Annotated in this window: 53 protein-coding genes, 1 tRNA gene and 1 pseudogene; 21 read left to right on the forward strand and 34 right to left on the reverse strand. The window is 61.1% G+C overall.

Translation table 11 applies throughout. From position 1 onward, the window contains the following. A pseudogene (locus tag J2X71_RS29985) lies at window positions 1–261 on the reverse strand (calcium-binding protein); the annotation flags it as partial. A 501-nt stretch (window positions 262–762) separates the two neighbouring features. Then, window positions 763–1953, reverse strand: coding sequence for a formaldehyde dehydrogenase, glutathione-independent (gene fdhA / locus J2X71_RS29990; RefSeq protein ID WP_310388037.1), 1191 nt, complete (start codon window positions 1951–1953; stop codon window positions 763–765). Window positions 1954–2288: 335 nt separating this feature from the next. Between fdhA and J2X71_RS29995 the strand changes: the two genes are divergently transcribed. Next, window positions 2289–2771, forward strand: coding sequence for a phage regulatory CII family protein (locus tag J2X71_RS29995; RefSeq protein WP_310388039.1), 483 nt, complete (start codon window positions 2289–2291; stop codon window positions 2769–2771). Here the strand turns inward: J2X71_RS29995 and J2X71_RS30000 are convergent. The 4 genes from J2X71_RS30000 to J2X71_RS30015 all read right to left on the reverse strand — a co-directional run bounded on the left by J2X71_RS30000 (window position 2735) and on the right by J2X71_RS30015 (window position 7068). Beyond that, the gene (locus J2X71_RS30000; RefSeq protein WP_310388041.1) at window positions 2735–2962 is read right to left on the reverse strand and encodes a hypothetical protein; all 228 of its coding nucleotides are present in this window, start codon (window positions 2960–2962) and stop codon (window positions 2735–2737) included. The genes J2X71_RS29995 and J2X71_RS30000 overlap by 37 nt on opposite strands. A gap of 194 nt (window positions 2963–3156) precedes the next feature. Further along, window positions 3157–5994, reverse strand: a complete 2838-nt coding sequence (locus tag J2X71_RS30005) for an insulinase family protein (protein WP_310388042.1) — start codon at window positions 5992–5994, stop codon at window positions 3157–3159. Window positions 5995–6044: 50 nt separating this feature from the next. Next, window positions 6045–6260, reverse strand: coding sequence for a hypothetical protein (locus J2X71_RS30010; protein ID WP_310388044.1), 216 nt, complete (start codon window positions 6258–6260; stop codon window positions 6045–6047). Window positions 6261–6399: 139 nt separating this feature from the next. Further along, complete coding sequence (locus tag J2X71_RS30015; protein ID WP_310388311.1) at window positions 6400–7068, reverse strand: DUF2161 domain-containing phosphodiesterase; 669 nt, start codon at window positions 7066–7068, stop codon at window positions 6400–6402. Window positions 7069–7259: 191 nt separating this feature from the next. On the opposite strand from J2X71_RS30015, the gene J2X71_RS30020 reads away from it, so the two are divergent. Beyond that, window positions 7260–7871 (forward strand): TerC family protein, encoded by a 612-nt coding sequence (locus tag J2X71_RS30020; protein WP_310388046.1) that lies wholly within the window; start codon window positions 7260–7262, stop codon window positions 7869–7871. On the opposite strand, the gene J2X71_RS30025 is transcribed toward J2X71_RS30020, so the two are convergent. Genes J2X71_RS30025 through metG form a run of 3 tightly spaced genes read right to left on the reverse strand, consistent with a single transcriptional unit; the run spans window position 7868 to window position 11022 of the window. Further along, window positions 7868–8680: an MBL fold metallo-hydrolase gene (locus J2X71_RS30025; protein ID WP_310388048.1), complete on the reverse strand. Its 813-nt coding sequence runs from the start codon at window positions 8678–8680 to the stop codon at window positions 7868–7870. The genes J2X71_RS30020 and J2X71_RS30025 overlap by 4 nt on opposite strands. Window positions 8681–8684: 4 nt before the next feature. Next, a complete protein-coding gene (locus J2X71_RS30030) occupies window positions 8685–9467 on the reverse strand; it encodes a TatD family hydrolase (protein ID WP_310388050.1) in 783 nt (260 codons plus the stop codon). Window positions 9468–9471: 4 nt separating this feature from the next. After that, a complete protein-coding gene (gene metG, locus J2X71_RS30035) occupies window positions 9472–11022 on the reverse strand; it encodes a methionine--tRNA ligase (RefSeq protein WP_310388052.1) in 1551 nt (516 codons plus the stop codon). 234 nt (window positions 11023–11256) lie between these two features. Here metG and J2X71_RS30040 point away from each other — a divergent pair, with 234 nt between their 5' ends. Beyond that, on the forward strand, window positions 11257–12045 hold the full coding sequence (locus tag J2X71_RS30040; RefSeq protein WP_310388054.1) for a sulfite exporter TauE/SafE family protein: 789 nt from the start codon (window positions 11257–11259) through the stop codon (window positions 12043–12045). Here the strand turns inward: J2X71_RS30040 and J2X71_RS30045 are convergent, their stop codons facing one another. The 4 genes from J2X71_RS30045 to J2X71_RS30060 all read right to left on the reverse strand — a co-directional run bounded on the left by J2X71_RS30045 (window position 12046) and on the right by J2X71_RS30060 (window position 16281). Next, window positions 12046–13071 carry a DNA polymerase III subunit delta' gene (locus J2X71_RS30045; protein ID WP_310388056.1) on the reverse strand — a complete coding sequence of 342 codons (1026 nt, stop codon included), beginning with the start codon at window positions 13069–13071 and terminating at the stop codon, window positions 12046–12048. Next, window positions 13064–13741, reverse strand: coding sequence for a dTMP kinase (gene tmk / locus J2X71_RS30050; RefSeq protein ID WP_310388057.1), 678 nt, complete (start codon window positions 13739–13741; stop codon window positions 13064–13066). Before tmk ends, J2X71_RS30045 begins: the two co-directional genes overlap by 8 nt. 135 nt (window positions 13742–13876) lie before the next feature. After that, the gene (locus J2X71_RS30055) at window positions 13877–15070 is read right to left on the reverse strand and encodes a D-alanyl-D-alanine carboxypeptidase family protein (protein WP_310388059.1); all 1194 of its coding nucleotides are present in this window, start codon (window positions 15068–15070) and stop codon (window positions 13877–13879) included. Between the two features lie 83 nt (window positions 15071–15153). Continuing rightward, complete coding sequence (locus tag J2X71_RS30060) at window positions 15154–16281, reverse strand: septal ring lytic transglycosylase RlpA family protein (RefSeq protein ID WP_310388061.1); 1128 nt, start codon at window positions 16279–16281, stop codon at window positions 15154–15156. Between the two features lie 453 nt (window positions 16282–16734). Between J2X71_RS30060 and J2X71_RS30065 the strand changes: the two genes are divergently transcribed. The 3 genes from J2X71_RS30065 to J2X71_RS30075 all read left to right on the forward strand — a co-directional run bounded on the left by J2X71_RS30065 (window position 16735) and on the right by J2X71_RS30075 (window position 18904). Then, window positions 16735–16824: transfer RNA gene (locus J2X71_RS30065), tRNA-Ser, on the forward strand. A gap of 221 nt (window positions 16825–17045) precedes the next feature. After that, complete coding sequence (locus J2X71_RS30070) at window positions 17046–18155, forward strand: NAD(P)/FAD-dependent oxidoreductase (RefSeq protein ID WP_310388063.1); 1110 nt, start codon at window positions 17046–17048, stop codon at window positions 18153–18155. A gap of 494 nt (window positions 18156–18649) precedes the next feature. Beyond that, window positions 18650–18904, forward strand: coding sequence for a GlsB/YeaQ/YmgE family stress response membrane protein (locus J2X71_RS30075; protein WP_310388065.1), 255 nt, complete (start codon window positions 18650–18652; stop codon window positions 18902–18904). A gap of 65 nt (window positions 18905–18969) precedes the next feature. Here J2X71_RS30075 and J2X71_RS30080 read toward each other — a convergent pair whose 3' ends face one another. Next, a complete protein-coding gene (locus tag J2X71_RS30080) occupies window positions 18970–19251 on the reverse strand; it encodes a hypothetical protein (RefSeq protein WP_310388313.1) in 282 nt (93 codons plus the stop codon). Between the two features lie 217 nt (window positions 19252–19468). Here J2X71_RS30080 and J2X71_RS30085 point away from each other — a divergent pair, with 217 nt between their 5' ends. From J2X71_RS30085 to glp, 5 genes are read left to right on the forward strand one after another with little or no spacing between them, the layout of a single operon-like run. Continuing rightward, the gene (locus J2X71_RS30085; RefSeq protein WP_310388067.1) at window positions 19469–21361 is read left to right on the forward strand and encodes a SurA N-terminal domain-containing protein; all 1893 of its coding nucleotides are present in this window, start codon (window positions 19469–19471) and stop codon (window positions 21359–21361) included. A gap of 13 nt (window positions 21362–21374) precedes the next feature. Next, window positions 21375–22391 carry an anthranilate phosphoribosyltransferase gene (trpD, locus tag J2X71_RS30090; RefSeq protein ID WP_310388069.1) on the forward strand — a complete coding sequence of 339 codons (1017 nt, stop codon included), beginning with the start codon at window positions 21375–21377 and terminating at the stop codon, window positions 22389–22391. Between the two features lie 9 nt (window positions 22392–22400). Then, on the forward strand, window positions 22401–23213 hold the full coding sequence (trpC, locus tag J2X71_RS30095) for an indole-3-glycerol phosphate synthase TrpC (RefSeq protein ID WP_310388071.1): 813 nt from the start codon (window positions 22401–22403) through the stop codon (window positions 23211–23213). Between the two features lies 1 nt (window position 23214). Beyond that, window positions 23215–23712 (forward strand): cyclic pyranopterin monophosphate synthase MoaC, encoded by a 498-nt coding sequence (gene moaC, locus J2X71_RS30100; protein WP_310388073.1) that lies wholly within the window; start codon window positions 23215–23217, stop codon window positions 23710–23712. After that, window positions 23709–24932, forward strand: a complete 1224-nt coding sequence (glp, locus tag J2X71_RS30105) for a gephyrin-like molybdotransferase Glp (protein WP_310388075.1) — start codon at window positions 23709–23711, stop codon at window positions 24930–24932. Before moaC ends, glp begins: the two co-directional genes overlap by 4 nt. Here the strand turns inward: glp and J2X71_RS30110 are convergent. From J2X71_RS30110 to J2X71_RS30120, 3 genes are all read right to left on the reverse strand, one after another. Next, complete coding sequence (locus J2X71_RS30110; protein ID WP_310388077.1) at window positions 24901–26142, reverse strand: multidrug effflux MFS transporter; 1242 nt, start codon at window positions 26140–26142, stop codon at window positions 24901–24903. The two genes, glp and J2X71_RS30110, sit on opposite strands and share 32 nt — an antisense overlap. Further along, window positions 26139–26591, reverse strand: a complete 453-nt coding sequence (locus J2X71_RS30115; RefSeq protein ID WP_310388079.1) for a MarR family transcriptional regulator — start codon at window positions 26589–26591, stop codon at window positions 26139–26141. Before J2X71_RS30115 ends, J2X71_RS30110 begins: the two co-directional genes overlap by 4 nt. Before the next feature lie 98 nt (window positions 26592–26689). Next, entirely contained in the window at window positions 26690–27352 is a 663-nt protein-coding gene (locus tag J2X71_RS30120) for a 50S ribosomal protein L11 methyltransferase (RefSeq protein WP_310388081.1), read from the reverse strand. A gap of 165 nt (window positions 27353–27517) precedes the next feature. Between J2X71_RS30120 and J2X71_RS30125 the strand changes: the two genes are divergently transcribed. After that, entirely contained in the window at window positions 27518–28300 is a 783-nt protein-coding gene (locus J2X71_RS30125) for an alpha/beta fold hydrolase (RefSeq protein ID WP_113323459.1), read from the forward strand. A 53-nt stretch (window positions 28301–28353) separates the two neighbouring features. Here J2X71_RS30125 and J2X71_RS30130 read toward each other — a convergent pair whose 3' ends face one another. From J2X71_RS30130 to J2X71_RS30145, 4 genes are all read right to left on the reverse strand, one after another. Continuing rightward, on the reverse strand, window positions 28354–30291 hold the full coding sequence (locus tag J2X71_RS30130; protein ID WP_310388084.1) for a DEAD/DEAH box helicase: 1938 nt from the start codon (window positions 30289–30291) through the stop codon (window positions 28354–28356). Window positions 30292–30389: 98 nt separating this feature from the next. Beyond that, on the reverse strand, window positions 30390–32246 hold the full coding sequence (locus J2X71_RS30135) for an adenylate/guanylate cyclase domain-containing protein (RefSeq protein WP_310388086.1): 1857 nt from the start codon (window positions 32244–32246) through the stop codon (window positions 30390–30392). Between the two features lie 8 nt (window positions 32247–32254). Next, a complete protein-coding gene (locus J2X71_RS30140) occupies window positions 32255–32773 on the reverse strand; it encodes a FecR domain-containing protein (protein ID WP_310388315.1) in 519 nt (172 codons plus the stop codon). Window positions 32774–32910: 137 nt separating this feature from the next. After that, window positions 32911–34050 carry a citrate synthase gene (locus tag J2X71_RS30145; RefSeq protein WP_310388088.1) on the reverse strand — a complete coding sequence of 380 codons (1140 nt, stop codon included), beginning with the start codon at window positions 34048–34050 and terminating at the stop codon, window positions 32911–32913. An 84-nt stretch (window positions 34051–34134) separates the two neighbouring features. Between J2X71_RS30145 and J2X71_RS30150 the strand changes: the two genes are divergently transcribed. Then, window positions 34135–35223, forward strand: coding sequence for a citrate synthase/methylcitrate synthase (locus tag J2X71_RS30150; RefSeq protein ID WP_310388090.1), 1089 nt, complete (start codon window positions 34135–34137; stop codon window positions 35221–35223). Window positions 35224–35270: 47 nt separating this feature from the next. On the opposite strand, the gene J2X71_RS30155 is transcribed toward J2X71_RS30150, so the two are convergent. From J2X71_RS30155 to J2X71_RS30170, 4 genes are all read right to left on the reverse strand, one after another. Beyond that, entirely contained in the window at window positions 35271–36899 is a 1629-nt protein-coding gene (locus J2X71_RS30155; protein ID WP_310388093.1) for a CTP synthase, read from the reverse strand. A gap of 143 nt (window positions 36900–37042) precedes the next feature. Further along, complete coding sequence (gene secG / locus J2X71_RS30160; protein WP_310388095.1) at window positions 37043–37564, reverse strand: preprotein translocase subunit SecG; 522 nt, start codon at window positions 37562–37564, stop codon at window positions 37043–37045. Window positions 37565–37672: 108 nt separating this feature from the next. After that, a complete protein-coding gene (tpiA, locus tag J2X71_RS30165; RefSeq protein ID WP_310388097.1) occupies window positions 37673–38443 on the reverse strand; it encodes a triose-phosphate isomerase in 771 nt (256 codons plus the stop codon). A gap of 126 nt (window positions 38444–38569) precedes the next feature. Next, entirely contained in the window at window positions 38570–39454 is an 885-nt protein-coding gene (locus tag J2X71_RS30170) for an alpha/beta hydrolase (RefSeq protein ID WP_310388098.1), read from the reverse strand. Window positions 39455–39658: 204 nt separating this feature from the next. Between J2X71_RS30170 and parE the strand changes: the two genes are divergently transcribed. The 3 genes from parE to J2X71_RS30185 all read left to right on the forward strand — a co-directional run bounded on the left by parE (window position 39659) and on the right by J2X71_RS30185 (window position 44309). Beyond that, complete coding sequence (parE, locus tag J2X71_RS30175) at window positions 39659–41728, forward strand: DNA topoisomerase IV subunit B (RefSeq protein WP_310388100.1); 2070 nt, start codon at window positions 39659–39661, stop codon at window positions 41726–41728. Between the two features lie 143 nt (window positions 41729–41871). Further along, window positions 41872–43008 (forward strand): esterase-like activity of phytase family protein, encoded by a 1137-nt coding sequence (locus tag J2X71_RS30180; protein ID WP_310388102.1) that lies wholly within the window; start codon window positions 41872–41874, stop codon window positions 43006–43008. A gap of 116 nt (window positions 43009–43124) precedes the next feature. After that, window positions 43125–44309, forward strand: a complete 1185-nt coding sequence (locus tag J2X71_RS30185) for an AI-2E family transporter (RefSeq protein ID WP_113323448.1) — start codon at window positions 43125–43127, stop codon at window positions 44307–44309. A 12-nt stretch (window positions 44310–44321) separates the two neighbouring features. Here J2X71_RS30185 and J2X71_RS30190 read toward each other — a convergent pair whose 3' ends face one another. Further along, the gene (locus J2X71_RS30190) at window positions 44322–44780 is read right to left on the reverse strand and encodes a GNAT family N-acetyltransferase (protein ID WP_310388105.1); all 459 of its coding nucleotides are present in this window, start codon (window positions 44778–44780) and stop codon (window positions 44322–44324) included. A 130-nt stretch (window positions 44781–44910) separates the two neighbouring features. Between J2X71_RS30190 and J2X71_RS30195 the strand changes: the two genes are divergently transcribed. Continuing rightward, complete coding sequence (locus J2X71_RS30195) at window positions 44911–45318, forward strand: hypothetical protein (RefSeq protein WP_310388107.1); 408 nt, start codon at window positions 44911–44913, stop codon at window positions 45316–45318. On the opposite strand, the gene J2X71_RS30200 is transcribed toward J2X71_RS30195, so the two are convergent. From J2X71_RS30200 to J2X71_RS30210, 3 genes are all read right to left on the reverse strand, one after another. After that, on the reverse strand, window positions 45315–46445 hold the full coding sequence (locus J2X71_RS30200; RefSeq protein WP_310388109.1) for a DUF2336 domain-containing protein: 1131 nt from the start codon (window positions 46443–46445) through the stop codon (window positions 45315–45317). The genes J2X71_RS30195 and J2X71_RS30200 overlap by 4 nt on opposite strands. 122 nt (window positions 46446–46567) lie before the next feature. After that, window positions 46568–47170, reverse strand: a complete 603-nt coding sequence (locus J2X71_RS30205) for a flavin reductase family protein (RefSeq protein WP_113323444.1) — start codon at window positions 47168–47170, stop codon at window positions 46568–46570. After that, window positions 47170–47754 carry a nitroreductase gene (locus J2X71_RS30210; protein ID WP_113323443.1) on the reverse strand — a complete coding sequence of 195 codons (585 nt, stop codon included), beginning with the start codon at window positions 47752–47754 and terminating at the stop codon, window positions 47170–47172. The genes J2X71_RS30205 and J2X71_RS30210 overlap by 1 nt, the downstream gene beginning before the upstream one ends. Window positions 47755–47867: 113 nt before the next feature. Between J2X71_RS30210 and J2X71_RS30215 the strand changes: the two genes are divergently transcribed. Continuing rightward, on the forward strand, window positions 47868–48974 hold the full coding sequence (locus tag J2X71_RS30215) for a hypothetical protein (protein ID WP_310388114.1): 1107 nt from the start codon (window positions 47868–47870) through the stop codon (window positions 48972–48974). Window positions 48975–49001: 27 nt separating this feature from the next. Here the strand turns inward: J2X71_RS30215 and J2X71_RS30220 are convergent, their stop codons facing one another. The 5 genes from J2X71_RS30220 to J2X71_RS30240 form a co-directional block, all read right to left on the reverse strand. Then, the gene (locus J2X71_RS30220) at window positions 49002–49841 is read right to left on the reverse strand and encodes a lysophospholipid acyltransferase family protein (protein WP_113323462.1); all 840 of its coding nucleotides are present in this window, start codon (window positions 49839–49841) and stop codon (window positions 49002–49004) included. Between the two features lie 125 nt (window positions 49842–49966). Beyond that, window positions 49967–51973: a threonine--tRNA ligase gene (gene thrS / locus J2X71_RS30225; RefSeq protein ID WP_310388117.1), complete on the reverse strand. Its 2007-nt coding sequence runs from the start codon at window positions 51971–51973 to the stop codon at window positions 49967–49969. 122 nt (window positions 51974–52095) lie between these two features. Then, window positions 52096–52623, reverse strand: a complete 528-nt coding sequence (locus tag J2X71_RS30230) for a DUF1697 domain-containing protein (protein ID WP_310388119.1) — start codon at window positions 52621–52623, stop codon at window positions 52096–52098. A 1-nt stretch (window position 52624) separates the two neighbouring features. Further along, a complete protein-coding gene (gene yidD / locus J2X71_RS30235; protein ID WP_310388121.1) occupies window positions 52625–53029 on the reverse strand; it encodes a membrane protein insertion efficiency factor YidD in 405 nt (134 codons plus the stop codon). Window positions 53030–53032: 3 nt separating this feature from the next. Continuing rightward, entirely contained in the window at window positions 53033–53479 is a 447-nt protein-coding gene (locus J2X71_RS30240; protein WP_037102481.1) for an iron-sulfur cluster assembly scaffold protein, read from the reverse strand. 307 nt (window positions 53480–53786) lie between these two features. Between J2X71_RS30240 and folE the strand changes: the two genes are divergently transcribed. The 3 genes from folE (at window position 53787) to J2X71_RS30255 (ending at window position 55965) form a co-directional block, all read left to right on the forward strand. Then, window positions 53787–54401: a GTP cyclohydrolase I FolE gene (folE, locus tag J2X71_RS30245; protein ID WP_310388123.1), complete on the forward strand. Its 615-nt coding sequence runs from the start codon at window positions 53787–53789 to the stop codon at window positions 54399–54401. Between the two features lie 25 nt (window positions 54402–54426). Continuing rightward, complete coding sequence (gene hisI, locus J2X71_RS30250; protein WP_310388125.1) at window positions 54427–54879, forward strand: phosphoribosyl-AMP cyclohydrolase; 453 nt, start codon at window positions 54427–54429, stop codon at window positions 54877–54879. A gap of 117 nt (window positions 54880–54996) precedes the next feature. Continuing rightward, the gene (locus J2X71_RS30255) at window positions 54997–55965 is read left to right on the forward strand and encodes a patatin-like phospholipase family protein (protein WP_310388127.1); all 969 of its coding nucleotides are present in this window, start codon (window positions 54997–54999) and stop codon (window positions 55963–55965) included. Window positions 55966–55969 lie beyond the last annotated feature (4 nt).

Genomic DNA, 55969 nt, shown 5'->3' on the forward strand with positions numbered 1-55969 from the left:
CTGGACAACGGTAGCGGGGGTGTCATCCCGCCCGGAGACGAAAACGAATTTGACACCGGCATCTGCCGCATCCCCAAGGTGGCCCTGACCGTAGGGGTCGGAGGCAGGGGTGGGCGCGTGATCGCGAACTGTGTCGAGGCCGAGATAGCCCAGGGCTTTAACAACTTCCGCGATATTGGAATATTTCCCGTCGGTATAGTCGATATGTGTATCAATTCCGAATGAATCGATAACGTCATTAATTCTAGTGGCTTGGGCCATTTCATCCTCCTCGCCTGGAAGCAGAAAACATTACTTCGATTGGATAGTGATTCGCTCAAAAGTAGGGCCTGATTCACAGTAGAATCCGCCAAAGTTATGATCGCGTTAACTATATTGTATTGCTCGCAATATGATTGTGATGCGATGCGTCGGCGGGGATCCGATATTATGCGGACCTGGGCATCTTGCTGTTCAGCGTGTCAGGAGAGGATCTCGCTGCCGAAGCGAGAAGGCGTAGTCGCCGAGGCGACGATGGCCACGCGCGCGATATCGACCAGCTAACGCTTGGCCAGAAAGTCGATATCCGTTTCAGCGCCTTCGACCAGAGGACGACACCGGAAGTGTGGGCAAAGTCTTGTCGATTTCGCCCGATGTAGTGAACGAACAGTGCAGCGGCGTTGATTGTCATCCGGCGCGCGAAAGTGCCGGGGAGGCGCGGCCGATCGCGTTTCCATAAAGGAGTGCCGGGGCATTGCAGCCCCGGCACATCGTATCGATGAATCAGGCCGCCTTGGCAATTGCACCATGCGGGTCGAGAACAAACTTTGTCGCCGCACCCTGGTCAAAGCTCTCATAACCTTGGGCGGCATCTTCAAGTGAAATCACCTTCGCATTGACGATGTCGGCAATCGGCAGGCGGTCATGCAAAATCGCCTGCATCAGCTGGCGGTTATATTTGAGCACCGGAGTCTGGCCGGTATGGAACGACTGCGCCTTCGCCCAGCCGAGACCGAAGCGCAGAGAGAGGCTTCCCTGCTTGGCCGCATTGTCCACGGCGCCCGGATCTTCCGTGACATAGAGGCCGGGAATGCCGATGGAGCCGGCGGCGCGGGTGATCTCCATCATCTGGTTCAGCACGATCGCCGGCTGTTCGCCGCCGGAATGCCCACGCGCTTCGAAGCCGACTGCATCAATGGCGCTATCCACTTCATTGGTGCCGACCACCTGCGCGATCATATCTCCGAGCCGGTCGCTCTTCGAGAGATCGATGGCCTCGAAGCCGACTCGGCTGGCATGGGCGAGGCGGTCCTTGTTGAAGTCGCCGATCATGACGACGGCCGCACCGAGGATACGGGCGGATGCCGCCGCTGCAAGGCCGACAGGGCCGGCACCTGCGATATAGACGGTCGAACCGACGCCGACGCCGGCTCTGACCGCGCCGTGGAACCCGGTCGGCAGGATGTCGGAGAGCATGGTGAGATCACGGATCTTGGCCATCGCCTTGTCGCGGTCGGGGAATTTCAAGAGATTGAAATCGGCATAGGGGACAGTGACGTAACGAGCCTGGCCGCCGATCCAGCCGCCCATGTCGACATAGCCATAGGCGCCACCGGCCCGCGACGGATTAACCGTCAGGCAGACGCCGGTATCCTGTGATTTGCAGCAGCGGCAGCGCCCGCAGGCCACGTTGAAAGGTACGGAGACGATGTCCCCGACATCGAGCATTTCGACATCGATGCCTTTTTCGATGATCTCGCCGGTGATCTCATGTCCAAGCACGAGGCCCGGCATCGCTGTGGTGCGGCCGCGGACCATGTGCTGGTCCGAACCGCAGATATTGGTGGAGATGACTTTCAGGATGACGCCATGTTCGATACGACGGCCATCCGGCGCCTCGAGTTTCGGATCGTCGATGTCGCGGACTTCCACTTTTCCGGGCCGCAAATAGACGACGCCACGGTTCTTGCTCATTTCCGTCTCCTCCGTTTGAATCAAGGCAACGCGCCAGCAGCTCCTCCCGCAGCGGTTGCCAGTTACAGAGTAGACCACAAAGATCCCAGTGCCGTCCCGAAAGCGACGCTTTGCGGGCGGAAACCAGCAAAACCGGACCAAAGCGCCGCTCGCGCCGGTGCGGTCCGGCCACCCGCCTTAGCGGTCTCGGAGGCAGGTGGCCTTTCCCCGGCAGGTGGGGTGTCTCCTGCCGAGGCGCCGCGTTAGCACCGCCCTGACCGATGCGATATCAAAACAGCCGCTCCCTTTTGACGCGGCTTCCGCTATAGTTGCAGAAACAGAACCTGGGGGCGATCATGACGCAACGCGGCCGTGCTTTCGCAGACATCGTCTACACTATTCTTGTTGTAGAGAGAGCCTATCCGGTGAATGTCGTCGCCGCCGCCCTGGGGATGAATTACGCGGCCTTCCACTCGCGCCTGATCAGCAGAACCTGTTTTTCCGCTGACGAAATCCAGAATCTGCTGGAAGTCGTGCCCGATCCACGCCTCGCATCCTATCTCCTCGAGGGAAGTATCTTTGTTGCAGCGGAACGCTCTTCCGGTGTGGAACAGGCCGAGCCTGTCGCGTCACTGCAGAGAGGTGCGACGCGAGTGGTCGTCGAGGCGACGGACGTGCTCGAACTGGTGGATGCCGCACTTGCCGGAGGCGGAATGGATCATCGCAAGCAGCGCCTGGTGCTCAAGGAGATCGAGGAGGCGGAGAGGGCGCTCGCATCCCTTCGCCTCGGCCTGAAGGGAACTTACGTCGGGCAGTCCTTACGCATCAGCAAGAGATAGCCTTCGCCCTCCTCCTCAAGCGCAAGCATCGCTTCGATGACCGAAAGACGCGTCTCCTCCAGAAAGGATTTCCAGGCGCCGCTGGCCGTGGCAAGCTGCCGGTCAACAGAAAGAAGACGAAGCTTCAAAAGGTTCTTCTCGCGCACAATGCGCGCATATTCCTGAATGGGATGAGAATGATCGGATGCCATGCGAAGACCGGTGAATTCGTTTGGGCATCTAGCCAGCTGCGTGCAGCTCCGCCATCAAAACGATCTCGACGTTTTTACGCAGGCAATCCCGCTCGGCATTGTCAGGCATTAAGCGGTGTGGATGAAACAAAATCGCAAGCGGATCCCGAAGCACACGGCCACCGTCGGGATCCGGTTTTTGAGGCACTCTGTGCCTATCGTACCGCTGCCGGCAGCACCTCGAATTTCCAGAATTTATCCGGACGGAAATAGGTCGTGGCAAATTGACGGATATCCTCGGCGGTGACTTTGCCGTAGCCGCTGAGATTGTCGCGTATCCGTTCCAGACGGCGAGGGTCCGTTTGAGCGCCGTTCAGATATTGCACCCAATATTCGTTACTCTGCTGCTGATGCTTCAATGTTTCGATGATCGGAGCCCGAGCCCTGACCAGTTCGTCCGGCGAAACATCGTTTGACCTGAGATCATTGGCGATCTTGTCCACGAGCGCATAGAAATTCTCGACTTTGTCCGGTTTCGTCTCGACATAGAGATAGGCGTAGCCATAGCCAGGAATGTCCCACGACAGGTCCATGGCGCCCTGCGGACTGTAGGCCGCGCCTTCGGCAATTCGGAACTGGTCGATCAGCCTGTTTTCGAAGACCTGGCCGGCAACATTGGCGACAAAGCCCCGCTGCATATCCGAGAGCATGTCGCCAACGGGGGCAGCGACGATCGCCGCGGCATTATCGCCCCGCCCGTTATGGGTCCGCATGACGGGTTTTTCGGTGGGTGCGGGGAAATGCACATCGTTTGCAATATTGTCCGTTGTCGCGTCAGGGCGAGCCGGCAAAGCCCCGAAGGTTTCAGCCGTCAGGCGGATTGCTTCGTCCGCCATTATGTCGCCGACAATGGTGATATCGATCGGACCTGCGGAAATTTGCGGCCGGAACAGCGCTTCGAAATCTTCCAGCTTCGTGGCGGACAATTGCGCCCGGTCCGGGAAGGTCCAGCGTGGGTCGCTGGAATGCACGAGGCCTGCGAAATCGCGGCCGATGACGGCCCCTGGCGTCGCCTCATACTGATCGAGGTTGTTCAAATAGGCTTGCCGGACGCGCTTGAAAACTTCCGGCCGGTACGTGGGATCGGAAGTGTAGGCGGCCATGATCTGCAGTTGCGTCGCAAGATCCCCTGTCTGCGTCTGGCCGGTGAACTGGAAGGAGCTGTCGTCCACCGAGAAGTCGATGCCGGCGATTTTGGCGGCCAGCGCTTTCTGTAAATCCGGATAATCCATGGCCCTGGTGCCCGACAAGGCGACGGCCGGCGATGCCCAGATCGCCAGGGGATGGTCGTTCGGCAGTCCCAGCCGGCCGCGACCGATATCCTCGCGTACCAGCACTTCGTTGGCGCGCAACTCGGTCGGCTTGATTGTCAGCCGCACGCCGTTGGCAAAGCGCACCATGGTCAGCCCGAGATCCTCGACGACGCGACGTTCGACGACAGCACTAGGTTCACCGAAATGGGTATAGGGCCAGACGACGGCTGCCGCGGTGGACGGCGCGGTGACCGGAACGGCAAGGGAGGTGTCATATGCCTGCCTGATGTCGCTGGCGCCGCCCTGTTGCGCTTGCGCAGTCTGCAGGACGAGCTGCGGGCCATTGCCGGAGAAGACATGCGCGACAACCTCGTTGACCTCGGCCGCTGTCAGGCCCTTGGTGATCGTCTCGAACATCGAGAGATCGTCCGCGGGTGAGGTGAAGACCTCATTGTCATCGACGCTGCTCGCCAGCATGGAAGCGATGTCGGTGCTCGTGCGCGTCTGAGCACCGGCGGCGGCCGCTTCAAGGAGAGAGCGATATTCGACGATTTCCCGATCGAGCTCGGCCTGCTCGGCGCCGAATTGTTGGAAACGGCGCTGCTCCTGATCGATGGCCGCGAGTGCCTGCTGCCATTTGTCCGTCTCGGAATTTGCCGTGACGACAACAATATGGGCCGAGTCGAAAAGATCCTGAGAGCCGACGGCGGCGCTGATGAAGGGTGCATTGGCCCTGTTGGCCATGGCGCCCAGTCGACGTTTGAGTACCAGGAGACCGAGATCTTCGACCAGTTGCTGGCGACGCTTGGCGAAAGTGTCAGGCGAAGCATCATAGGGCCGCGTCCAGGCGATCTGGACATTCGTTGTGCCGCCCGGAACCGTGATGACCTCGGCGCTTTCGCCTTTCGGCTTCAGCGTGCCGAGATCGGGCTTTTGCGGGGCAGGGGCGGCGACCTTCCAGTCGCCGAAGCGCTGCCTGATTTCGATTTCCATGGCTGTTGGATCGACATCGCCTACCACGATCAGTGTGGCGCGATCGGGCCGATAGTTCACGTGGTAAAAATCGCGCAGCAGATCGACCGGCGCATTCCTGATGATGTCGACCTTGCCGATCGGCGCGCGCATCGTCACGCGCTGGCCGGCGAGCATGGAATTCGTGACGCCGATCGCCGCGCGATATTGCGGCGTGTCACGCAGCCGCTCTTCCGACAGGATGACGCCGCGCTCGCGGTCGAAGGCGCCGGCGTCGAGCGTCAGTTCGCTCGCCGTCTCGCGCACCAGCATCAGGCCGGTTGAAAGCGTGTCCGCATCGACCTCGGGAAGATCGAGCGCATAGACGGTCTCGTCATAGGATGTGTTGGCGTTGGTATCAGGCCCAAAGGCTAGGCCCTTGCGCTGCAGGATGCGGATCATCTCGTCCTGGGCGACATGCGTCGAGCCTTTGAAGGCCATATGTTCGAGGAAATGCGCCAACCCCTGCTGATCATCCCTCTCGTCGAGCGAGCCGGCGCCGATCCGGAAACGGATGGCCGCCTGTCCCGGTGGCGTGGCATTGCGCATGATCGCAAATCGCATGCCGTTTTCGAGCGTGCCGAAGCGTATGCCGGGTTCGGCCCGCAGGTCGCTGATCATCTGCGGCCACGGCGCGGATGGATTTTCTGCATGGGCTGCCGACCCCAAGGCGACGGCTGCAGCAAGCGCGGCTGCAGCCAGGAGCTGAGAAAAGATATGGATTTTCATATGTGTAAAGGGCATTTCGTCCAGGTGGTGGGCAGGAAGAGGGCGTAACGTCAGCACGGACTATCGAACAGGCTTTGCTTCGCATCAATGTCTATTTTGAGACAGGCTCGTGCCAACGACCGCTCTCCCTCGATGATCAGGAATGCATCGATCGGCCCTGACCGGGACTGGGTCGCGATCCAGACGTAGCCCTCGCCATACTGCGTTGCAATGTAGATGGGTGACTTTGCATTCGAAGCCGACACCCTCATCGCAATCAGTCCCATCCGCAATCTCCCAGGTCATCAAAACCCGGGGAGAGTGACATTCTTACTTTGCAGAAACAGGACACTTCAACTTTGCGGCTACAAATGAGGATCGCATAAGATAGATTATGGAACTGAAGTCGCACCCAAATCGCACCCATTACTGTGCCGCCTGCATCTCCGGCTGTGGCCACCGCTGCAGCGCTTCCCGTCCGGCATCCGTCAAGCCGTAGACGCCTCTGTCCAGTCGTTCGAACCAGCCATAGACATTGGACAGCAGGATCTTGCCGGCCTCCGGTACACCGGATCTGATGTCACGCACGCGCAGTGGCCCTGATGCCAGCGCCGCAGCACAGCCGAGCGCCTGCTGGCGATATGCCGTCATGAGCGGCTTGCGCGTGCTGCCGCCGAGCGCCGGGTCGCCGCGGCGTTTCTGGTGCTCGCGCATCAGCCGCGACCGGCGCTTCGGATTGGTCCGCGGCATGGGCGATACGGAACCGACGATGATGCTGACGTCGCCGGCATCCGAGATACCGAGCATGCCGATGCCGAGCCTGCGGCAGAGATCGCGGTAGCGCTTATCGGCTTCCCGGCCTTTACCCCTGGCGGAGACCCGCGCCGCGATCCAGACTTCGTCAGAGGCGGCCGCGCGATCGACGGCCTGCAGGATGAGCTCGAGATTGAAGCTCAGCTTCAGCTCGCAGACTACCACCACAGGCGGATCGCTATCGCTCAGGCCAACCAGATCGCAGCCGCCGACTTCGCCCTTGACGACATAACCCGCCTTTTCGAGAAAGCCTTTGACGGGCAGATAAAGCGACGTTTCCATGGGCCTGCGGATCGAAGAAAAGAATCGTTCCATAATCTACATCGATCCGTTGATACGGGACACCGCATCGATCGCCATCAGCTGGATTACGCTACATGGCCGTGGATGGCCATTAATGCATCCCTTCTCAGGTTGACGGAAAACCCTCAAGACGCTAGCACGCTCGAAGCATATCCCGGGGGTAATTCGATATGGATATTTTCACAGCGGCCGGTTTGACGGCCTTGCTGCAGGTCATTGCTATCGACCTTGTTCTCGCCGGCGACAACGCCGTCGTCATCGGCCTTGCTGCTGCCGGCCTGGAAGCCACGCAGCGCCGCAAGGCAATCCTTGTCGGCATTCTGGCGGCAACGGTGCTTCGCATCCTGTTCGCCTCTGTCGCAGTCTATCTTCTGGCGATCGTCGGCCTTCTGCTGGCCGGTGGCCTGCTGCTTCTCTGGGTCTGCTGGAAGATGTGGCGTGAGCTGCGTGCCGGCCATGGCGAGGAACATGCGGCCGAAGCTGGCGCAGCTGCGCCGAGGAAGACCTTCTTCCAGGCTGCGACACAGATCGTCATCGCCGACGTTTCCATGTCGCTGGACAATGTTCTTGCCGTTGCGGGGGCAGCGCGAGAACATCCGAGCGTCCTGGTTGTCGGTCTCGGCCTTTCCATCGCGCTAATGGGCATTGCCGCGAACTTCATCGCGCGCCTGCTCAACAAGCATCGCTGGATCGCGTATGTCGGCCTTGCGATCATTCTCTATGTCGCAATTGACATGATCCATCGCGGATACATTGAGGTTGCTCCCTTTATCGGCAGCTAAACCTCGACTTCGAAGCTCATCTGGTCGAACGCCGGCACCACATGGTCCGGCGTTTCCGCCATGACCACATCATAATCCAGTGGCGTATGCATATGCGTCAGGATCGCCCGCTTCGGTCTCAGCCGCTCGATCCAGTCCAGAGACTGTTCCAGCGAGAGATGGCTGGGATGATAGGCATATTGCAGGGCGTCGATGATCAGCATGTCGAGGTTCTGCAGCCTCTCCACCGTCTGCGGCGGGAAGTCGCTGATATCGCTGCAATAGGCCACATCGCCGATGCGGAAACCGAGCGAATGGATGTCACCATGCTGCTGCAGATGCGGCATGAAGGCGATCGTTCCGCCTGGCCCGTGGATTTCAACGGGCTTTTCCAGATCATCGATCACGATGGGCAGTACGATTGGCGGATAATTGCTGCCCGGCGGCGTCTCCAGGCAGTAGCCGAAGGCTTCCCGCAGCCGGCTCATCGTAAACTGGTCGGCGAAGATCGGCACGCGCCGGCGGGTATTGTGAAAATAACCACGCAGATCGTCGATGCCGTGGATATGGTCCGCATGCGGATGGGTGTAGAGGACCGCGTCGACATGGTCGACTCCTGCCCTGATCATCTGCTCGCGAAAATCCGGCCCCGTATCGATGACGACGGTCGTTGCAGCGCCATCATCAGAAAACTGCTGCACCATAAAGGCGGCGCGTGTTCTTCTGTTCTTGGGATTGTCAGGATTGCAGGCGCCCCAGTCGCCGGTGATGCGCGGCACGCCGGGTGACGACGAACAGCCGAGAATGGTGAACCGCTGCCGTCGTGCCACGCCGCTAGATCCTCGGCATCTTCGAGAACAGCCTGAACGCATTGTCGGTGGTGATCCGCGCGACCTCCTCGTAAGGAAGGCCGATCGTATCGGCCAGCACCTCGGCCGTATTCACCACGTAAGATGGCTCGTTACGCTTGCCGCGCCAGCGCTTCGGCGCCAGATACGGCGCATCCGTTTCGACGAGCAGCCGGTCATGCGGAATGGTCTTGGCGATGTCGCGCAGCTCTTCCGACTTCGGGAAAGTGAGAATACCCGAAAAGGAGATGTAGCCGCCGAGCTCGACGCCAGTCTTCGCCAGGTCCGGGCCGGCCGAGAAGCAATGCAGGATGAAGGGGAAGGCCCCCTTCCCTGTTTCCTCGGTCAGGATCGCAGCCATGTCGGCATCAGCGCTGCGGCTATGGATGACGAGCGGAAGCTGCGTTTCCCGTGCCGCGGCAATGTGGCGGCGAAAGCCGGTCTGCTGGTCTTCGGGCTTTTGCGTATCGTAGAAATAATCGAGACCGGCCTCGCCGATCGCGACGACCTTCTGATGGGCATTCGCGAGCCGTACCAGATCTTCCGTCTGGATATCCAGTTCGTCACCCGCATTGTTGGGATGCGTGCCGACCGAGCAGAAGACGGAGGGATATTTTTCAGTGATGGCGAGCAGCCCGTCGAGCTTGCGCACGCGGGTGCAGATCGTCACCATCTGCGCCACGCCGGACGCATGGGCGCGCACCACTACTTCGTCGCGTTCCGCCTCGAAATCGGCAAAGTCCAGATGGCAATGCGTATCGACCAGCACGGCCTTAAGCCTCCGGAGCCACGTAGCGGGGGAAGACCGGCTTCGGCGCTTCGAGCGGCGTTCCCGGCACCAGACGGCCGGCTTCGCCAAGCGCTGCGAAATCTCTGCTGCCTGCAGGCGCAGCCACCAGGTCGAGCAGCTTGCCGGACGATTCCGGCATGAAGGGCTGCAGCAGGACGGCGATCTGGCGCACCACTTCGGCAGTAACATAGAGCACCGTGCCCATGCGCGCCGGATCGGTCTTCTTCAGCGCCCACGGCTCCTGGCCGGCGAAATAGCGGTCGGTCTCGGAGACCACGGCGATGATGGACGCCAACGCGCGGTGGATGAGCTGCTTGCTCATATCCTCACGGGTCGAGGCATGCAGCGCATCGGCCTGCGCCAGCATCGCCTTGTCCTCATCGGTCAACGGTCCGCATTCCGGGATCTTGCCGTCGCAATTCTTGACGATCATCGACAGCGAGCGGCTGGCGAGGTTTCCAATGCCGTTGGCGAGGTCGGAATTGATGCGCGTGCCGATCGCCTCTTCGCTGTAGCTGCCGTCCTGGCCGAAGGAGACTTCGCGCAGGAAGAAGTAACGCACCTGGTCGAGGCCGAAATGGTTCACCAGATTGACCGGATCGACGACGTTGCCGAGCGACTTCGACATCTTCTCGCCCTTGTTAAGCAGGAAGCCGTGAGCAAAGACGCGCTTCGGCAGCGGCAGCTTTGCCGACATCAGGAAGGCCGGCCAGTAGACGGCGTGAAAGCGGATGATGTCCTTGCCGATGATATGCACATCAGCCGGCCAGTATTTCGCCCGCGGCCCGTTGCGGTCTTCGATATAGCCCGTCGCCGTGATGTAGTTCGTCAGCGCATCGACCCAGACATACATGACATGCGAGGGATCGTTCGGTACCTTGATACCCCAGTCGAAGGTCGTGCGTGAGACCGAGAGATCCTTGAGGCCGGATTTGACGAAGGAGATCACCTCGTTGCGGCGCTCGGCCGGGCCGATGAAATCAGGGTTTTCCTCGTAATGCTTCAGCAGCCGGTCCTGGTATTCGGAGAGCTTGAAGAAGTAGCTTGCCTCTTCCACCCATTCGACCGGCGTGCCCTGCGGCCCGTAGCGCACGCCATCGGCGCGCAGCTCGGTTTCGTTTTCCTGGTAATAGGCTTCGTCACGCACCGAGTACCAGCCGGCATAGGAATCCTTGTAGATGTCGCCATTTGAGGCCATCAGCTTCCAGATGTTCCGCGAACTCTCGTGGTGACGTTCCTGCGTGGTACGGATGAAGTCGTCGTTCGAAGCATTGAGCAGCTTTGCCATCGCCTGGAATTCGCCGGAATTGCGGTCGGCAAGCGCCTGTGGCGTGATGCCTTCGGCACGCGCCGTCTGCTGCATCTTCTGGCCGTGCTCGTCAGTCCCCGTCAGGAAGAAGACATCCTTGCCGTCGAGGCGTTGGTAGCGCGCCATGGCGTCGGTCGCAATCAACTCATAGGCATGGCCGATATGTGGCTTGCCGTTGGGGTAGGAGATCGCTGTCGTGATGTAGAAGGGGGTCTTGTCTGTCATGGCGGCCAATTCCGGCTTACTCTATAAAAATCGTCAGCCGCTATTAGCGCATGTCTCGCACAAGCGAAACATCAAGTTTGGCAGCCACCGACGATTTCCGGGCCGCGTATTGGTGACCTTGACTCGTGTTCTGGCGCAATCTACCCCTTCTGTCGCAAGAGGGCGGGACGGAAGCAAAGTGCCATTTTTCATCGATCGGAATAGTGATGGCCGCGCGCCCTCGGAGGCGCGTATTTGACGTTCGAGCCTCTCTATTCCCTGTCTGGTCTTGTCGTAGGAGCGCTGGTCGGCATCACCGGCGTTGGCGGTGGTTCGCTGATGACGCCCCTGCTCGTGCTCCTCTTCGGCGTCCATCCGGCGACGGCCGTCGGAACCGATCTTCTCTATGCTGCCATTACAAAGACGGCGGGCACTGCCGTTCACGGCATGCATGGGCGCGTCAACTGGAAGATCGTCGGCAGTCTCGCGGCTGGCAGCGTTCCGGCCGCCCTCCTGATGCTCTGGCTGATGGCCGGCGTAGACCGCAAGAGCATCGGCGTGACCAATACCATCACCACGGCGCTCGGCTGGCTTCTGGTCATGACCGCGATCATGCTTGTTTTCCGCAGCCAGATCCTCGAATTCGCCCGCCGCGCCATCGGTGATCGCATGCCGCCGCAGCCTGCGACCATCGCGGTCTTCACGGTCGTTCTCGGTTTTGTGCTCGGCGTGCTCGTCACGCTGACATCGGTCGGTGCCGGCGCCCTGGGCGTCACGATCCTGCTCGTTCTCTATCCGCGGCTCGATGTGCGTGAGATCGTCGGCTCCGACATCGTTCACGCGGTACCCCTGACGCTGATCGGCGGCACGGGATACTGGATCATCGGAGAGATCGACTGGTCGATGCTGCTTGCTCTGCTTGTCGGCTCCATTCCCGGCATCGTCGTCGGCAGCCTTCTTGCGCCGAAACTGCACGAGCGCACCATCCGCATCGTGCTGGCCGTCACGCTTGCCGTCGTTGCCTCGAAACTGCTTGCCGGCTGATCAGGCGTTCGGCTGCTTGATATCGGAAAGCACTTCCATGATCGTCTGCTTGCGGTCGAGATTATAGGCGTCGGAGACGGTCAGTTTCTCGGTGATCGCGGAATAGAGCCGCGCCAAGCGCTCGGCCGCCGCAATCTGCCCCTCGCCTGCCGCGAGGCGCGCACGGTTCATCACGTCATCACCCACATGACTGACGAAGAAATCAAAGATCGTATCAGCCTCCTTGCCCGAGAGCGCATCGGCAAGCCGGTGCATAGCCTTGCGCGCTGCCGGTCCTTCGGAAGACAGGACCTGGTTATAGGCTTCGATAATATCCCCACCACCATAATTCAGCAGTTTCAGCGCCTCGCCGACGCTGCCTTTGGCGGCGGAAAGCAGGGCCTGTCCCTCACCCTGAACGCCGAGATGGGCAAGTGCGGAAACCAGCGCGTGGTCGCCAAGTGGCGCAAGCTTCAACGGCAGGCAGCGCGAACGGATTGTCGGCAGCAGCTTTCCCGGTGCATGCGACAGGACGAGGAACATCGCCCGCTTCGGCGGCTCCTCGAGGATCTTCAGGATGGCGTTTGCCGCATTGCGGTTCATGTCGTCGGCAGGATCGATGATGACGATCCGCCAGTTGCCGGTGCCCGAGGTCTGCGAGAAGAACTTGCCGGCCCTGCGTACCTCGTCGACGGTAATTGCCGATTTCACCTTGCCGGTCTTCTCATCTACGGGTCTGGCAAGATGCAGGAGATTGTGCGAGGCGCCTGAGGCGATCTGCCGGCTCACGGCAGATCCGAGATCCGGATCGGCGATGCGGTCTGGCGCGGTGGCCGGATCGGGATGCGATAGAACATGATTGGCGAAGCGGAAGGCCAATGTCGCCTTTCCGATCCCCTCTGGCCCTTCGACCAGGATCGCATGATGGCCTTTGCCGGAGCGGTAGAACTGCGTCAGGAAATCCTCAGCATCTTCATGGCCGAAGAGCTTCGTATTTTCGGCCGGCCAGATGGCGCCGTCGAGCAGTCCGGGTCTGTCCTCACTCATGATGCGCCGCTTCCGGCATCCGCGCTTCGGCTGATGGTTTCAGCAACTGCGTGACGATGGTGAGGATCTCCGCGGCAATCGCCTCTTCAGGCTGCGTCGCGTTGACGACATGGCAACGCTCCGGCTCGCGCGCGGCGATATCGAGATAGGCTTCGCGGCGTTTCTCGTGCGTTTCGAGCGTCTCCTTCTCGAAACGGTCAGGGCCGTCGGCGTTTCGCTTGATAACGCGCTCCAGGCCCAGCTTGGCCGGAATATCGAGGATCAGCGTACAATCAGGCATCACGCCGTTGATGGCGATGCGCTGCAGCGTCTCGATGAATTCTGGCTCCAGGTTGCCGGTAACTCCCTGATAGACGCGCGAGGAATCCATGAAGCGGTCGCAGAGCACGATCTTGCCCTTGTAAAGCGCCGGCCGGATGACCTCTTCCACGTGATCGTTGCGGGCGGCGGCAAAGAGGATCGCTTCCATGCGGGTGCCGAAGGCTTCCGCAGCGCCCGAAAGCAGCACATGGCGCACCGCTTCGGCGCCCGGCGAGCCCCCGGGCTCCCGGGTCAACAGCACGTCATGGCCTTCGGCTTTAAGGGCCTCGGCGAGACGGCGGATCTGCGTGGACTTCCCAGCCCCCTCTCCGCCTTCAAACGTAACGAACAATCCTGTACCGGACGACAATGATACTTTCCCGCATTCTGAGCGCCACGCTCTTCCTCTATCTATCCGAAGATAGTGCGGAACGAAACCTTTTGCCGCGGCGACATATTCACCTTCCCCGGTAAATTGCGGCAAAATCCGCGGGCAAAAAGGATCTCAGCTCTGCTCGGACCTGTCCCAGAGCCAGGAGAAGAATAGCGATTCGCCAAGCTCCAGCAGTGCGTCGACCGCCCGGCTGGTGAGCGATCCAACCTCCACCGATTGCACTGTATAGAGTGGCACTTCGCGCAACATCCTGTTGCCGGAAACGATGCGCAGCGTGCCGACCTCCGTATCGGCCTTCACCGGCGCCATCAGCGGCCAGTGGTAGACGATGCGGGCTGCGAGCCGGTCTGGATTGTTGATCGGAACATAGACGCTGACCGGCGCCTTGGCGACGAGATCGACGGTGCGCGCCGTGCCGCCATAGACGCTCGCCGCACCGATGACTTCCTCGTCTGCAAAGACCTGACGGCTTTCGAAGGCCGTCAGCCCCCATTCCAGCACGCGCTTGGCCTCTTCCGTGCGCTCCTTGTCGGAGGCGATGCCGGCAAGCGCCACGAAGAGCCGCCGTCCGTTACGCTGTACCGAGGCGACGATCGAGTAGCCCTCGCCTTCCGTAAAGCCCGTCGCTAGCCCATCAGCGCCGAGATCCATGCCGAGCAGCGGATTGCGGTTACGTTGGAAGATCTTGTTCCATTCGAAATCCGCTTGGGCAAAATAGGGATAGAGATCGGGATAGGAAGCCTGCAGATCGACGGCGAGCGTCACCAATTCCCTAGCCGTCACCTTGCTCTTGCCGTCGGGAATCCCGGTTGAATTGCCGAAGATAGCCTTTTCCATGCCAAGCTCGCGAGCGCGCCGGGTCATCGATGCCGCAAACTGGTCCTCGCTGCCGGCCATGCCCTCGGCAAGGATGATGCAGCCGTCATTAGCGCCCTGGATCGCAACGCCTTTGATCAGATCCTCGACGCGAACCTTCGATTTCAGCGCTGCAAACATCGTGGCCGCACGCGAAGGCGCGCCGCCGGTACGCCAGGCATATTCGGAGACGGGATATTCGGTATCGAGCGAAATCTGACCCTTGCTGACGGCACTGAAAACGAGATCCATCGTCATCAGCTTGGCAAGCGAGGCAGGCGCAAAGACCTGGTTCTCGTTCTTGGCGAGAAGCACAGTCCCGGTCGAGGCTTCGATCATATAGGCCTGCGCGGCCTTGGTGACGAAACCGGCCTCGGTGCCTTCTGCGGCAAAGGCTGCAGAAGCAGGCAAAAGCAGGCATGCAAGGAGGCGAAGCAGCGGCTTCAACATCGCTAATCCCATTGATCGTGCGGGTTGATTCAGGAGGGTAAAGCGAGCCGGAAGCCGATGCAATTACACTTTGTTGTAGGCTTTCATCGCGCCTTTGCGCTGCCGCCATTCTGACGCTTGAAGGAGGCGAGGATAGACTCCTGCGTCAGGCCATCATTGCGTACCATCACGGCGTCGAAAGCGAGCGGAACGTTGACTGTCCTCGCCTCCTCCTGATAGCCCATGGCAAGCGATGTGCCCTTCGACCAGCCATTCGGACGCTCAAAGGGAATGGGTCCGATTTCCGGCAGAACCACCATCTGTTCCATCGTCTGAGCGCCATTGGTGAAGGCCGGCGGCGGCGTCAGGAAATGGCCGCCTGCCGGCGCCTGCATCGACGCAGGAACTGGAGCCGCATTATACTTGGCGCTCGGCGTGGAGCCCGCATAAGCAGTCGAGCGGAATGGTACCGGCACGTTGGCCGGCGAAGGACTGGAATAATCGCCGAGGCTCTGGAGTTGGTCGCCGGTGATTTTCTTGTTGTTGGAGGCGACCATGACGCCGGAGGCGATCTGGCCCCCGCCCGGATTGATGCCCGGGATGCGGCTACCCTTCGGAATATAGGAGGCCATCAGATAGGGCATGTCATGACCGTCGAGGGGCGCCTTTCCGACATATTGCACGCGAACATTGCCCGTGCCGCTGTGCTGCAGGTCGAGCATGGAGGCGGTCTTGTTCGAAAGGTCGATGATGCGACCTTCGTGATAGGGCCCACGGTCGTTGACGCGGACGATCACGGAAGAACCGGTTTCGACGTTCGTCACACGCGCATAGCTCGGCAGTGGAAAGGTCGGATGCGCGGCTGAAAGATGCATCTGGTCGTAGACTTCGCCATTCGCGGTCAAGCGGCCGTGGAAGGCAGAGCCGTACCAGGAAGCGATGCCCACTTTGTTATAGGAGTAATCCTCCCTGGGGTAATACATCTTGCCCTTCACCACATAGGGATCGCCCACGATGTAGCGGCCGCCGCCCTTGGGAATATTGTTGCCGTTGGCAACGCGCGGGCTGGCTTTGACGCCATATTCGCTTTCCGAGAAATATTCCTTGCCGTGGGATTTCTTCTTGGGAACCGCCTGCGTCGTGCCGCAGGCCGCCACTGTTGCGCACATGGCCGACAATGCCAGCCATCGTGCCGTCGTTGCGAAAGACGCCGCCCCGTAATTCAGTTTCATATGCCCCACGCCACTCAAGACCGTTTTATGGTTAAGGAACTCACTCGTGAATGAGTTGGAGTTGCCTTATTCCCTGCCTGCCTAACGAGACTTTAATCTTGTGGATATCGTGGCTAATTTGCGAACGATTTCGGGGCGATAGCGAGAATTCTAATGATTATGGTTAATATTTGGTTGATTTTAATCTGTGCGGGAATGAAATCGCGGATGTATTTCCGCATGTTGGACCGTTTCGGATCGTGACAGCAACTTTCGGCGGACACGACCGCCCTGTCCCGCGTCAGAACATATTGAAGCAGTTTATCTGCTCAATTGCCGCCCGATCTGTCAGAGCACGTTGACGCTGAAATCCGAACCGCTATAAAGCCAGCCAAACCACGATTTGGCCGTCGTTGGAAGGAGGCTTCGTCAAAACGAAGGCCTGACAACAAAGACGCGCCGGATCAACTGGATGGAAGAGTGTCCGAGTGGTTTAAGGAACCGGTCTTGAAAACCGGCGTGCGGGAAACCGTACCGTGGGTTCGAATCCCACCTCTTCCGCCATAAATCGTTGAAATTATCAGTTATTTATCCTTCTGAAGCCGAATTTTCGCGTCGCTCGCGCCGACGAAGATGATCCAGGCTAAATGCATCGAATCGTATTTCATCATCCTCTTGATTTGGGATAGGTTCGCCCGAACGATACCTAAAAGCTGGATTGCGTTGTCTGAGCTCTCCAAAACGGCGAGTTCAATGGCGCAGTTGGAGGATGAGAGGGGAATTGCATGGCGGAGATGCTGGACCTCGACTGCGTCGTCGTGGGCGGAGGGGTCGTGGGGCTTGCAATAGCGCGCGAACTTGCAATGTCCGGCCGCGACGTGGTTCTTCTCGAGGCGGAGCCGATAACCGGCAGCATCACATCGGCCCGCAACAGTGAAGTCATCCATGCCGGGCTCTACTATGCCACCGGCAGCTTGAAGGCTGAACTCTGCGTTTCCGGAAAACACAGGCTTTACGACTATTGCCGGGAGCGAAATATCCCCCATAGAGCCTGTGGCAAACTCGTCGTCGCTGCGAGTGAGGAGGAAGTCGGATATCTTGAAAAGCTATCCAGGCAGGCCGCCGCCAATGGCGTGGAGGATTGCTATCTGATCGATGCTGCGGAACTCGCCCGCAGGCAACCACAGATCAGAGGCTTTGCGGCGCTTGTTTCTCCCTCGACCGGCATCATCGACAGTCACGGCCTTATGCAGGCATACACTGCGGATATCGAGGCCAATGGCGGAGCCGTTATCTGCAATTCTCCCGTAATCAAAGGTGAATTCACCGCGGACAAGGTTCGCCTCGCAGTCGGCGGCCGTGATCCGGTAGAGATCGAGACATGCCTTGTGGTCAATGCCGCTGGCCTGAATTCCTGGGCCTTGTCAGAAAGCCTGTCCGGGCTGGACGCCAGCACCATCCCGCCGCGTCACTACGCCAAGGGATGTTATTTCGCCCTGACTGGCCGCGCACCCGCAACACAGCTGATCTACCCGGTCCCCGAACCCGGCGGTCTCGGGGTGCATCTGACACTCGACCTTGCTGGCCAGGCGCGCTTCGGTCCTGATGTCGAGTGGATCGAGACGATTGACTACGACGTCGATCCCAGTCGTGCGGACAAGTTCTATTCCGCAATCCGCCGCTATTGGCCCAATCTGGTGGATGGTGCGCTACAGCCTGCCTACTCGGGCGTCCGTCCGAAGATCGCCGGCCCGGCTGCGGGCGGTGGTGACTTCGTGATTCAAGGGCCGGAGCAAACCGGTCACCCCGCCTATGTGGCGCTTTACGGAATTGAGAGCCCCGGCCTGACCGCTTCGCTCGCCATCGGGCAGAGGGTGGCGCGACTTGCCGAATAGATAGCCTTCTGTCGTCCGCCGGCTTTACGGCCAACTGGCACTTCGTCTCGGTACGCTGCGCGCTTCTTTCGGCCGAGTTCGCCATGAGGCGAGAGCCGTGGAGGTAGTATCGACCAAAGCCTCTCCTTTACTAATGCAAATTGAGAAAGCACCGGTTCCAGATGATTTAATATTAGGTGTAATGCATGTTTCGTCGTGACGATTTTACTTAAATTTCATGCTTAACTACTTATTAATAAGCAGCTTGCGCAGTTGAAGCGATGAACTATGCTTGCTCCCAACAACGGGAGGATTTGATGTTCAAGGAGAGTTTGCTGATGCCGGCCGGCTTTGCCGCATTGGCCTTTTCAGGACTGATGTTTCAGATCGCGGCTCACGCGCTCTCCACGCCGGTTACGTTGCTTCATCCCTGACATCGCTAAACTGCTGCCTCAGCGGAACTTTTTTCAATTGCGCGCGTTCCATTTCACGTTTTGTCCAGGAGGGAGATTGCCATGGAAAACGAAAGTGTAGGTTGGATTGCAGCTATCATTATCGGCGGTTTCGCCGGATGGCTGGCGGAGAAGTTCATGCACAGCAATATGGGCGTGTTCATGAACATATTGCTCGGCATCATAGGCGCGATCGTCGCCAACTGGATTCTCGGCATCCTTAACATCCAGCCACTCAGCGGCTGGCTCGGATATCTGATCACGGGCTTTGTTGGCGCATGCATCCTGATTGCGATCGGACGTCTCATCCGCCGCTGACCTGACACGGAAAAGATTGCCAAAAAAGATTAAAGGCCGGACGTCATGCGTCCGGCTTTTTTCGTCTATCGACGGCTGAGGAGACCGAAGAGATAGGCGACGCCTGCCGTAATGGCGATTGCGGTCAGCGGCTCTTCGCGCACCTTGTCTCGGACACGCTCGGTCATGACGGAGGCTTCGTCGGTCACTGCGGTCTTTGCGCCCTGCCCCAGCGCAATCACGCTCTCCGAAAGGCGGGCCAGATCATCGCGCAACGCAGCAACCTGCGCGGACAGATCTTCGGCGGCTACTTCGGCCTTGACGCGCGCAGCGGTGGATTCGGCGGAAGCGGTTTTCAATTCGGCCATGGTCTGCTCCTGTTTGATCGAATGCCGCTTCAACGAAATGAAGACTGTAAAGGTTCCGCAACCAAGCATCTTTTGTCGCTTGCGGCGAGTTGGCGAGAGCGTGTGCAAGTCCCGCAAGCTTTTCATGCGAGAAGCCTTCATTTCCTCGCAGCTTTGTTTTATGGAACGACGAATGTCTGCCCTTCTGGGCCAATGATAATGCGAGGTTTGCGTTTCCATGTTCCATCTTCTGAGAAGAGCTGCTCAGACCTGGGTTGCCAAGCTGCTCCTGCTCCTGCTCGTCGCCTCCTTCGGCATCTGGGGCGTGTCGCGTGAGCTGATAAGCGGCGGCAACAGCACGACGGTGGTCACCGTCGGCGACCAGCATGTGGACGTCAATGAATTCCGTCTCGCTTATCAGCGCCAGGTCGCCCAACTCGGCCAGCAATACGGCGTGCGCCTGACACCGGAGCAGGCCCGCGCTTTCGGCGTTGAACAGCAGGTGCTTGCCCAGCTTCTGGCTGGTGCCTCGCTGGACCAGCTTGCCGATGACATGGGCCTTGGCCTTTCCGAAGACCGCCTTGCCCAGCTGATCGGCGACGATCCAGCTTTCAAAGCAGTCAACGGCCAGTTCGACCGCTCGCTCTTCACCTCTCGTCTGCGCAATGCCGGCATCCGGGAAGACGATTATATCAAGGATCGCAGCAAGCAGGCTGTCCGCAGCCAGATCATCGAAGCTGTTGCCAACGGCTTCCAGGCGCCTGCAACGCTCGTCAACGCGCTGAAACTCTATGGCAATGAGAGCCGCAGCGTCGATTACCTGCTGCTCACCAACGCCAATATCGAGCCGATCAAGACGCCGGCCGACGATGTGCTGTCCAAGTGGTTCGAAGACGCCAAACAGCGCTACCGCGCGCCGGAATACCGCAAGATCGCCTATCTGAAGCTTCAGCCTGATGATATCGCTGATCCCACGACCGTTACCGACGACCAGATCAAGGAAGCTTTCGACAAGGCCAAGGCGGCTTACACGACGCCGGAAAGCCGCACCCTGGAACAGCTGACCTTCGCCAGCAAGGATCTCGCCAATGCAGCCGAAACCGCGCTGAAGAGCGGCACGAGCTTCGACCAGCTCGTCACCGATCAGGGCAAGACCGCAAGTGACGTGCTGCTTGGTGAATTCGCCAAGGACAAGGTTCCGGATCAGGCCGTTGCCGAGGCTGCCTTTGCGGTGAAGGCGGATGGCGGTACCACGGCTGTCGTCGACGGTACCTTCGGTCCTGTGATCCTGCGCGTGACCAATATCAAGCCGGAGACCACCAAGAGCTTCGACGAGGTGAAGGAAGAGCTTCGCAAGCAGCTTTCGGTTGCCAATGCTTCGCAGGAAGTCATCAACGTTCACGACCGTATCGAGGATATGCGCGCCGGCGGCACCTCTCTTGAAGAAATCGCCAACCAACTCAAGCTGAAGGCCGTCGTGATCGACGCCATCGACATGACGGGTGCGGACAAGGACGGCAATCCGGTCAAGGATATCCCGGCACAGCAGCAGCTTCTGCCGGAAGCTTTCAAGACCGATGTCGGCGCTGATGCGGTCGCAATTTCCCTCGGCAATGACGGCTATGTCTGGTTCGACGTGCGTGACGTCATGCCGGATCGTGATCGTCCGCTCGCCGAAGTGCGTGACAAGGCCGTTCAGGACTGGACAGCCGAGCAGCAGAAGGCCGAGCTCGCCAAGAAGGCCGACGAGCTGAAGGCTCAGGCGCAGAAGGGTACCTCGCTTGCCGATATCGCCACCCCGCTCGGCATCGCCGTCGAAAGCAAGAGCGGCGTTACCCGCTCGACCGACGATCCCGTTCTCGGCCGCGCCGGCGTCAATGCCGCATTCTCCGGTCCTGTAGATACCGTCGCAACGGCCGTCGGCGCCGATCCGAGCACGCAGATCCTGCTGAAGGTGACCGACGTCAACGAAGAGCCGACGACCGATGCCTTGAACAACCGCGACCAGCAGATCGCCACCATCGCAAATCAGGCCGGTGACGACATTCTCGATCAGATGGTCAACCTGTTGCAGAGCCAGTATGGTGCAGAGGTCAACCGGACCCTCGCCGAACAGGCAACCGTCCGCTAGGGAGAAGCGACGCATGACCGATCTGAAGCCGCTTCTGGCCAAGGCAGCAAGCCGCGAGCCACTGACCCGTGACGAGGCCCGCCAGGCCTTCGATATCCTGATGTCCGGCCAGGCAACGCCTTCGCAGATCGGCGGCTTCCTAATGGCGCTGCGCGTCCGCGGCGAGACGGTTGACGAGATCGTCGGCGCCGTCACCACGATGCGGTCCAAGATGCTGCGGGTGGAAGCGCCCGCCGACGCGATCGATATCGTCGGCACAGGCGGCGATGCCAGTGGCACCTATAACATCTCGACGCTGGCGGCGCTTATCGTCGCCGGCACGGGTGTTCCGGTTGCCAAGCATGGCAACCGCGCGCTGAGTTCGAAATCCGGCGCGGCAGACAGTCTTGCCGCCCTCGGCGTCAATCTCGAGGTCACCCCCGAAATGATCTCGCGCTGCATCGCCGAGGCCGGCGTCGGCTTCATGTTCGCGCAGCAGCATCATTCGGCCATGCGCCATGTCGGCCCGACGCGCGTCGAACTCGGCACGCGCACCATCTTCAATCTGCTCGGGCCCCTCTCCAATCCGGCCGGCGTCAAACGCCAGCTTCTCGGCGTCTTCTCGCCGCAATGGGTCGTGCCGCTTGCCGAAGTCATGCGCGATCTCGGCTCCGAAAGCGTCTGGGTTGTCCACGGCGACGGCCTCGATGAAATCACCACGACCGGCAAGACCAGCGTTGCTGCACTCGAGAACGGCCAGATCCGCACCTTTGAGCTGTCGCCGGCCGATTTCGGCGTAACGCCCTGCGTGCTCGCCGATATCAGGGGTGGCGACGGCACGGTCAATGCTGCCGCGCTTCGTGATGTGTTAGCCGGCGCAAAGAATGCCTATCGGGATATAGCGCTCGCCAATGCCGCCGCCTCCCTCGTCATTGCAGGCAAGGCCGGGACGATCCGTGACGGCATGAAGCTCGCAACGGAATCGCTGGATAGCGGGGCCACGGCCGCAGCGCTCGACAAACTGATCGCCGTATCCAACGATATCGACTAGGATTGCCTCATGACCGATATCCTGAAGAAGATCGAAGCCTATAAGCGTGAGGAAATCGCTGCCGCCAAGGCAAAGACCTCGCTTGCCGATCTGAAAGCCATACAGGCCGGGCAGTCCGCGCCGCGCGGCTTCCACAAGGCGCTCGTCGCCAAGCGCGATGCCGGCCAGTTCGGCCTGATCGCCGAAATCAAGAAGGCAAGCCCGTCCAAGGGGCTGATCCGTCCGGATTTCGATCCGCCTGCGCTCGCCAAGGCCTATGAAGCCGGTGGGGCCGCCTGCCTTTCGGTTCTCACCGATACGCCGAGCTTCCAGGGCGCGCCGGAATTTCTGACGGCCGCGCGTGCTGCCTGTGCCCTGCCCGCGCTGCGCAAGGATTTCATGTTCGAGACCTATCAGGTCCATGAAGCCCGCGCCTGGGGTGCTGATTGCATCCTGCTCATCATGGCCTCGCTGACGGATGACGACGCGCAGCGTCTGCAGGACGAGGCCTTCTCGCTCGGCATGGACGTGCTTGTCGAGGTTCATGATGCGCCGGAAATGGAACGTGCCCTGAAGCTGTCTTCGCCGCTCGTCGGCATCAACAATCGCAACCTGCGCACCTTCGAAGTCAGTCTTACGGTGAGCGAAACGTTGGCAGCCATGGTCCCGGATGACCGGCTTCTGGTCGGCGAGAGCGGCATCTTCACCCATGAGGATTGCAAGCGCCTGCAAGCCGTCGACATCAATACTTTCCTCGTCGGCGAAAGCCTGATGCGCAAGGACGACGTGACGGCCGCCACCCGCGCGCTGCTGTTTGGTGAAGCCGCCATCGCGGCCGAATGATATGAGCGGCGCAAAACCCGGCCTCACCCATATCGGCGCGTCCGGCGAGGCGCATATGGTCGATGTCTCGGACAAGGCCGAAACGGTGCGCATCGCCACCGCCGAGGGGCATGTGAAGATGGCAGCGGAAACATTGGCGCTGATCCGCGAAGGTAATGCGAAAAAGGGCGATGTGATCGGCACTGCTCGCCTTGCCGGCATCATGGCCGCCAAGCGGACAGCCGACCTCATTCCACTCTGCCATCCGCTGATGCTGACCAAGGTCACGGTCGAGATCGAGGAAGACGCCGCCCTGCCCGGCCTGCGCGTTACCGCAACCGCAAAACTCACTGGCAAGACCGGTGTGGAGATGGAGGCGCTGACCGCCGTCTCGGTCGCGTGTCTTACCGTCTACGACATGGCCAAGGCCGCAGACAAGGCAATGGAAATCGGTGGCATCAGGCTGCTGGAAAAATCGGGTGGCAAATCCGGCGATTTCCGCCATCCGGAGGCAAGATGAATCTTCTGCCGGTCGCCGAGGCCCTGAGCCGCCTGCTCTCCAGCGCTACGCCCGTCACGGCATCCGAAACGCTGCCGCTTGCCGAGGCCGAAGGCCGCGTCCTTGCCGTTGATCTGACGGCTGGCCTGACGCAACCGCCCTTCAATTCCTCCGCCATGGATGGCTATGCGCTGCGCCGCGAGGACGCGCCAGAGCCCGGCGCGGTGCTGAAGGTCATCGGTACATCGTCTGCCGGACATGGCTTCGAGGGAAGTGTCGGTCAGGGGGAGGCCGTTCGCATCTTCACCGGCGCGCCTGTTCCTTCGGGTGCCGATAGTGTCCTGCTGCAGGAGGATGCGGAAAAGATCGAAGGCGGGATCAGAACGAATTTTCCCGTACGGCAGAACCAGCATGTTCGCCCCCGCGGCCAGGATTTCGTCGAGGGTGAGGCCGTGCTCTCCGCCGGTACGGTGCTCGATTTCTCGCGGCTGACGGTAGCCGCCGGCATGAACCGGCCTGATGTCGAGGTGTTGCGTCGCCCGCTGATGGCGATCCTCGCGACCGGCGACGAACTGCTGCCGCCCGGAAGCACGCCGGGCCCGTCGCAGATCATCGCATCCAATACCTTTGGCATCACAGCTCTTGCCCGCAGGGCCGGCGCCGACGTGCTCGACCTCGGCATCGTGCCTGACGACAAGGCTCAGATCACCGCGGCGATCGACAAGGCACGCAACGCCAAGGTCGACGTGATCGTGACACTCGGCGGGGCTTCCGTAGGCGACCACGATCTGGTGCAGGCCACGTTGATCGAAGCCGGTATGGAGCTCGATTTCTGGCGCATCGCCATGCGCCCCGGCAAGCCGCTGATGGTCGGCAGCTTCGGCAAGACGCAGGTGCTCGGCTTGCCCGGCAATCCGGTCTCGAGCCTCGTTTGCTCGCTGCTTTTCCTTGAGCCGCTGATCCGCAAGCTCGCCTCGCTGCCGGCTGTCCAACGGGAGATAACGGTGGAAGCCGCCGCGACGCTGCGCGCCAATGATCATCGCCAGGATTATGTGCGCGCGAAGCTTTCGAAATCGGCCGCCGGCGGATGGCAGGTCGAACCCTTCGACAAGCAGGATTCGTCGATGATGAAGGCTTTCGCCCATTCGGACTGCCTGATCATCCGCCCGCCGCATGCACCGGAATTGCCGGCAGGAACCACCTGCCCGGTCATGCTTCTGCGGCCAGATCTCTTCGCCTGATATTTCCTGAAGTCACCGCGATCCAGAAGCAGATCTGAGCCAGTACGCTTGCGCCTAGAATGACGGTAGCGGCCGCAAGACCGGGATCGCCGCCGATGCCGGAAAGTGCGCTGCAGACGGCTCCAACAGCCATCTGCGTGAAGCCATAAAGGCCGGAAGCCGAACCGGTGACCTTTGGATTGACGCTGACGGCGAGCGTCAGCGCGTTGGGCGAAGCTACACCCGCCCCGACCGTATAGACCATGATCGAGGCCATCATCGGCAGCAGCGTCAGATGGTGGGTAGCGGCAAGGCCGAAGAAGACGAGCGCGGCCGCGATGCTGACGAGGTTGGACATCACCATCAGCCGCTTCATCGCAAACCGGCCGATCAGCCGTGTGGCGATCATGCTGCCGATCCAGTAGCCGAAGATCAGCAGCGCAAGACAAATGCCGACTTCGGTTGCCGGACGGCCGAGCTCGTTGATGACGATGAAGGGCGCAGACGCCGTGAAAGCATACATGGAGGTCGTCGCGCAGCCGCCGCCGATGGCGTAGCCGACGAAGGAGCGCGACGCGAGCAGGCCGAGATAATCGCGGCTCAGCGATTTCACCGACGTCTCGACATTGCGCGTGCCGGTTTCCGGTACCTTGCGCCACGTCAGCAGGAGGTTGACGATGCCGAGAACGCAGAGCGCCACGAAGATCGAGCGCCAGCCAAGCGTGGCGGCAAGAGCGCCGCCGACGATCGGTGCAAGCCCCGGCCCGACCGTGACCATCAGGTTCATGATCGCAAGCCGCTTCGCCGTTTCATCGGGACTGGACATGTCGCGCACGATGGCGCGTGCAATCACGAGACCGGCGCAGCCGCCGAAAGCCTGAAAGAGCCTTGCTGCGATCAGCGTATGCACGCCGGGTGAAACCAGCGCCGCAACGCCGGCAATCGTATAGAGCACAAGCCCGCTCATCAGTACCGGCCGCCGCCCGTAACGGTCCGAAAGCGGCCCGTAGATAAGCTGGCCGACGGCAAGACCGAAGATATAGAGGCTGACGGTCAGCTGCATTTCGCCGATCGATGCACCGAGATCGGTTGCCGCCGCCGGCAAAGCGGGCACGAAAATATGCATGGCAAGCGTGCCGCTGAAGGTGATCAACCCGAGCAGCCAGATCGGTATGTGAAGCTTTGCGCCAAGCGGTCGGGCTTCGGTCATCGGGCCGGGATGCGAATTCACTGTTCAGGCTCCTCGAGCTGTCGGGCAAGCACGTCGCTGATGTGATCGAGCACGCGCCATGTGATTTCGATGTCCTCGCGCGGGAGAAGAGCAAGCGCCTCCTCGCGGATGCCTTGCGCCACGCGCTCTACCTCTTCCACGGTCTTCCTGCCCTCCTCTGTCAGCAGAATCTCCTTGGCCCGCCTGTCCTCGCCTTCCCGCCGCTCGACGAGTCCGGCTTTCTCCAGATTGTCGATCAGGCGAACGACAGATGAATTGTCGAGCGAGAGCGAGGCAGCCAGTTCTTTCTGGTGCATTGCTGCTGGTGAACGGGCGATGCGCAGCAGCGGCAGCCATGTCGCCTCCGTCAGTCCGAACGGCTGCAGGCGCAGGTTCGCGACGCGGCGCCAGTAGCGCGCGGTCTGGGAGACGAGGCTCCCGAATGAGGTTGTGATCTTGTCGTCGGTCATGGGAATATCGATGAGATAGCAATAAATGACATGTCATCTATTTTGAAGCAAGCCAAAAAGTGTCGGCACGGAGCCTGATGAGAGGCATTCGCCTCGTTTCACCTTAATCGGAAAACCGCGCTATTGGCGGTCGAGTTGCCCTTGGCTCCGCCGAAATCCGGCACGGCATAGTCCGCAATCTGTAGCAGGGAGCTCGTCGGAAGAGGTGCCCTGCCCGGATCGCCGATGAGCACATCGAGACCGGCCGTGCGGCAGCGTTCAAGGAAAGGCAGAACACGTTCCACCAAGGCCTCGTCATAGAAGATATCGCCGGCCAGGATTATTTCGGCGACAGGCGGGGCATCCTCGATGATGTCGCCGAGTCGCGTCTCGATCACGACATCATTGGCATTGGCATTCAGCTGCGCCGCAGCGATCGCTTTCGCGTCGATATCGATGGCGATCACATGGGCTGCACCGCATTTCATCGCTGCGATGGCGACGAGGCCGGAGCCGGTGCCGAGGTCGACGACACGTTTGCCGGCCACCTCTTCGGAATGGTCGAAAAGATAGCGCGCAAGCACCGCGCCGCCCGCCCAGGGATAGGCCCAGTAAGGCGGCATCAGATCGGAATCGTCAGCCATTGCAAGGTGATAGAGGCCGCTCCTCGGAGTCGCCATATGCAATCTTACGTTAGGGATGGAAGGAACACTCGCAAGCGGCAGGTTCGCTTCGATGAAGGCCGTCAGGTCGAGACGATCATCTGCTGAAGCCGGTCTCATTTAATATCGATTGCCCTCGCTGTGACAGGCTATCGGGCCCCGCTGGATGGCATAATACCTCGCTGGACCTTTGTATAGTTATGGAAGCCCACGTCTCGGGCTAACTTTTCTTCAGCGATCCCGAAGGGCATCGCCCCAGATTTCCTACAAGCCGGAGGACACGTTATGCAACCGATCACCAGACGCTCATTCTCGGCCGCGCTCGTTGCAGGGGCCGCACTCAGCATGTTTCCGGCCGCCGGCCGGGCCGCCGATATCGTCAAGGCGAAGAATGTCGTTCTCGTCCATGGCGCCTATGCCGATGCATCCTGCTGGCTGGACGTCATCCCTCATCTCCAGGCTGCCGGCCTGAATGTGATGGCCGTGCAGAACCCCCTCACCTCATTTGCCGATGACGTCGAGGCGACCAAGCGCATCCTGGCGCTGATGGACGGCCCGACCGTACTCGTCGGCCATTCCTATTCGGGCATGCTCGTCACCGAGGCCGGCGTTGATCCCAAGGTAACGGCGCTCGTTTATATCGCCGCCCGCGCCCCTGATGCCGGCGAGGATTATACCGCGCTCGCCAAGCAGTATCCGACGCCGCCTGCAAGCGCAGGCCTCGTTCACAACGGCGGTTATGCCCAGTTGAGTGAGGAAGCTTTCGTCAGGGATTTTGCCGGCGATCTGCCGGTTGCCCGCGCCAAAGCGCTTTATGCCGTGCAGGGCCGCATTTCCGATACGCTGTTCAATGCCAAGACGACCGTCGCTGCCTGGCGCTCGAAGCCATCCTGGTACGCGGTCTCGAAAAACGACCGCACCATCAATCCGGATCTCGAACGCTTCATGGCAAAGCGTATGAACGCAACGACGATCGAACTCGACGCCAGCCACGTTTCGCTGATCTCGCAGCCGCTCGCCGTCGCCAATCTCATCCTCGCAGCAGCCGGTCAAAGCGACAAGATCTGAGACCGCTGCAGCCTGCCGGCCGCATCACCTTACTGGTGCCGCCGGCGACTGCCTCAGCGGTCTTTCTTCTTGGTGAATTTGCCCTTGCCACCATCGAACTTGGGGCCATCGAATTTGGGACCGTCGAATTTTGCACCTTCGGACCTGTTCTTGCCGCCCTCGAATTTGGCGCCTTCGAATTTCGGCTTCGGGCCTTTCTTCGTCCAGGGCTTGTCGTCCTGACGCCCGGCGCCGGCGGGCCTGTCCGTCCCGAACTTGCCCTTCGGCTTGTCGCTGCGGAAACGATCTTCGCCGCGGTCTTCGAACGGCTTCTTGGCGTAGGCGGGCTTGGCCTGCTTGCTGAAATCGGGCGTACCGTTCAGCCTGACCACGCGGATGCCGCGCTCCATCGTCTTGTTCGGGCCGAGGGCGCCGAGAAAGCTCTCAGCGCTGTCAGCGGCGATTTCCACGAAGGTCTCATCCGGCTGCATCTTGATCGCGCCGATCTCCCGCTTGGTCACGTTGCCGGCGCGGCAGAGCATCGGGATCAGCCAGCGCGGCTCGGCATTCTGCTTGCGGCCGACGGAGACTGAGAACCAGACGCTGGGGCCGAAATCATCGCGGGGGCCTTTCTGCGCCGGCGCGAATTCGCGTGCCTCGCCATTGTCGCGGCGCTTGCGGGCACGATCGTCCTGCACCGAAACTTCGATCAGGTCTTCCGGCGCCGATTGGTTGGCGCGGTACAGACGCACGAAAGCGGCAGCAAGCGTCTCGGCGCCATGGCTGGCGATCAGCTTCTGCACCAGCCCCTGCTCTTCTTCCTGCGGTTTGTCGGCGAAGATCGGGTCGGCCAGCAGCCGCTCGTCATCACGCTCCGTCACTTCTTCCACCGAAGGTGGCCGTGCCCAGGTGGCGGCGATGCCGGCATTGTCGAGCAGGCGTTCGGCCTTGCGGCGAACGTTGAGCGGTACGATCAGAGCGCTGACACCTTTGCGACCCGCACGGCCCGTACGGCCGCTGCGGTGAAGCAGCGTTTCCGGATTGGTCGGCAGATCGGCATGCACAACGAGGTCGAGGCCCGGCAGGTCGATGCCGCGTGCAGCAACGTCGGTTGCGATGCAGACGCGCGCCCGTCCATCACGCATTGCCTGCAGCGCGTGGCTGCGTTCGTTCTGCGTCAGTTCGCCCGACAGCGCCACAACGTGGAAATTGCGGTTGTGGAACCGTGCCGTGAGATGATTGACGGCAGCACGCGTCGAACAGAAAACGATCGCATTGCGCGCTTCGTAGTAGCGCAGCACGTTGATGATCGCGTTTTCGCGGTCACTCGGCGAGACGGCAAGCGCGCGATACTCGATATCGATATGCTGCTTTTCTTCCGCCTGCGTGCTGATGCGCACGGCATCACGCTGATAGCTCTTCGCCAGCTTGGCGATGGCTGCGGGAACGGTGGCGGAAAACATCAGCGTACGCCGCTCGTCCGGCGCCGCGTCAAGGATGAATTCCAGATCTTCGCGGAAGCCGAGATCGAGCATCTCGTCCGCCTCGTCCAGCACTGCGGCCTTCAGTTCGCTCATATCCAGCGCATTGCGGCGGATGTGGTCGCAGAGGCGCCCCGGCGTGCCGACGACGATATGGGCGCCACGCTCCAGCGCGCGGCGCTCGCTGCGGATATCCATGCCGCCGACGCAACTGACAATCACGGCGCCAGTCATTTCATAAAGCCATTCCAGCTCGCGCTTCACCTGCAGCGCCAGTTCGCGCGTCGGCGCGATCACAAGGGCAACGGGAGCGGCGGCGGGGCCAAACCGCTCCGCGCTTCCCAGAAGCGTTGGTGAGAGTGCTAGCCCGAATGCAACGGTCTTGCCCGAGCCGGTTTGTGCGGAAACGAGTGCGTCCGACGTTGCGAGCGCCGGATCGAGCATCGCCTTCTGGACAGGTGTGAGCTCGGTATAGCCGCGCTTCTGCAACGCCTTGGCGATCGCCGGAGAGACGCCGTTATAGTCAGTCATGTGTTCGATCTTTCGGAGCTGTCAGACGCATAACGCGTCGTAGCCGGAATCGTCCGGCCGAAGAGTTGGGCCGTTCCTACTCGCTCCGGCTGCGAATGTCAAAGTGTCTCGCCACGCCATGTGTAGATGGCGATGCCGCCGGAGCGTCCGCGAATCCTTGTTTCGAACGGTCCGGTCAACTGGCCTGCCTGCGATGGAACAGCCCCCGGACCCGCAGCATTGAGCAGGTTGGCGCTGAGTGCAAGCTCTGCGCCGCGGCTTGCCGCCACCTCCATGAGCCGCTGTGCGACATTGACGGTATCACCCGTCGCGGTGATCTGCTGCCGGTCGCCGCTACCGAGCCGTGAGGCGACGATCGGGCCGCAATGGGCGCCGAGCTTGAAGCCTATCTTCCTGCGGCGAAGCTCTGGATGGCCTGCAAGGAAGCTGCGTGTACGGTCGGCAAGCCGCACGGCGCAGGCTGCTGCCCGGGCTGCATCGTCCGCTGTTGGTTCCGGCAGCCCGAAGAGGATCATGGCTCCATCGCCCATGAAGCTGGTGATCGCCCCGCCAAGCAACCTTACTTCCTCGTCGATCAGTTCGAAGAAGCTGCTGAGGATCTCCCGTACCGCGGCCGGTCCGACCGCCTCGCTGAGGCCGGTGAAGCCCGAAAGATCGATGAAGACGACGGATGCATTCTGGCGCACCGGCTCGGCCAAAAAGGCCGGGTCGCGCGCGAGCCATTCCCCGAGGCCCGGCGCTTCGATGCGCTGCAGCCGCTCGGACTGGTCGGCGAAGTGCCGCGCACGGCTGCGGTCGCGCCAGAGTTCTGCGGCCCCGAAAATAACTGCGGGTGGAAGGGCGGCGGCAATCGGCAATGCAGCACTCAGCCAGTAACCGTTCGCGAAGGCAGCAAGGTTGAGCATCGCCCAGACAATGACCGTCAGGCCGATGATAACGAAGCCGAGGGCGCTGCGGCGCCATGCGATCAGTGCGACCAGAAGAATGGGCAAGGCCGTCGCAATGCCGGCATCCGCCTGCCGTGTCCTGCTGTCACGCACCATGCCGTCGCCTGCTATCAGATGCGTGATCGCCGTCGACATCACTTCGACGCCCGGCAGGATGGGATCGAACGGCGTCGGAAAGACATCGCCGCCGCCGGTCACGGTCGCACCGATCACCACCACCTTGCCGGTAATGGCATCCGCCGGCAGCTTGCCATCGAGCGCGTCGACAGCGCTGAAGGTGCGGATGCTGCCTGCAGGACCATAGAAGGTCAGCGGCAGGCGCTGGCCCGTGTCCGTTGGAATGCGGCGGGTGCCAAGCCGGATGCCATCCTTTTCGATCAGTGGTTCGGCGCCGAGCGCAACCGAGGCGACGCGCAACGGAAAGGCTGCATCCAGCCGGTCGGCGGCGCGAGAAAACAGCGGAATGAATCGCGGCACGCCGCTCTGGTCCGTCGCCACATTGACGATGCCGAGCGCCGCAGCCTCTGCGAAGCGAGGCTGCGGCAGCAGAAGCTGCTGCGCTTCGGGGATCGCGGCAAGCGGATCCTCCGCATTCGCTGTCACCGACTGGAGACTCTGCGGAAAGGTCGCAGCACCGGCGATGATGCTGGGCGTCGCCCCAATGGCTGTTGCAAGCGCCGCATCCCCCTCCTCCGTGTCGGAATCGACAAGCAATATATCGAGAGCCAAGGCCTTTGGTTTCAACGCGCCGATGGACGTGACGAGCTCCGCAAGCCTCTCCCGCTTGAGCGGGTAGCCGTGTGCTGCGGCGGTACGGTCATCGATCGCGATAATGGAAACGATATCGGGCGGCGCGCGGACGCCGACGATCGTGCTGCGCAGATCGGCTAGCGTGGCCTCCATGCGCTCCATGAGGCCGGAGTCCGACTGCAGATGGAAATAGCCGAGCACCGCTCCCCACAGACCGGCGAGCAGCAGCGCGATCACAGTCTGAAGCCGACGGTTCATGAGACGACTTATTGACCGAGGCGTGAAAGAAGCGCCGCGACGCGGGGCGCCGGCCACGTGCGAACGGTGAGCGCAGCGGTTCCGCGCGTTACGTCCACACCCTCGCCCGGTCCAAGCACGACGGCTGCACCTGCCGGACGCCGTACGCCAACGCGCCCGCGTGTGACCAGTACGGAAGTCGTGCCGCCTTTGACATCGACGGCCCATTGCGTACCGCGGACGGCTGCGATCGCCTGCGGTGTCACCACCTGGAAGCCGCCGCGGTGCTGGCTGCTGTCGACGTCGACGAGCGCAGCCTTGCTGCGCAATGCAAGCGAATCCGGACTGCCGTCGCGATTGCGGTCGGTGAGTTTGAAGGACGCGCCACGCTCAGCCGTGATGTTGACGCCACCAGGGCAACGGAAAATCTGGTTGCCGTTTGCCGCACGCGAAATCGCGCAGCCGGCAGACTGGGCATAAGCTGCGCCATCAGGCAGCAGGCTGGTGATCAGCACAGCGGAAAACAGGCTGCGGGAGATTGCTGACATGGCTTTCATGATCCGCCCCTCGTGACTCGCCGGCACATTCGCAAATGCGCCTGCCGGCCCATACTAGCTGAATTCGCCGGTTTCCCTATGCAAAAACGTGAAATTGCGCAAGTCATTCAGGGCGCGCGTCGCTCAACTCATGCGTCGGCTGGCGAAGGCCCGACATAGCGGGCACGCGGGCGGATCAGATGGCCGCTTTCGATCTGCTCCATCGCATGTGCCAACCAGCCGACCGTGCGCGCCAGCGCAAAGATGATGATCGGTGCCTCCTCAGGCAGGTCGAAGGCTGCGGTCATGGCGGTAAGCGCGAAATCGACATTGACCTTCTCGCCCACCATTTCTTCGCCGGCCACCTGCACATCGCGAAAGACAGGCGGCACGTCGAAAGAGGAGAGCAACACGCTCGCCCGCACATCACCATCGGGATAAAGCGGATGCCCGAAGGCGACAGGCTTACCTCCCCGCAGCAGCAGGTGGCGGATCGCATGCTCCGCCCCAGCGCCGGATGCTGCCTTGGCAAGGGCATCGACGCTTCGCCATGCCGAACCATGCAATGGTCCGGTCAGTGTTGCGAGACCCGAGAGCACGGCGGCAGAAAGTGCTGGCCCCGTCGAAACCGTGACGCGGACGGCGAAAGTAGAGGCATTGAGCTCATGATCGGCGAGCATGACAAGCGCCCGCCTGAGGCAATCGGCAGCCTCCGGCCTGCCCCAGCATGCAGCAAGACGGTGATGCAGCGGATGATCCGTCGATCCCGGCGCCAGCGCATCGGCGACGGTTGAAAGCACGCTGCATGCTTCCATCTGCAAGGCAGCGCGTGCACGTCCGAGAGACGGCAGATCGGTGCTCACCCGTCCCGCCAGCGCCAGCAGCACGGCTTGAATGGAAGGCGACGCCGGCTCCAGGGCAGAGGCGGGTACGCAGGCAAAACTCTCTGCATTCCACAGTATCAGCGCCGTCTCTTCCAGCGTCGCATGAGCTGAAAGCTCTGCCGCATCCTGCCCCCGATAGAGCAATCGTCCTGCGGCGATGGTCGAGATTGACGATGTCAGTACCGGATCGCCCCAGCTGATCGCTTCGGCGGCGACCGTCTCGCTCTTGCGCCGGCCGGCATGCCGCTCGGCAAGCCGCGTGACATCGCTTTCCTGATAGAGGCTGCGGCGTGGATCGGCAGGGTCGGCCTTGGCGCGGATTCGCCCGCGGCTGACATTGGCATAAAGTGTCTGCGGCTTGGTGCCGAGTTCGGCTAACGCTTCCTCCGCTGTCAGCCAGCTCATGTCAGCCTCACATTGATCAATTACGTCAAGATTGACGTCAACTAAACTAGAGCCGATCTTTCATCCGGTAAAGGAGAAAGACCTATGAAAAATGGTTTGGAAGATGTCATCGCCGCTGAAACCCAGCTCTCGGATGTCGACGGCGAAGCCGGCCGGCTGATCATCCGCGGCGTATCGCTGGATCATCTGGCAGGAAGCAGCACCTATGAGGATGTCGCCGCCCTGCTGTTGGACGGCCTGATCGAGCCGCATCTCGACGCAAGCGAATTGCGCCGCCGGCTCGGCCAGGCGCGAATGGAAGTTTTCGCCGAAGTCAAGACTGCCGATACTCGCCTGCTGAAGCTGCCGCCGGTCGATGCTATGCGTGCTCTTGTTGCTCGCCTACCTGACGGCGAGGATATAGATACCGTGCTCCGTCTGCTTGCCGCACCCGCCGTCTTCCTGCCGGCGGTTCTACGCCTGCAGCGAGGCGAAAAGCCGGTAAAGCCCGATGCGGGCCTCTCACAATCGGCCGATATCCTGCGCATGCTCTCAGGCGCGGTGCCGAGCGCCGAGCAGACCGCAGGCCTCGACACCTATCTCGTGACGATCTCGGATCACGGACTGAACGCCTCGACCTTCGCATCGCGTGTCATCGCCTCCACCCGCGCCGGCCTCACCTCCTCGGTGCTGGCGGCGATCAGCGCGCTGAAGGGGCCGCTGCATGGCGGCGCGCCGGGACCGGTGCTCGATATGCTTGATGGGATCGGAAGCGAGGCCAATGCCGGCCCCTGGCTGCGTTCCGCGCTCGATCGCGGTGAGCGGCTGATGGGCTTCGGCCACCGCGTCTATCGCGTGCGCGACCCACGTGCGGACGCCCTGAAAAATGCGCTGAAGCCGCTTGTTGCCGCAGGCCAGGTCAATGCCATCAGAATTGCGCTTGCTGAAGCAGTGGAACAGGCAGCCCTCGCGATCCTGAAGGAACGCAAGCCGGACAGGCCGCTGGATGTGAATGTGGAATTCTATACCGCGCTGCTCTTGGAAAGCCTCGGCTTCCCGCGCGAGGCCTTCACCGGCATCTTCGCGATCGGCCGCACCGTCGGCTGGATTGCCCATGCCCGCGAACAGGCACTGGAAGGTCGCCTCATCCGCCCGCGCTCGGTCTATGTCGGGCCGTTGCCGGAAGCGGCGTGATGTGAAGAAAAAGGCCGCTCCCTCGTTGTTGAGGGAGCGGCCGAATTTTAAACCAACCGGCTCTGTTCCGTCGCAGCTTCGATGAAGCTTGCAAAGAGCGGATGCGGGTCGAGCGGGCGGGACTTCAGTTCCGGATGGTACTGAACGCCGATGAACCAGGGATGGTCAGGATATTCGACCGTCTCCGGCAACACGCCGTCAGGCGACATGCCGGAGAAGACCAGGCCGCAATTTTCCAGCCGGTCCTTGTAGTCGATATTGACTTCATAGCGGTGGCGGTGACGCTCGGAAATATCGGTCGAGCCGTAGATATCCGAAATCTTGGTGCCCTTCTTCAGCGCCGCCTTGTAGGCGCCGAGACGCATCGTGCCGCCGAGATCGCCGGAAGCGGCGCGCTTCTCCAGCGCATTGCCCTTCACCCACTCTGTCATCAGGCCGACGACCGGCTCCGGCGTCGGGCCGAATTCGGTCGAGGAGGCATTCGGAACATCAGCCAGATTGCGGGCAGCCTCAATGACGGCCATCTGCATGCCGAAGCAGATGCCGAAATACGGCACCTTGCGCTCGCGGGCAAAACGCGCCGCATGGATCTTGCCTTCCGAACCGCGCTCGCCGAAGCCGCCGGGCACCAGGATGCCATGGACCTTTTCGAGGTAGGGCGCCGGATCTTCCTTTTCGAAGACTTCCGACTCGATCCATTCGAGCTTCACCTTGACGCGATTGGCGATGCCGCCGTGATGCAGCGCTTCGATCAGCGACTTATAAGCATCCTTGAGGCCGGTATACTTGCCGACGATTGCGATCGTTACTTCGCCTTCCGGCGTGCGGATGCGGTTGCAGACCTCTTCCCACTGGTCGAGGCGCGGCTTCGGAGCCGGCTCGATGCCGAAGGCCGCGAGCACTTCGTCGTCCAGGCCTTCCTTGTGATAGGCCATCGGCACGTCGTAAATATTGGCGACGTCGAGCGCCTGGATGACGGCGGAGGGACGCACGTTGCAGAACAGCGACAGCTTGCGGCGTTCAGCTTCCGGGATTTCCCGGTCGGCGCGTACCAGCAGGATGTCGGGATGAATACCGAGCGCCTGCAGTTCCTTGACGGAATGCTGCGTCGGCTTGGTCTTCAACTCGCCGGCTGCCGGAATATACGGCATCAGCGTCAGGTGGACGTAAACAGCCGTGCCGCGCGGCAGGTCGTTGCCGAGCTGACGGATCGCTTCCATGAAGGGCATCGCCTCGATGTCGCCGACCGTGCCGCCGATCTCGCAGATGACGAAGTCGTAGTCGTCATTGCCTTCGGTGACGAAATCCTTGATCTCGTTGGTGACGTGCGGAATGACCTGAACGGTCGCGCCGAGATAGTCGCCGCGGCGTTCCTTGTCGATGATGTTCTTGTAGATGCGGCCGGTGGTGATGTTGTCGGTCTTGGTCGCCGAGCGCCCTGTAAAGCGCTCGTAGTGGCCGAGATCGAGGTCGGTTTCCGCGCCGTCGTCGGTGACGAAGACTTCGCCGTGCTGGGTAGGGCTCATAGTGCCCGGATCCACGTTCAGATAGGGGTCAAGTTTGCGAAGCCGGACCCGATAACCACGGGCCTGCAACAACGCTCCGAGAGCCGCGGCCGCAATTCCTTTTCCGAGGGAAGAAACCACGCCGCCAGTGATGAATACGTATCGCGCCATGGGAGTCACCGGATACCTTTTCAAAAACGATTCCACCAGCCCAAAAATTCTTTTCCGGAACTTTTGGTGCGTGGCGCAGGAATCTGAACAAAAGAAAACCGGCAGACCCGAAGGCCTGCCGGCGGTTTATTTTCTGAACCGGCTTATTGTCCCGTGGGGACGCCGGAAGGCTGTGCCGGCGCAGTCGCGGCCGGTGCCTCAGGCTGAGCCGGAGCCGTCGTCGTCGGAGCAGTCGCCGCAGGGGCGCTCGCAGCCGGAGCCGGGGTTGCTGGTGCCGAAGCTGCCGGGGCAGCCGGTGCCGGAGCGGCAGCGCCGCCGTTCGGAATGCCGCTGTTGTCAGCCGGCTGTGCCGGAGCCGGCGTATTGGTGCCGCCGAGCGAATCGAGGATGCCGTTGCCCTGCCCGCTCGTTGCCGGAATGCGGTTGAGAATATCGGTCGGGCGGCTTTCGTAACGGGTCAGGATACCGAGGCCGAGCGAGGTGAGGAAAAACAGCGTCGCCAGGATCGCCGTCGTGCGCGTCAGCGCATTGGCCGTGCCGCGGGCCGACATGAAGCCCGATCCGCCGCCGATGCCGAGGCCGCCGCCTTCGGAGCGCTGGATGAGCACGACGCCAACGAGCGCGAGCACGATCATGAGATGGATGACAATCAATACGGTCTGCATGGGTCCAGTCCTGCCCGTCTGAGGACGGACATAAAGTAAAAATCTGGCGGCTCTTTACATGAGGTCTTGAGCTATTCCAAGCCCTTCGGCCAGGAATATACAATCGCCTCAGGCAAGCAGCGCTTCATATGTGCCGTAGATGGCGAGGAAGTCCGTGGCTTTCAAGCTCGCCCCGCCGATCAGCGCACCATCGACATTGTCGACGGCGAGCAGCTCGCGGGCATTTGCGGGCTTGACCGAACCGCCGTAGAGAATGCGCATACCCTTACCCTCGTCGCCGAAGCGCAGGACGAGTTCGTCGCGGATGAAGGCATGGACGATTTCCACATCCTTTGCCGTCGGCGTCAGTCCCGTGCCGATCGCCCAGACGGGTTCATAAGCGATGACAGTATTTTCGGCCGTCGCCTCCTCGGGCAGCGAGCCGGAAAGCTGGCGCTTGAGGATGTCGAGCGTCTGATAGGCGTCACGCTCGTCGCCGGTCTCGCCGACGCAGACGATTGCGGTGAGATCAGCCAGATAGGCGGCCTGCGCCTTGGCCCGCACCATATGGTCGGTCTCGGCATGGTCAATGCGCCGTTCCGAATGGCCGACAATCACATAGGTGCCGTAGCAATCGGCAATCATTTCGGCCGAAATGTCGCCGGTATGCGCCCCGGATTGCGCCTGATGGCAGTCCTGGCCGCCGATCGCGAGCGGGCTGTCGGTGGCGAGCGCGGTCGCCACATAAAGCAGCGTGGCCGGCGGGCAGATCAGGGCTTCGACTTTTTCCGACAAGGGGGAGCTGACGCCTTGGGCAATCGCCTTGATCTGGTCCAATGAGGCACGTGTGCCGTTCATCTTCCAGTTCCCCGCCACGAGCGGGCGTACGTCAGGTGTCATGCTGCTCCTCCCAAAATCCGCATATCGGGCGGCCTTAGCAAAAGCTTGCGGTAAAGGAAAGCGCCCCGCGTAACGTTGGGGGAATATGATCGTTTAAAAGCTCTGCGCGGTGTGAAATCCGTCCGTTCAGGACGCCAGAATCCAGTTCAGCACTTTCCGCCAGTCGATCATGCGGATCGGCGTCCCGTGGTTGCCATTCTGGAAGAGCGTGAAATGCGTCGGGTACTTCGCCTTGTCGAGCTTTTCGAACAGCGCCTGCTGGTCGGTTGCCGCATAAACAGGATCGCGGCTGCCATGGGCAAACCACAGCGGCAGCTTTGCCTTGTAGAACGGGCTCTTCGCAAAATCCGGATCAGAGACTCCGCTCATGATCAGCATGCCCTTCAACCGCTTGACGCTTTCGGCATCGCGCGTGATGCCCCAGCAGATCTGGCTGCCCATGGAGGCGCAGCTCAGAATGACCGGCCGGCCGGGCGATTGCACGCTCGCGTAGCGGATCAGCCCGGCAATGGCTGTAACGCCATTGGCGTCGAAGGTCCTGACGGTCGGCGAATAATAGACGCCGCCATTGCCGGCCGTAAGGTTCTTCAGCCGGTTGAAATTGCCGCCGAAGGAATAGTCGTTGGCGCCGAGCCGCCGGTCGCCGTCGCGACCGTGGATGAAAATGACCGTGAAGGCGGCATTCTGAGTCGGTCCCACCCTGGTGACATCGAGCCTGATGCCGTCGAGCGACAGCGTTTCATCTGCCTGCAGCTTCTTCACGCCAAGCGAGACATATTTCTGCTGCACCCGCTTTTGCGGGATCTGGTCGCGCCCGTTGATGTCGCGCATCTCATCGTAATCGATCACATCGAAGGCGCCGTCATCGCCCGTCTGCAGCACTTTCTGCGTTGAAAACAGATCGTCCTTGTAGGGCGGCAGGGCATCGGCTGTGGCGGTCGTGATGGCCGCGGACAGGAAAAAGGCCGCAATTGCGGTAATTATGGTGCAATGACTTGTGGACATCGGCATGCGGATGGTTCCCAGAGAGCTGCCGCGACTTGCCATTCGGCGTCCAGCAACGCAAATCACATCTTGAAAAGCTCCGCAAATCCGGGGCGCGTCGCGTATCGGGGCGCTTTCTGTCAGAATCCCCCTGATTCGCAAACGCGATGCGGACTGTGACTATTGTGGGCCAGCGGCGGCCCTTCACGAGAATAAGATCTGAACGGTTCCATGGAAGACAGCAACGACCTCTTTTCCGGAATGCCCCTGTCACAGAAGCAGGAGGAGGCTGCAAAGCCTGCCGCGCCAGCCGAACGGCCCGCTGCAGCGGCACCGGCAGCCCCTCGCCCCGCTCCGGCGACGTCGAACGGCGATGATTACGGTGCATCCTCGATCCGCGTTCTGGAAGGCCTGGAACCGGTTCGCATGCGCCCCGGCATGTATATCGGCGGCACCGACGAAAAGGCGCTGCACCACCTCTTCGCCGAAGTCATCGACAACTCGATGGACGAAGCGGTGGCCGGCCATGCCGATTTCATCGATGTCCATCTGGATACCCAGGGCTATCTGACGGTCACCGACAACGGCCGCGGCATTCCAGTAGAGAACCATCCGCAGGTTCCCGGCAAATCGACGCTCGAAGTCATCATGACCAAGCTGCATGCCGGCGGCAAATTCGACGGCAAGGCCTATGAGACCTCGGGCGGTCTGCACGGCGTCGGCGTCTCTGTCGTCAACGCTCTGTCGGATCATCTCGAAGTCGAGGTCGCCCGTAACCGCAAGCTCTATCGCCAGCGCTTCTCGCGCGGGGTGCCGCAGGGCGGGCTCGAAGAGCTGGGCGATGTGCACAACCGTCGCGGCACCAAGGTTCGCTTTCATCCCGACCCGCAGATTTTCGGTGATCATGCGAAGTTCGATGCGGCGCGTGTGTTCCGCATGGCCCGCTCCAAGGCCTATCTCTTCGGCGGCGTCGAGATCCGCTGGAGCTGCGAGCCGGGAGTGCTGCCTGAGGGATCGGATCTGCCCGACAAGGCCGTCTTCCACTTCCCCGGCGGCCTCAAGGATTACCTGCAGGCAACGATGGGCAAGGAATTCACGGTCACCCGCGAGATCTTCGCCGGCAAGACCGAGAAGGTAGCCGGCCACGGTGCACTGGAATGGGCGATCACCTGGTATGGCGGCGATCCGCAAGTCCATTCCTACTGCAACACCATCCCGACGCCCGAAGGCGGCACGCATGAGGCCGGTCTTCGCATTGCGATGACCAAGGGCCTGAAGAGCTATGCCGAGCTGACGCAGAACAAGCGTGCCGCACAGATCACCACCGATGACGTGATGATCTCGGCAGTCGGCATGCTCTCGGTCTTCATCCGCGAGCCGGAATTCGTCGGCCAGACCAAGGATCGTCTCGCGAGCGTCGAAGCCCAGCGCCTTGTCGAAAATGCGCTGCGCGACCCCTTCGACCATTATCTCGCCGACAATCCGAACGAGGCCGAGAAGCTTCTCGACTGGGTGATCGAGCGCGCCGAAGAGCGCCTGCGCCGCCGCAAGGAGAAGGAAGTCAACCGCAAGACAGCAGTGCGCAAGCTGCGCCTGCCCGGCAAACTCGCCGACTGCTCGCAGAACACCGCCGAAGGCGCCGAACTCTTCCTGGTCGAGGGTGACTCGGCAGGTGGTTCCGCCAAGCAGGCGCGCAACCGCGCCAACCAGGCGATCCTGCCGCTGCGCGGCAAGATCCTCAACGTCGCCAGCGCCGGCCGCGAGAAGCTCTCGGCCAACCAGCAGATCTCCGATCTCGTCCAGGCGCTCGGCTGTGGCACGCGCTCGAAATACCGCGAAGAGGACCTTCGCTACGAACGCGTCATCGTCATGACCGATGCCGACGTCGACGGCGCGCATATCGCCTCGCTGCTGATTACCTTCTTCTATCAGGAGATGCCGGAGCTCGTTCGCGGCGGGCACCTCTTCCTCGCCGTGCCGCCGCTCTACAAGATCACGCAAGGGGCAAAATCCGCCTATGCCCGCGACGACGAGCATCGTGCCGAGCTGATGGAGACGGAATTCAAGGGCAAGGCCAAGATCGAGATCAGCCGCTTCAAAGGTCTCGGCGAAATGCTGCCCGCCCAGCTCAAGGAAACCACGATGGATCCGTCCAAGCGCACGCTTCTGCGGGTGCTGATCGACGAGGTGGATTTCGAGGGCACGCGTAACGCTGTCGACGACCTGATGGGAACCAAGGCCGAAGCCCGTTTCCGCTTCATCCAGGAGCGTGCGGCCTTCGCAGAGGATCTGGATATTTAAGTTGTAGCGAATTCATCGAACTGACGAAGAACCGTTACGAGTCCGTCAAATTACCGGCGCAATAGAACGGCCGGCGCTCTGTCCTCCAGCGAGGTCCACGCAGCGCCGGCTGTTCTGTTTCAACCCTTTGCCGGATATTTGCCATGACCAAGCGTTTTCTTGCGACTGCCGCTTTCGTTCTCCTGTCCAGCACCGCCTCCGTTTACGCCACCGATATAGGCGCGACTGTCGAGACCGCCTGCCCCTTCGGCGATTGCGCGGCAGCTATCTCGCTGTCCTATCTCGGTGAATTCGTCATTCCGACCGGCCAGATGGAAAATGGCGTCGAATTCGGTGGAATCTCCGGCCTCGATTTCGACGCCGCCACCGGCCACTACATCGCTATCAGCGACGACCGCTCCGAAAAGGCCCCGGCCCGCTTCTACGATCTTGATATCGATGTCAGCGCTGCCGGCCTGAAGGGCGTGACCGTTGCCAAGCACGTCACCCTGCAGGACAAGAACGGCCAGCCCTTCGCCATCCGCACCGTCGATCCGGAATCCATCCGTTTCGGCAAGGACGGCATCTATTGGGGCAGCGAAGGCGATGCGAAGGTGCTCATCCCGCCTTTCGTCCGCGTCGCTTCTCCTGATGGCGCCTTCGTGCGCGAGTTCCAGCTGCCTGACGGTTTTGCACCGACCGCCGACAAGTCGACCGGCATCCGCGACAATCTCGCTTTCGAGGATCTTGCCGTGTCTCCGTCCGGTGACGTTTTCGTCGGCGTCGAAGCAGCCCTCTATCAGGACGGCCCGAACCCCAGTCTGACGACCGGCAGCCTCTCACGCATCATCCGCTATGACGGCGCAACCGGCGAGCCGAAGGCTCAATACGTCTATTCGGTCTCGCCGATCCCGCAGGCTGCCACCAAACCCGACGGCGGCAACGACAACGGCATGTCGGAAATGATCGCTCTTGACGATCATCGCCTCCTCGCCGTCGAGCGCAGCTATGCCCAGGGCTTCGGCAACAACATCAAGCTTTTCATGATGGACCTCGACGGCGCGACCGACGTTTCCGGCATCGTTTCGCTTGCCAAGAACGACCAGCGCGTCGTCCCGGCCCGCAAGAGCCAGGTGCTGGATCTGCGCGCCATCGGCCTGACGCCCGACAATATCGAGGCTATGGCGATAGGCAAGGCGAAGGATGGCACGGACGTCCTGATCCTCGGTTCTGACAATAATTTCTCGACCGGCCAGAAGACTCAGTTCTACGCCTTCAAGATCAACCGCCGCCCGCAATAATATCTCAAGGATTCAGCGACCAAATAACCACGCTTTGTATACGCTTTATCCGGGCGGACCTTGAAACCGCCCGGTTCATAGCCCATAAACTAGGACAACAATAAAAAGAGGCGCGCGTGGGTGTGTTTGATCGTCAGAAAACCAATACGGAACCGCGATGGCTGGGGCCGTCGGCGACGATACGTACGCCGCTGATACCCTCCATTTCGGCTGCCCGCTGGCTGCTCGTGCTTGTTGCCGCAGCCGGCGTCTATTTCTTCTATGGCTTCGTGGTGCCTGTGCTCGCAGCCCTCGTCATAGGCTTTGCGAGCTGGCCGCTTTACCGCAAGCTGGTTGCCCGCGTCGGTGGCAATACGACGATCGCCGCAACGATCGCGATCATCCTCATCGTCACCTTCCTCGTCATTCCGATCAGCCTTGCGGTTGCCTATACGACCGGTGAAGTGCGCACCTGGGTCGCATGGGCGATCCACGCCAACCGCTTCGGGGCGGAAACGCCCCAATGGATCGTCGCCTTGCCTCTGGCCGGTTCCTACCTCGACGAACTTTGGACGAAATATATCGGCAGCCCCGGCGCCATGGGTGAGCTCATCCAGGCCGTCAGCGGTGCCAATATCGGCAATATCTACCGCGCAATTCTGGCGGCCGGCGGTGGTGCCTTCCACCTGTTCCTGACGCTGCTCTTCATGCTGATCGCGCTCTTCTTCGTCTATCGCGACGGTTTCTCCTTCTCCAAGCAGATTGACATGCTCGGCGAGCGTATCCTGCCGAACCGCTGGGAGCGTATTTCCCGCGTCGTGCCTGCCACCATCAGCTCGACCGTCATGGGCATGACGCTGATTGCCATCGGCGAAGGCATCGTGCTCGGCGTTGCCTATTGGATTGCCGGCGTACCCTCGCCCGTCACCCTTGGCGTGCTGACCGGCGTCATGGCGCTGATCCCGGGCGGAGCGCCGCTCTCCTTCACCCTGGTATCCGTCTATCTGCTGGCCAGCGGCTCGCATGTCGCCGGTATCGGTCTGTTCGTCTGGGGCACGGTCGAACTCTTCATTGTCGACAAGACACTGCGCCCCAAGCTCGTTGGCGGACCGATCAAGCTGCCGTTCCTGCCGACCTTCTTCGGCCTCGTCGGCGGCGTGAAGACGATGGGCTTCCTCGGCCTGTTCATCGGCCCGGTGCTGATGGCGCTGCTGGTCGCGATCTGGCGCGAATGGATACATGAAGTCCGCGCCGCCGATGCGGGACCGCAGATCATCCTCGACGAGCAGGCGCCGCCGGTGCAGCGTGCTGCCGAAGGCTAGGGCCTTTCCGGCTTAGGCCAGCCGCTTTTCCATGAAGAGGCTGAGCGGATCCGGCTGATAGGAGCCGAACGGCTCGATCTCGCGATATCCGTATTTCCTGTAAAGGCTGATCGCCTCCGGCTGATAGATACCGGTCTCCAGGCGGATTGCGTCGAAACCCTTCTCCCCGCCGATCTCCTCCAGCCGGTCCATCAGGCGGCTGGCGATCTTCAGGCCCCTCGCCTCGGGATCGACGAACATGCGCTTGATCTCGGCCGTCCCGTCACCTGCCTCCACCAAAGCACAGCAGCCGACGATCTCGCCGCCGTTACGCGCCACGAAGAAGCTCACGGATGGCTTTTCCAGCGTGGAGATATCGACGAGGTGGTTGCTCTCGGGCGGATAGAGTGACTGCGCATAGGCGTCGGAGAGATCAAGAAGGCGGATCACGCCATCCTGGCGCGGCGGTTCCAGAGCGATGGTGACGGACATTTTCTCTCTCCTGTTCCGGCGAAACGCGTGATTTTTCCCTTGATGACAAGGAGTTAATATCGCTGCCTTCATTCCGTTGGAATTGTGCTTTCGAAGGGGATGACAGGCTCAATAGCCATGGAGGCAAAATATGCAAGCCGTCCTCATCGCCATGACGATCCTCGGTTGCGACGATTCCGTCAGCCAGTGCAATTACGTCGCCACGGTCGACAAACACTGGGAAACCGTCGTCGCCTGCGATGCCGAGGCCGAACAGCGGCTGAAGACCTATGCCAATGCCAGCTATCCGACTGTCATTGCCGTCTGCGAGGCGCCGAAGTCGCTTGCCGCTACCGAACCGGCCAATCCGGCGCCCGCTGCGCCAGCAGCGCCCGAGGTAGCCGAACAACGGGATGGCCTTGGCGGTTTTGTGGATACTATTGCCGGGCGCGTGCGCGCCAACTTGCCTTCCGGCCAGGACGTGAAGAACAGCCTGGCGAAACCGCTGCACTTCGTCTCTGCAAGCTATTCCTGGGCTGCGGCCCGGTTTACCGACTAGGCCGCTGCAAGCGAGGCATAAACACGGGCCGACCGGCGCTGCTCGGCCACATGAAGCTTCTCGACCATATCGAGCAACTCGCCGACCGCGTCATGCTGCCCGACCCGGCTGTGGAATTTCTGGAGCAAGCGCCCGCAGATGCTGCCGAGCAGCGAGGCCGAGGTGTTGCGCGAAGCCTCGCGCCACAGGAATGTCGCTTCCACGAAAATGATGCTGATATCGCGCGGCAGGCCCGCCGATTCATAGAGCGCGCGCACGGCATGCATGCGGCCCGTGGCAAGGATTGCCCGCACGCGCCGGTCGCTGCAACCTGACAGGTTGACGATGGCGCAGGCGAAGAATTCCACCTTGCCGCAGCAGAGCGCGTGCATAAGGAAGGAAGGCGTCAGCCGGTCGTTCAGGCGAAGATGTTCGACGAGATCTGGCACTTCGATCGGCGCGATATCGCCGGCGATGGAAACGATCGCCGCTTCCGTCGCCTCGCGGCTGATGCGCTGCAGCCTCTGCAGGCCGATTGCCGCCTGCGCCAGCGGCAGGCCGACCAGCGCATTGCTGACATGCTGCGTCAGAAGCTGGCGGGCATCGGCCGGCAAATCGATGCGGTCGAGAAGCAGGTTTCTGATGTCGCTGACATCACCGAGCCGTTCGGCAATCCGCTTCAGGGATTGGGCGGAAATCGCCGCGCCGTCATTTTCGAGCAGGCAGAGAATTTCGTCCTCGTCGCCGACTTCGGCAAGTGCCGCCGAAACGGGGCGGGTCAGATGGGCGCGTGCCGCAATCAGCATGCGCGTTGCACCGCTGCCGCGTGCTGCGAGATCGACGAGATCGGCATCGGTCAGGACCGGCGAGCAGGTCACCGCATGGCAGGCGATCTCCGGCTGGTCTTCGGCAAGCGAGAGAATGATGTTGCGCGGCGCATGCGGCGCCCAGGCGATTGCTTCGGCGAGCGCAAGCCGCACACGCGGCGACGGATCGTCGAGCAGGTAGGTCATCGCCTTTTCAGCAGCGTCGCGCCGCTCGTCCGACATTTCCGATTTGAGATAGACGCGTCCCAGAGCATTTGCAGCGGCCGCCCTGTCAGCCGTCTTGGCCGTTTCGACCCAACGAAGAAATGCTTCAATGATCACGACAACGCCCCAGCACTGAACGCGATTCCTTCGCGTCTTATTCAATACAAGGACGATAGCCGGAAAAAGTTTATGATTGGTTCACCATATTTATTAGGCTTTGTTCAAGCCTTGTGCCGAGGTCAGACCTTCGGCCTGAACATTTCGAAGACCTCGCTGCCTTCGCAATAGTCCATGTAGCCCATGCGTGCGATCGGCCGCGCCAGCGCCACATCGAACCGGCCATCTCTGACGATCGCCTCATCGATATGGATGCCGACGACCTCTCCGAAAACGAAGACATTCTCGGATGCTTCGCCGGACAGCGTCTTCGGCTCAATGATCTCGGTCACCTTGCATTCCAGCACGGCGAAGGCCTCTGTCACATAGGGCGCATCGATGAGCTCTGCCTGCTTTGGGGTCAGCCCGGCGAATTCAAACTCGTTGGTGCCGTAGGGCAAGGCGGCCGAGGTCAGGTTCATCTTCTCCGCGAGGTTGCGGCTAACGAAATTGCAGGTGAAGACGCCGGTCTCCCTGGCGTTTTTCTGGCTATGCTTGTGCCCGCTCGATGAGAACATCACCAGCTTTGGCTTGTCGGCGACCGCATTGAAGAACGAATATGGCGCGAGATTGATCGACCCGTCCCTGCCTTTGCTGCCGATCCAGCCGATCGGCCGTGGCGCGACGATCGCCTTGAAGGGATCGTGCGCCAACCCGTGCCTGTTGGTGTCCGTCGTGTAGAACATCAGTCTTCGCCGCCGAGCCAGGTGACCGTCTCGGTTAACTCAGGGCGTGGACGCTCGACGGGTGGGAAGGTGGTGGAGCCGATGTGGATGAAACCGGCAACCTTTTCGCCCGGCTGGACGCCGAGCAGCGGATAGGCGCGCTCGTCGAAGGCGAACCATTCCGTCAGCCAGTTGGCAACATAACCATGCGCATTGGCAGCCAGGATGACGTTGAGGCACAGCGCGCCCGCCGACATGATCTGTTCCCATTCCGGGATCTTGAAATGCGGGCCAGCCTTGCTGACGATGCCGACGACGACAGGCGCACGGGTAAAGCGTGCGCGTTCCACCAGGATCATTTCCTCAGAGAGATCGGGTTTTGCTTCGAGCGCCAGCTTCAGCAGTTCTTCGCCCAGCCGCACGCGCTCTTCGCCGCGATAGACGATGAAGCGCCAGGGGGCGAGCTTACCGTGATCGGGAACGCGCGATGCAAGGCGCAGGATTTCCTCGATCTCGTCCCTTGCCGGTCCCGGTTCGCACATCTGGAACGCAGGGATGGAGCGGCGCACGGCGAGATAATCGATCAGCTTGATGTCGGATTTCATGCGGAAGAAACTCTCATTTGTATGCAGAGGGTGGCCGGAGGTCTTGAATTTGCCATGGCATTGGTCTTGAAGTGGACTCTGCGATTTCAGAAGTCAATCGGTTCACGAACAGGATGTTTGGCATTTTGCCTTTTGCACGGATCGGCCTTGCTATTGCCCTGATGTTGCTGACGCCGTTTGGCGCTGCCGCCCAGGACGCCTTCAAGGAGTTCAAGCAGCTCGAATCGACGCCGAAAATGCCGAAGCTCAACGCGTTCATCGCGCCAGGCACGGCGCAGGAGGGCGTGCATCTGCGTGACGTCTCGCTGGAAGCCAAGCTCACGGCCGATGGCGCGCCTGTCGAAGACGGGCTTTCCTGGTATGTATTCAGTCCCGTCGCTGGAAATGATGGCAAGCTGCCGCTCATCGCAAGCTCCCGTGGTGGCACCGCAGCCTTCCAGCTCGCTGCCGGCGATTATTTCGTCAACGTTTCCTTCGGCCGCGCCGGCGTCACCAAGAAGCTGACGGTGTCGGATGAAGGCGCAGTCGACAAGCAGGTGATGGTTCTCGATGCCGGCGGGCTGCTGCTCAACGCCGTCTCCGGCTCCGATGTCCGCATTCGGCCCAACCAGCTGAGCTTCTCGATCTATTCCGCGGAAGTCCGCGACGACGGCGAGCGCGGCCTTGTCATGGCCGATGTGCCACCGAATACGGTCGTGCGCCTCAACGCCGGCACCTATCACGTCGTCTCCGAATACGGCAATGTCAACGCGACCATCCGTGCCGACATCCAGGTGGAGGCTGGCAAGCTCACCGAAGCGACGATCCAGCACAGGGCGGCACAGATCAATTTCAAGCTGGTCTCGGAAACCGGCGGCGAAGCGATTGCCGATACCGCCTGGTCGATCCTGACGGCGGCCGGCGACAGCGTCGGCGAAAGTGTGAGCGCCTTTCCGGCCATGGTCCTGGCGGAAGGTGAATACACGGCGGTCGCCCGCAACAAGGACAAGATCTATCAGCGTGACTTCACCGTCGCTGCCGGCGTCAATACCGATGTCGAAGTGCTGATGAAGAACCAGCAGGCCCAGCAGCCGATTGCTCCGGCCGCCACAGCCGTGCCGCCAGGACAGACCGCGGCCGGGCCGAAGGGTGTGCCCCAGCCGGGCGGCGAGATCCCGCCGCAGCCGCCCTTGCCGTCCTATGAAGATCTGCAAAGCGGCGACGGCGCCAGCCTCGACTGACGCCGCGTCCGAAATCTCCGGAAATGTTCAGCTTGCGCGCTTGAGGAAGGCCTTCTTCTTCGGCGCCATCGAGAAGACGGCGTCAAAGAGACGGGCGAGCAGATCCTTGCGGTCGCTGCCGCTGCTGAGTTCTTCCCAGGACAGTACCCTACCCACATGCGCGGTGATCGTGCTGCCTGAAAGACGGCGGAATTCGCGGATGAGCAGCGACAGGCGCAGCGTCATCGAAACCCTGCTGGCGATATGGAAGAGCCGGCCGTTCTGGCCCTCGAAATAGATCGGCAGCACGCTGGCGCGGGTCGCCTGGATGAGCTTGGCCGGGAACATCTTCCACGGCAGGTCTTCGGCGCGGCCGAAGCCCTTCTTGGCGGTGGCCACGCCGCCAGCCGGAAAAATCACGATCGTCGTGCCTTCCTTCAGCAGGCGAACTGCCTCGTGCCGGCTCTTCATGTTCATCGCCATCGCTTCCTTGGTCTCCTCGAAGGAGATCGGCAGCGAATAAGGCGCCATTTCCGGCACCTTCAGGAGATCATTGTGGATCAGTACCCGGAACGGACGACCAATCTGCTCGGCTAGCGCCAGCACCGCAATACCGTCGCCTATGCCGAAGGGATGGTTGGCGACGATGACGATCGGCTCGTCCGGCACCGGCTCGAGCGGCCAGCTGCCCTTCACATTGATCTCGACATCGATGAGATCGAGCATCTTGCCGAAGACGCGGTCGCTTTTGCCGACAATGTCGGAGCGCCAGATGTCGTAGAGCCGTACATAGCGGTCACGGCCGGAAAGGCCCTCGATGGAGCGGATGAGCCAGCGCTTGAAGCGCGGATCCCGTTCGTTCGCGTAGGAAAGCTCTTTGAAGCGCACTCGAATGCCTGCCGGGATGAAACCCGTCCCCTGTTTTTTGGCGGCTATATTACTGTTGCATGTCAGATTTCTGACAGCGCCGAGCAGATCAATGCCGGGCGCTGCCATTATCCAAAAGGCAATTTTCAGGCTGCCTTGGCCTTCTTTGCCTCGAGCTTACGACGGATATCGGGCGGTGTTGCCTCCAGGGCAAGGCTTTCGATCGCCGAATCCAGCGACATCGATGTCTGCTCCTGGCTGCCGAGGCGGCGGATATTGACCGTGCGCTCCTCGGCTTCCTTCTTGCCACAGACGATGATGACGGGAACTTTCGTAACGGAATGTTCGCGGATCTTGTAATTGATCTTCTCGTTACGGAAGTCGGTCTCGACATGCAGTCCGGCGTCGCGCAGCGCCTCGGCCACTTCCTGGCCGTAGCCGTCAGCTTCCGAGGTGATCGTCGCGACGACGACCTGCAGCGGCGAAACCCACAGCGGCAGATGGCCGGCGAAGTTCTCGATCAGGATGCCGAGGAAGCGCTCCATCGAGCCGCAGATGGCGCGATGGATCATCACGGGTTGGGTCTTTTCCGAATTGCTGTCGATGTAGAAGGCGCCGAAGCGTTCCGGCAGGTTGAAGTCGACCTGCGTCGTGCCGCACTGCCATTCGCGGCCGATCGCGTCCTTCAGCGTATATTCGAACTTCGGCCCGTAGAAAGCGCCCTCGCCCGGCAGGATGCCGGTCTTGATGCGTCCCTCGGACTGCGCCTCGATCGTCTTCAGCACATCAGTCATGACGGCTTCCGCCCGATCCCAGAGCGCATCGGTGCCGACGCGCTTGTCCGGACGGGTGGAGAGCTTCACAACGATTTCCTTGAAGCCGAAGTCTTCATAAACCGAGAGGATCAGGTCGTTGATCTTCAAGCATTCGGCTGCCATCTGCTCGTCGGTGCAGAAGATGTGCGCGTCGTCCTGCGTGAAGCCGCGCACGCGCATCAGCCCGTGCAGTGCGCCCGAGGGCTCGTAGCGATGCACAAGGCCGAATTCGGCGAGACGGATCGGCAGCTCGCGATAGGATTTCAGGCCATGCTTGAAGATCTGCACGTGACCGGGGCAGTTCATCGGCTTCAGCGCAAAGACGCGGTTATCCGCTTCCTTGTCTTCGGGATGCGTCATGGCATGGGCCGATTTCACGGCGAACATGTTTTCCTGATACCAGCCCCAGTGACCCGAGGTTTCCCAGAGTGCGGTGTCGAGCACCTGCGGCGCGTTGACCTCTTGATAGTCGACGGCGAGCCGACGACGCATGTAGGAGACGAGCGACTGGAAGATGCGCCAGCCCTTGCCATGCCAGAAGACGACGCCCGGGCCTTCTTCCTGGAAATGGAACAGGTCCATTTCGCGGCCGAGCTTGCGGTGGTCGCGCTTTTCGGCTTCCGCCAGCATATGCAAGTAATTGTCGAGATCGGCCTGGTCAGCCCATGCCGTGCCGTAGATACGCGAGAGCATGGCGTTGTTGCTGTCGCCGCGCCAATAGGCGCCGGCAACCTTCATCAGCTTGAAGGCGGTGCCGACCTGGCCGGTGGAGGCCATGTGCGGGCCACGGCAAAGGTCGAACCATTCGCCCTGATTGTAGATCTTCAGATCCTGCCCTTCGGGAATCGCATCGACGAGCTCGACCTTGTACTGTTCGCCCTTTGCGGCAAAAACTTCCTTGGCCTTCTCGCGCGACCAGATCTGCTTGGTGAAGGGCGCATTGCGGGCAATGATCTCCTTCATCTTCTTTTCGATCTTGGGCAGATCGTCGGGCGTGAAAGGCTCGTTCTTGGCAAAGTCGTAATAGAAGCCGTTCTCGATCACGGGGCCGATCGTCACCTGCGTGCCAGGCCACAGTTCCTGTACGGCTTCTGCCATCACGTGTGCGGCATCATGCCGGATGAGTTCCAGCGCGCGGCCATCCTTGCGCGTGATGATCTCGATCTTGCCGTCGGTGACGGCATCGGAAAGGTCTTGCACGGTGCCGTCGATCGCAATCGCGACAGCGCTCTTGGCGAGCGACTTGGAAATGGATTCGGCAACATCCTTGCCGGTCGCGTCAGCCGGGAAGCTGCGCACCGAACCATCGGGAAATATCAGGGAAACGGATTGGGACATTCAAATTCTCCTTGTCCAGTCCCGCCAACGAATGCGGGTGGTTGAAACGGAAGCGTCATCCACCGGGAATGCCGCTGCCGCCTGATACTGATATTTGGTGTCTGAGTAAAGGAGAAGCGAGCCTAGAGGACCATATCGAAAAGGCCGCGCACTGTGTTCCAGTTGCGCATCGTTCCCACGCCCATGCGCTTGGTCGTGAGCGCCGATAGCAGCTTCGATTGGCTCGGCTTGCCGTGGAAATCGATCCAGAGATCGCAACCGACAAGCTTCATCCGCTGCCCTTCGGCAAGGAGCGGCTTCAGCGCTTCCACCTTGTCCGGGTCGATCGGCAGCCGGTTGACGCGCACGATCACCTGGTCGCCAGCGCCGTCCTTGAAGGGATTGGCGCTGCAGAGCGCCATCCAGGTGCAGTCGCTGCGCACGATGATATCGACATGTTTGCCGAACTTTTCTTCAAAAGCCTCCTCCAACTGCTCTTCGACTTCGTGCGGCCGCATTTCATCTGCCTCGAATACGAGGTTGCCTGTGGAGACCAGCGTGCGCGGTTCACGATAGCCCAGCTCTTCGGCAAGCTTTCGCAGATCTTCCATGATCACGCGCCGCTCGGAGGTCAGGACGATGCTGTGCAGAAGTGCGATGAAGGTACACACCTTATGCCTCCTTCCGCCCGAGCCCGAAATAGCGCCACGGCGTAAACCAGCGGAAACGGGATTCGAGGTTGTCAGGTACCGGATCGAGCCCACTTGTGCCGCCCGGACCGCACCGGCCGACGCGGAAGAGCGTCATCCAGCCGCCGGCCCAGAGCCCATGGCGGGCGACGGCCTCATAGCCATATTCGGAGCAGGTCGGGATATGCCGGCAGGAATTGCCGACGAAGCCGGAGAGCGTCAGCTGATAGAGGCGGATGAGCCCCATGCCGAAAAGCCGGTCAGGCGTCTTGCGGAACGGACCTTGGTAGTTGCGCGAAAATCTCTGCAGCGGTCGGGCGCGAGGCTTCGGCGCGGCGGCACCGCCCTCGTCTTCCTCTTCCTCACGCAGCAGACAGAATTCGCACATAGCTTACGCCTCGACGGTTTCAGCGCGTTTTGCCTCTATCTGGCCGATAGCATCGACGACGGCATCGAAGGTCAGCATGGTGGAGGCATGACGCGCCTTGTAATCACGCACGGGAAGGAGATAGCGCATGTCGGCGAACCGTCCATCGGGCCCCTCGCCATCCGCTTTCAGCATGGCGAGCATATCCTCGCGCGCCTTGCGCACTTCGCCTGATGTCGCGCCGACAACATGCCGGGCCATGATCGAGGAAGAGGCCTGGCCGAGGGCGCAGGCCCTCACGTCATGCGAAAAGGCGCTGATCCTATCGCCATCCATTTTCAGCCAGATGCGCACTTTCGAGCCGCAGAGCCTGGAATGCGCCTGGGCGCTCGCATCCGCATCGTCAAGCGTGCCGGTCAGAGGAATATTGCCGGCAAATTCGAGGATTTTGCTGTTATAGATGTCATCCATGACGGATTTGGCTCCAAAAACGCCTAAAAGCGACGCTAATTCCTATGTGATTGTCATGTAAACAAAAAACACACAGTCAAACGACAGCATACTTACATACCAGGGTCGTCTTCCTATATGTATGTCGTTCGAGGGCCATTGAAATGCAATGGGCCCGGATAAGTTTGATTGGGAAACCGTGCCGGAAGGGTTCGAGAAAGCGAGCCTGGAAAGCCCCGGAGCCTGCCAAAGGTGCAAGAATTCCCGCTTGGGGTACCAGTGGCTAGTCCGAATAAGGTCCGCGTTGCGGACCAGGAGACCATTGAATATGGACGCCATCGTCAAGAATTTTCCGCAGACCGCCCGTGAATCCGATCGCCCCTCCCAGCAGGAGGCAGAGGACGCTGTTCGTGTCCTGCTGCGCTGGGCTGGCGACGATCCGTCGCGTGAGGGCCTGCTGGATACGCCTGCCCGCGTCGCCAAGTCTTATCGCGAGCTCTTCGCCGGTTACGAGATGAGCCCGGAAGACGTGCTCGGCCGGACCTTCGAGGAGGTTGCCGGTTATGACGACATGGTGCTGGTGAAGGACATTCCCTTCTTCTCTCACTGCGAACATCACATGGTGCCGATCATCGGCAAGGCGCATGTCGCCTATATGCCGGATGGACGCGTTCTCGGCCTGTCCAAGGTCGCCCGCGTCGTCGAAATCTACGGCCGCCGCCTGCAGACGCAGGAAACGATGACCTCGCAGATCGCCAAGGCCATCGATGAAACGCTGCGCCCGCGCGGTGTCGCCGTTATGATCGAGGCCGAACATATGTGCATGGCCATGCGCGGCGTGCAGAAGCAGGGTTCGACCACATTGACGACAACCTTTACTGGAACGTTCAAGACTGAACCGGCCGATCAGGTCCGATTCATGACAATGGTAAGGGGCCGCTGAGATCAGCTCCCTCAGGAGGGCCGCGATGAGTGAACTGATTTTCAATCAGCCGTCGGACGATAAATCCGAGCTGGAGGATGCTGGCGATTTCACGCCGCGCTTCGACGATCGCGGTCTGATCACGGCCATTGTCACCGATGCCGGTGACGGCGAACTGCTGATGGTCGCCCATATGAATGCGCAGGCCCTGGCGCTAACCATCCAGACCGGCTTCGCCCACTATTTCAGCCGCTCGCGCGGCAAGCTCTGGAAGAAGGGCGAGACCTCGGGCAATCTCCAGATCGTCAAGGAAATCCGCACCGACTGCGATCAGGACGCCATCTGGCTGAAGGTCGAGGTCGCCGGCCATGACGCGACCTGTCACACGGGCCGCCGCTCCTGCTTCTACCGCACCGTCACCCTGGAAGATGGAAAGCCCATGCTGACCATCGTCGATGACGACCTGCATTTCGATCCCAAGGACATTTACGGAAAATAGGCCAAATATCCCGGCCACCTGCTCCTTATTGCGACGCCGGTCGTCTCTATATACAATTTGGAAAGGGTTCGGGGCGGTTAATAGGAACCCAGTGTTCTGCCGGGAGGAAGGAACGCCATGTTGGGCTGGAGTATGAATCGTCAAAGCTCCGATGGGGGCGGTTCCGGCTTGGCGGTGCGTGACGATACGCCCGTTTCTCCTGTGCTCGCGGTTCCCGAAAAGAAAGCAAAGCTTGCCCTAGCGCTTGGCGGCGGCGCCGCTCGAGGCTGGGCGCATATCGGCGTGCTGCGTGCGCTCGATGAGGCCCGCATCGAGATCGGCATGATCGCCGGCACCTCGATCGGCGCGCTCGTTGGTGGCTGCTATCTCGCCGGCAAGCTGGACGAGCTGGAAGGTTTCGCCCGTTCGCTCACCATGCGCCGCATCGCGAGCCTGCTCGATCTGACGATCGGCGGCTCCGGCCTCTTCGGTGGCATGCGACTGACCAAACGCATGCAGGAACACTTGGAAGGACTGACGATCGAGGATCTCGACCGGCCCTTTGTTGCGGTCGCGGCTGAGGTCAACACCGGACACGAAGTCTGGATCGCCAACGGTTCGCTGATCACGGCGATCCGCGCATCCTACGCCCTGCCCGGCATTTTCGAGCCGGTGCGCAGCAACAACCGCACATTGGTCGATGGCGCACTCGTCAATCCCGTACCGGTTTCCGTCTGCCGAAGCTACGAGCAGCCGCTCGTCGTCGCCGTCAACCTCAACTATGATCTCTACGGCCGTTCCGCCGTCGTCCGCCACAATGCCAGCCTCTCGCCTGCCGAAGTGCAGCAGCAGAGGGATGCGCCCTATGCCGCCAGGATGGGCATGACCGGCGTCATGGTGCAGGCCTTCAACATCATTCAGGATCGTATCGCGCGAGCGCGCCTTGCCGGCGATCCGCCCGATATCTCGCTGCAGCCGCGCCTGTCGGACATCGGCCTGTCGGAATTCCATCGTGCGGGAGAAGCCATCGAACGTGGCTATGAGGAAGCCCGGGCAAGGCTGCCCGAGCTGCAGCGTATGCAGGAACTCTACGCCAGGCACCCCTGACGCC

It is taken from the genome of Rhizobium sp. 1399 (genome assembly GCF_031455475.1).
Lineage (GTDB): Bacteria > Pseudomonadota > Alphaproteobacteria > Rhizobiales > Rhizobiaceae > Rhizobium.

Excerpts from the sequence above, each read along its gene's own strand:
- fdhA (WP_310388037.1), bottom strand. The coding sequence starts at position 1,953 with ATGAGCAAGAACCGTGGCGTCGTCTATTTGCGGCCCGGAAAAGTGGAA.
- J2X71_RS29995 (WP_310388039.1), top strand. The coding sequence starts at position 2,289 with ATGACGCAACGCGGCCGTGCTTTCGCAGACATCGTCTACACTATTCTT.
- J2X71_RS30000 (WP_310388041.1), bottom strand. The coding sequence starts at position 2,962 with ATGGCATCCGATCATTCTCATCCCATTCAGGAATATGCGCGCATTGTG.
- J2X71_RS30005 (WP_310388042.1), bottom strand. The coding sequence starts at position 5,994 with ATGAAAATCCATATCTTTTCTCAGCTCCTGGCTGCAGCCGCGCTTGCT.
- J2X71_RS30010 (WP_310388044.1), bottom strand. The coding sequence starts at position 6,260 with ATGGGACTGATTGCGATGAGGGTGTCGGCTTCGAATGCAAAGTCACCC.
- J2X71_RS30015 (WP_310388311.1), bottom strand. The coding sequence starts at position 7,068 with ATGGAAACGTCGCTTTATCTGCCCGTCAAAGGCTTTCTCGAAAAGGCG.
- J2X71_RS30020 (WP_310388046.1), top strand. The coding sequence starts at position 7,260 with ATGGATATTTTCACAGCGGCCGGTTTGACGGCCTTGCTGCAGGTCATT.
- metG (WP_310388052.1), bottom strand. The coding sequence starts at position 11,022 with ATGACAGACAAGACCCCCTTCTACATCACGACAGCGATCTCCTACCCC.
- J2X71_RS30045 (WP_310388056.1), bottom strand. The coding sequence starts at position 13,071 with ATGAGTGAGGACAGACCCGGACTGCTCGACGGCGCCATCTGGCCGGCC.
- J2X71_RS30055 (WP_310388059.1), bottom strand. The coding sequence starts at position 15,070 with ATGTTGAAGCCGCTGCTTCGCCTCCTTGCATGCCTGCTTTTGCCTGCT.
- J2X71_RS30060 (WP_310388061.1), bottom strand. The coding sequence starts at position 16,281 with ATGAAACTGAATTACGGGGCGGCGTCTTTCGCAACGACGGCACGATGG.
- J2X71_RS30070 (WP_310388063.1), top strand. The coding sequence starts at position 17,046 with ATGGCGGAGATGCTGGACCTCGACTGCGTCGTCGTGGGCGGAGGGGTC.
- J2X71_RS30075 (WP_310388065.1), top strand. The coding sequence starts at position 18,650 with ATGGAAAACGAAAGTGTAGGTTGGATTGCAGCTATCATTATCGGCGGT.
- J2X71_RS30080 (WP_310388313.1), bottom strand. The coding sequence starts at position 19,251 with ATGGCCGAATTGAAAACCGCTTCCGCCGAATCCACCGCTGCGCGCGTC.
- J2X71_RS30085 (WP_310388067.1), top strand. The coding sequence starts at position 19,469 with ATGTTCCATCTTCTGAGAAGAGCTGCTCAGACCTGGGTTGCCAAGCTG.
- trpD (WP_310388069.1), top strand. The coding sequence starts at position 21,375 with ATGACCGATCTGAAGCCGCTTCTGGCCAAGGCAGCAAGCCGCGAGCCA.
- trpC (WP_310388071.1), top strand. The coding sequence starts at position 22,401 with ATGACCGATATCCTGAAGAAGATCGAAGCCTATAAGCGTGAGGAAATC.
- moaC (WP_310388073.1), top strand. The coding sequence starts at position 23,215 with ATGAGCGGCGCAAAACCCGGCCTCACCCATATCGGCGCGTCCGGCGAG.
- glp (WP_310388075.1), top strand. The coding sequence starts at position 23,709 with ATGAATCTTCTGCCGGTCGCCGAGGCCCTGAGCCGCCTGCTCTCCAGC.
- J2X71_RS30115 (WP_310388079.1), bottom strand. The coding sequence starts at position 26,591 with ATGACCGACGACAAGATCACAACCTCATTCGGGAGCCTCGTCTCCCAG.
- J2X71_RS30120 (WP_310388081.1), bottom strand. The coding sequence starts at position 27,352 with ATGAGACCGGCTTCAGCAGATGATCGTCTCGACCTGACGGCCTTCATC.
- J2X71_RS30125 (WP_113323459.1), top strand. The coding sequence starts at position 27,518 with ATGCAACCGATCACCAGACGCTCATTCTCGGCCGCGCTCGTTGCAGGG.
- J2X71_RS30130 (WP_310388084.1), bottom strand. The coding sequence starts at position 30,291 with ATGACTGACTATAACGGCGTCTCTCCGGCGATCGCCAAGGCGTTGCAG.
- J2X71_RS30135 (WP_310388086.1), bottom strand. The coding sequence starts at position 32,246 with ATGAACCGTCGGCTTCAGACTGTGATCGCGCTGCTGCTCGCCGGTCTG.
- J2X71_RS30140 (WP_310388315.1), bottom strand. The coding sequence starts at position 32,773 with ATGTCAGCAATCTCCCGCAGCCTGTTTTCCGCTGTGCTGATCACCAGC.
- J2X71_RS30145 (WP_310388088.1), bottom strand. The coding sequence starts at position 34,050 with ATGAGCTGGCTGACAGCGGAGGAAGCGTTAGCCGAACTCGGCACCAAG.
- J2X71_RS30150 (WP_310388090.1), top strand. The coding sequence starts at position 34,135 with ATGAAAAATGGTTTGGAAGATGTCATCGCCGCTGAAACCCAGCTCTCG.
- J2X71_RS30155 (WP_310388093.1), bottom strand. The coding sequence starts at position 36,899 with ATGGCGCGATACGTATTCATCACTGGCGGCGTGGTTTCTTCCCTCGGA.
- secG (WP_310388095.1), bottom strand. The coding sequence starts at position 37,564 with ATGCAGACCGTATTGATTGTCATCCATCTCATGATCGTGCTCGCGCTC.
- tpiA (WP_310388097.1), bottom strand. The coding sequence starts at position 38,443 with ATGACACCTGACGTACGCCCGCTCGTGGCGGGGAACTGGAAGATGAAC.
- J2X71_RS30170 (WP_310388098.1), bottom strand. The coding sequence starts at position 39,454 with ATGCCGATGTCCACAAGTCATTGCACCATAATTACCGCAATTGCGGCC.
- parE (WP_310388100.1), top strand. The coding sequence starts at position 39,659 with ATGGAAGACAGCAACGACCTCTTTTCCGGAATGCCCCTGTCACAGAAG.
- J2X71_RS30180 (WP_310388102.1), top strand. The coding sequence starts at position 41,872 with ATGACCAAGCGTTTTCTTGCGACTGCCGCTTTCGTTCTCCTGTCCAGC.
- J2X71_RS30190 (WP_310388105.1), bottom strand. The coding sequence starts at position 44,780 with ATGTCCGTCACCATCGCTCTGGAACCGCCGCGCCAGGATGGCGTGATC.
- J2X71_RS30195 (WP_310388107.1), top strand. The coding sequence starts at position 44,911 with ATGCAAGCCGTCCTCATCGCCATGACGATCCTCGGTTGCGACGATTCC.
- J2X71_RS30205 (WP_113323444.1), bottom strand. The coding sequence starts at position 47,170 with ATGTTCTACACGACGGACACCAACAGGCACGGGTTGGCGCACGATCCC.
- J2X71_RS30210 (WP_113323443.1), bottom strand. The coding sequence starts at position 47,754 with ATGAAATCCGACATCAAGCTGATCGATTATCTCGCCGTGCGCCGCTCC.
- J2X71_RS30215 (WP_310388114.1), top strand. The coding sequence starts at position 47,868 with ATGTTTGGCATTTTGCCTTTTGCACGGATCGGCCTTGCTATTGCCCTG.
- thrS (WP_310388117.1), bottom strand. The coding sequence starts at position 51,973 with ATGTCCCAATCCGTTTCCCTGATATTTCCCGATGGTTCGGTGCGCAGC.
- yidD (WP_310388121.1), bottom strand. The coding sequence starts at position 53,029 with ATGTGCGAATTCTGTCTGCTGCGTGAGGAAGAGGAAGACGAGGGCGGT.
- J2X71_RS30240 (WP_037102481.1), bottom strand. The coding sequence starts at position 53,479 with ATGGATGACATCTATAACAGCAAAATCCTCGAATTTGCCGGCAATATT.
- folE (WP_310388123.1), top strand. The coding sequence starts at position 53,787 with ATGGACGCCATCGTCAAGAATTTTCCGCAGACCGCCCGTGAATCCGAT.
- hisI (WP_310388125.1), top strand. The coding sequence starts at position 54,427 with ATGAGTGAACTGATTTTCAATCAGCCGTCGGACGATAAATCCGAGCTG.
- J2X71_RS30255 (WP_310388127.1), top strand. The coding sequence starts at position 54,997 with ATGTTGGGCTGGAGTATGAATCGTCAAAGCTCCGATGGGGGCGGTTCC.